Origin of the sequence: Ensifer sp. ENS07 (genome assembly GCF_014852185.1) — a bacterium.
Taxonomy (GTDB): Bacteria; Pseudomonadota; Alphaproteobacteria; order Rhizobiales; family Rhizobiaceae; genus Ensifer; species Ensifer adhaerens.
In genome coordinates, this window is sequence record NZ_JACVBE010000007.1 from 57672 (window position 1) to 114842 (window position 57171).

52 protein-coding genes and 1 pseudogene (2 of these 53 running past the window's edge) are annotated in these 57171 nt (G+C 59.9%); 37 read left to right on the forward strand and 16 right to left on the reverse strand.

Annotated features, from left to right (window positions below; translation table 11 throughout):
* From IB277_RS21250 to IB277_RS21300, 11 genes are all read left to right on the forward strand, one after another.
* Window positions 1-527: the 3' portion of an SDR family oxidoreductase gene (locus tag IB277_RS21250; protein ID WP_192371821.1), read on the forward strand. 217 nt of this gene lie to the left of the window's left edge; the window shows 527 of its 744 coding nt (coding positions 218-744); the start codon falls outside the window, past its left edge; its stop codon occupies window positions 525-527.
* A 104-nt stretch (window positions 528-631) separates the two neighbouring features.
* The gene (locus IB277_RS21255; protein WP_192371607.1) at window positions 632-1480 is read left to right on the forward strand and encodes an SMP-30/gluconolactonase/LRE family protein; all 849 of its coding nucleotides are present in this window, start codon (window positions 632-634) and stop codon (window positions 1478-1480) included.
* Window positions 1481-1493: 13 nt separating this feature from the next.
* Window positions 1494-2492, forward strand: a complete 999-nt coding sequence (locus IB277_RS21260) for an Ldh family oxidoreductase (protein WP_192371608.1) — start codon at window positions 1494-1496, stop codon at window positions 2490-2492.
* A 53-nt stretch (window positions 2493-2545) separates the two neighbouring features.
* Window positions 2546-3331 carry an SDR family NAD(P)-dependent oxidoreductase gene (locus tag IB277_RS21265; RefSeq protein WP_192371609.1) on the forward strand — a complete coding sequence of 262 codons (786 nt, stop codon included), beginning with the start codon at window positions 2546-2548 and terminating at the stop codon, window positions 3329-3331.
* Window positions 3332-3362: 31 nt separating this feature from the next.
* Window positions 3363-3668 (forward strand): YciI family protein, encoded by a 306-nt coding sequence (locus IB277_RS21270; RefSeq protein ID WP_192371822.1) that lies wholly within the window; start codon window positions 3363-3365, stop codon window positions 3666-3668.
* A gap of 57 nt (window positions 3669-3725) precedes the next feature.
* Window positions 3726-5027 carry an NAD(P)-binding domain-containing protein gene (locus tag IB277_RS21275; RefSeq protein WP_192371610.1) on the forward strand — a complete coding sequence of 434 codons (1302 nt, stop codon included), beginning with the start codon at window positions 3726-3728 and terminating at the stop codon, window positions 5025-5027.
* Window positions 5028-5284: 257 nt separating this feature from the next.
* The gene (locus IB277_RS21280; protein WP_192371611.1) at window positions 5285-7048 is read left to right on the forward strand and encodes an NAD(P)/FAD-dependent oxidoreductase; all 1764 of its coding nucleotides are present in this window, start codon (window positions 5285-5287) and stop codon (window positions 7046-7048) included.
* Between the two features lie 18 nt (window positions 7049-7066).
* Window positions 7067-7894 carry an SDR family NAD(P)-dependent oxidoreductase gene (locus IB277_RS21285; RefSeq protein WP_192371612.1) on the forward strand — a complete coding sequence of 276 codons (828 nt, stop codon included), beginning with the start codon at window positions 7067-7069 and terminating at the stop codon, window positions 7892-7894.
* A gap of 30 nt (window positions 7895-7924) precedes the next feature.
* A complete protein-coding gene (locus tag IB277_RS21290; RefSeq protein ID WP_192371613.1) occupies window positions 7925-8800 on the forward strand; it encodes a 3-keto-5-aminohexanoate cleavage protein in 876 nt (291 codons plus the stop codon).
* A complete protein-coding gene (locus IB277_RS21295; RefSeq protein ID WP_192371614.1) occupies window positions 8797-9360 on the forward strand; it encodes a carboxymuconolactone decarboxylase family protein in 564 nt (187 codons plus the stop codon). The genes IB277_RS21290 and IB277_RS21295 overlap by 4 nt, the downstream gene beginning before the upstream one ends.
* Entirely contained in the window at window positions 9357-10358 is a 1002-nt protein-coding gene (locus IB277_RS21300; RefSeq protein ID WP_192371615.1) for an amidohydrolase, read from the forward strand. Before IB277_RS21295 ends, IB277_RS21300 begins: the two co-directional genes overlap by 4 nt.
* A 45-nt stretch (window positions 10359-10403) precedes the next feature.
* Here the strand turns inward: IB277_RS21300 and IB277_RS21305 are convergent, their stop codons facing one another.
* Window positions 10404-11858, reverse strand: coding sequence for an aldehyde dehydrogenase family protein (locus IB277_RS21305; protein ID WP_192371616.1), 1455 nt, complete (start codon window positions 11856-11858; stop codon window positions 10404-10406).
* 376 nt (window positions 11859-12234) lie between these two features.
* Between IB277_RS21305 and IB277_RS21310 the strand changes: the two genes are divergently transcribed.
* The 7 genes from IB277_RS21310 to IB277_RS21340 all read left to right on the forward strand — a co-directional run bounded on the left by IB277_RS21310 (window position 12235) and on the right by IB277_RS21340 (window position 21382).
* A complete protein-coding gene (locus IB277_RS21310; RefSeq protein ID WP_192371617.1) occupies window positions 12235-13773 on the forward strand; it encodes a sugar ABC transporter ATP-binding protein in 1539 nt (512 codons plus the stop codon).
* 33 nt (window positions 13774-13806) lie between these two features.
* The gene (locus IB277_RS21315; protein WP_246812775.1) at window positions 13807-15015 is read left to right on the forward strand and encodes an ABC transporter permease; all 1209 of its coding nucleotides are present in this window, start codon (window positions 13807-13809) and stop codon (window positions 15013-15015) included.
* 226 nt (window positions 15016-15241) lie between these two features.
* Entirely contained in the window at window positions 15242-16216 is a 975-nt protein-coding gene (locus tag IB277_RS21320) for a sugar ABC transporter substrate-binding protein (protein WP_192371618.1), read from the forward strand.
* Between the two features lie 64 nt (window positions 16217-16280).
* The gene (locus IB277_RS21325) at window positions 16281-17756 is read left to right on the forward strand and encodes an aldehyde dehydrogenase (protein ID WP_210339643.1); all 1476 of its coding nucleotides are present in this window, start codon (window positions 16281-16283) and stop codon (window positions 17754-17756) included.
* 118 nt (window positions 17757-17874) lie between these two features.
* The gene (locus tag IB277_RS21330; protein WP_192371619.1) at window positions 17875-18774 is read left to right on the forward strand and encodes a LysR family transcriptional regulator; all 900 of its coding nucleotides are present in this window, start codon (window positions 17875-17877) and stop codon (window positions 18772-18774) included.
* Between the two features lie 402 nt (window positions 18775-19176).
* Window positions 19177-20343 (forward strand): MFS transporter, encoded by a 1167-nt coding sequence (locus IB277_RS21335; protein ID WP_192371620.1) that lies wholly within the window; start codon window positions 19177-19179, stop codon window positions 20341-20343.
* Between the two features lie 232 nt (window positions 20344-20575).
* Window positions 20576-21382, forward strand: a complete 807-nt coding sequence (locus IB277_RS21340; protein ID WP_192371621.1) for an aspartate/glutamate racemase family protein — start codon at window positions 20576-20578, stop codon at window positions 21380-21382.
* Between the two features lie 31 nt (window positions 21383-21413).
* On the opposite strand, the pseudogene IB277_RS38170 reads toward IB277_RS21340, so the two are convergent.
* The 5 genes and pseudogenes from IB277_RS38170 to IB277_RS21360 all read right to left on the reverse strand — a co-directional run.
* A pseudogene (locus IB277_RS38170) lies at window positions 21414-21604 on the reverse strand (electron transfer flavoprotein-ubiquinone oxidoreductase); the annotation flags it as partial.
* Window positions 21605-21985: 381 nt separating this feature from the next.
* Entirely contained in the window at window positions 21986-22933 is a 948-nt protein-coding gene (locus tag IB277_RS21345; RefSeq protein ID WP_192371622.1) for an electron transfer flavoprotein subunit alpha/FixB family protein, read from the reverse strand.
* 22 nt (window positions 22934-22955) lie between these two features.
* Complete coding sequence (locus tag IB277_RS21350; RefSeq protein WP_192371623.1) at window positions 22956-23720, reverse strand: electron transfer flavoprotein subunit beta/FixA family protein; 765 nt, start codon at window positions 23718-23720, stop codon at window positions 22956-22958.
* A gap of 17 nt (window positions 23721-23737) precedes the next feature.
* Window positions 23738-24613, reverse strand: a complete 876-nt coding sequence (locus IB277_RS21355; protein ID WP_192371624.1) for a 3-hydroxybutyryl-CoA dehydrogenase — start codon at window positions 24611-24613, stop codon at window positions 23738-23740.
* A gap of 79 nt (window positions 24614-24692) precedes the next feature.
* Window positions 24693-25910: an acyl-CoA dehydrogenase gene (locus IB277_RS21360; RefSeq protein ID WP_192371625.1), complete on the reverse strand. Its 1218-nt coding sequence runs from the start codon at window positions 25908-25910 to the stop codon at window positions 24693-24695.
* A 111-nt stretch (window positions 25911-26021) separates the two neighbouring features.
* On the opposite strand from IB277_RS21360, the gene IB277_RS21365 reads away from it, so the two are divergent.
* A complete protein-coding gene (locus tag IB277_RS21365; protein WP_371813654.1) occupies window positions 26022-26921 on the forward strand; it encodes a LysR family transcriptional regulator in 900 nt (299 codons plus the stop codon).
* A 293-nt stretch (window positions 26922-27214) separates the two neighbouring features.
* On the opposite strand, the gene IB277_RS21370 is transcribed toward IB277_RS21365, so the two are convergent.
* Window positions 27215-27388 carry a hypothetical protein gene (locus IB277_RS21370; RefSeq protein WP_192371627.1) on the reverse strand — a complete coding sequence of 58 codons (174 nt, stop codon included), beginning with the start codon at window positions 27386-27388 and terminating at the stop codon, window positions 27215-27217.
* Window positions 27389-27674: 286 nt separating this feature from the next.
* Complete coding sequence (locus IB277_RS21375; RefSeq protein ID WP_192371628.1) at window positions 27675-28886, reverse strand: MFS transporter; 1212 nt, start codon at window positions 28884-28886, stop codon at window positions 27675-27677.
* Window positions 28887-29325: 439 nt separating this feature from the next.
* Between IB277_RS21375 and IB277_RS21380 the strand changes: the two genes are divergently transcribed.
* Both IB277_RS21380 and IB277_RS21385 read left to right on the forward strand, forming a co-directional pair.
* Entirely contained in the window at window positions 29326-29895 is a 570-nt protein-coding gene (locus IB277_RS21380; protein WP_192371629.1) for a hypothetical protein, read from the forward strand.
* Window positions 29896-30000: 105 nt separating this feature from the next.
* Window positions 30001-30258, forward strand: coding sequence for a hypothetical protein (locus tag IB277_RS21385; RefSeq protein WP_192371630.1), 258 nt, complete (start codon window positions 30001-30003; stop codon window positions 30256-30258).
* A gap of 147 nt (window positions 30259-30405) precedes the next feature.
* Here the strand turns inward: IB277_RS21385 and IB277_RS21390 are convergent, their stop codons facing one another.
* The 3 genes from IB277_RS21390 to IB277_RS21400 all read right to left on the reverse strand — a co-directional run bounded on the left by IB277_RS21390 (window position 30406) and on the right by IB277_RS21400 (window position 33215).
* The gene (locus IB277_RS21390; protein ID WP_192371631.1) at window positions 30406-31524 is read right to left on the reverse strand and encodes an alpha/beta hydrolase; all 1119 of its coding nucleotides are present in this window, start codon (window positions 31522-31524) and stop codon (window positions 30406-30408) included.
* A 161-nt stretch (window positions 31525-31685) separates the two neighbouring features.
* Window positions 31686-32162: a PQQ-dependent sugar dehydrogenase gene (locus IB277_RS21395; protein ID WP_192371632.1), complete on the reverse strand. Its 477-nt coding sequence runs from the start codon at window positions 32160-32162 to the stop codon at window positions 31686-31688.
* A gap of 582 nt (window positions 32163-32744) precedes the next feature.
* Window positions 32745-33215, reverse strand: coding sequence for a cyclophilin-like fold protein (locus IB277_RS21400; RefSeq protein ID WP_192371633.1), 471 nt, complete (start codon window positions 33213-33215; stop codon window positions 32745-32747).
* A 385-nt stretch (window positions 33216-33600) separates the two neighbouring features.
* Between IB277_RS21400 and IB277_RS21405 the strand changes: the two genes are divergently transcribed.
* Complete coding sequence (locus tag IB277_RS21405; protein ID WP_192371634.1) at window positions 33601-35061, forward strand: adenylate/guanylate cyclase domain-containing protein; 1461 nt, start codon at window positions 33601-33603, stop codon at window positions 35059-35061.
* 74 nt (window positions 35062-35135) lie between these two features.
* On the opposite strand, the gene IB277_RS21410 is transcribed toward IB277_RS21405, so the two are convergent.
* Entirely contained in the window at window positions 35136-36032 is an 897-nt protein-coding gene (locus IB277_RS21410; RefSeq protein ID WP_192371635.1) for a LysR family transcriptional regulator, read from the reverse strand.
* Between the two features lie 157 nt (window positions 36033-36189).
* On the opposite strand from IB277_RS21410, the gene IB277_RS21415 reads away from it, so the two are divergent.
* From IB277_RS21415 to moaA, 8 genes are all read left to right on the forward strand, one after another.
* The gene (locus IB277_RS21415) at window positions 36190-36636 is read left to right on the forward strand and encodes a (2Fe-2S)-binding protein (RefSeq protein WP_192371636.1); all 447 of its coding nucleotides are present in this window, start codon (window positions 36190-36192) and stop codon (window positions 36634-36636) included.
* 13 nt (window positions 36637-36649) lie between these two features.
* Window positions 36650-38896: a xanthine dehydrogenase family protein molybdopterin-binding subunit gene (locus IB277_RS21420; RefSeq protein ID WP_192371637.1), complete on the forward strand. Its 2247-nt coding sequence runs from the start codon at window positions 36650-36652 to the stop codon at window positions 38894-38896.
* Window positions 38893-39267, forward strand: a complete 375-nt coding sequence (locus tag IB277_RS21425) for a cytochrome c family protein (protein WP_192371638.1) — start codon at window positions 38893-38895, stop codon at window positions 39265-39267. Before IB277_RS21420 ends, IB277_RS21425 begins: the two co-directional genes overlap by 4 nt.
* 180 nt (window positions 39268-39447) lie before the next feature.
* On the forward strand, window positions 39448-40641 hold the full coding sequence (locus IB277_RS21430; RefSeq protein WP_246812776.1) for an MFS transporter: 1194 nt from the start codon (window positions 39448-39450) through the stop codon (window positions 40639-40641).
* The gene (locus tag IB277_RS21435) at window positions 40638-41087 is read left to right on the forward strand and encodes a cyclophilin-like fold protein (RefSeq protein WP_246812777.1); all 450 of its coding nucleotides are present in this window, start codon (window positions 40638-40640) and stop codon (window positions 41085-41087) included. The genes IB277_RS21430 and IB277_RS21435 overlap by 4 nt, the downstream gene beginning before the upstream one ends.
* A gap of 22 nt (window positions 41088-41109) precedes the next feature.
* The gene (locus IB277_RS21440; RefSeq protein WP_192371640.1) at window positions 41110-42126 is read left to right on the forward strand and encodes a zinc-dependent alcohol dehydrogenase family protein; all 1017 of its coding nucleotides are present in this window, start codon (window positions 41110-41112) and stop codon (window positions 42124-42126) included.
* Window positions 42127-42272: 146 nt separating this feature from the next.
* Window positions 42273-43202: an XdhC family protein gene (locus tag IB277_RS21445; RefSeq protein ID WP_371813639.1), complete on the forward strand. Its 930-nt coding sequence runs from the start codon at window positions 42273-42275 to the stop codon at window positions 43200-43202.
* Window positions 43199-44224, forward strand: a complete 1026-nt coding sequence (gene moaA, locus IB277_RS21450; RefSeq protein ID WP_192371641.1) for a GTP 3',8-cyclase MoaA — start codon at window positions 43199-43201, stop codon at window positions 44222-44224. Before IB277_RS21445 ends, moaA begins: the two co-directional genes overlap by 4 nt.
* Window positions 44225-44287: 63 nt before the next feature.
* On the opposite strand, the gene IB277_RS21455 is transcribed toward moaA, so the two are convergent.
* Window positions 44288-45169: an MBL fold metallo-hydrolase gene (locus IB277_RS21455; RefSeq protein WP_192371642.1), complete on the reverse strand. Its 882-nt coding sequence runs from the start codon at window positions 45167-45169 to the stop codon at window positions 44288-44290.
* Window positions 45170-45591: 422 nt separating this feature from the next.
* Between IB277_RS21455 and IB277_RS21460 the strand changes: the two genes are divergently transcribed.
* From IB277_RS21460 to IB277_RS21485, 6 genes are all read left to right on the forward strand, one after another.
* On the forward strand, window positions 45592-46347 hold the full coding sequence (locus tag IB277_RS21460) for an SDR family NAD(P)-dependent oxidoreductase (RefSeq protein ID WP_192371643.1): 756 nt from the start codon (window positions 45592-45594) through the stop codon (window positions 46345-46347).
* Window positions 46348-46547: 200 nt separating this feature from the next.
* A complete protein-coding gene (locus IB277_RS21465) occupies window positions 46548-49013 on the forward strand; it encodes an ATP-binding cassette domain-containing protein (RefSeq protein WP_192371644.1) in 2466 nt (821 codons plus the stop codon).
* Complete coding sequence (locus IB277_RS21470) at window positions 49010-50014, forward strand: ABC transporter permease (RefSeq protein ID WP_246812778.1); 1005 nt, start codon at window positions 49010-49012, stop codon at window positions 50012-50014. The genes IB277_RS21465 and IB277_RS21470 overlap by 4 nt, the downstream gene beginning before the upstream one ends.
* Before the next feature lie 39 nt (window positions 50015-50053).
* Entirely contained in the window at window positions 50054-51082 is a 1029-nt protein-coding gene (locus IB277_RS21475; RefSeq protein ID WP_192371645.1) for a substrate-binding domain-containing protein, read from the forward strand.
* A gap of 88 nt (window positions 51083-51170) precedes the next feature.
* Window positions 51171-52079: an SMP-30/gluconolactonase/LRE family protein gene (locus tag IB277_RS21480; RefSeq protein ID WP_192371646.1), complete on the forward strand. Its 909-nt coding sequence runs from the start codon at window positions 51171-51173 to the stop codon at window positions 52077-52079.
* A 126-nt stretch (window positions 52080-52205) separates the two neighbouring features.
* Window positions 52206-53156 carry a LysR family transcriptional regulator gene (locus tag IB277_RS21485; RefSeq protein ID WP_246812779.1) on the forward strand — a complete coding sequence of 317 codons (951 nt, stop codon included), beginning with the start codon at window positions 52206-52208 and terminating at the stop codon, window positions 53154-53156.
* An 87-nt stretch (window positions 53157-53243) separates the two neighbouring features.
* Here the strand turns inward: IB277_RS21485 and IB277_RS21490 are convergent, their stop codons facing one another.
* The 3 genes from IB277_RS21490 to IB277_RS21500 form a co-directional block, all read right to left on the reverse strand.
* Complete coding sequence (locus tag IB277_RS21490) at window positions 53244-54230, reverse strand: tripartite tricarboxylate transporter substrate binding protein (RefSeq protein WP_192371647.1); 987 nt, start codon at window positions 54228-54230, stop codon at window positions 53244-53246.
* Between the two features lie 179 nt (window positions 54231-54409).
* Entirely contained in the window at window positions 54410-55273 is an 864-nt protein-coding gene (locus IB277_RS21495; RefSeq protein WP_192371648.1) for a fumarylacetoacetate hydrolase family protein, read from the reverse strand.
* A 73-nt stretch (window positions 55274-55346) separates the two neighbouring features.
* Window positions 55347-56186 (reverse strand): hypothetical protein, encoded by an 840-nt coding sequence (locus tag IB277_RS21500; protein ID WP_192371649.1) that lies wholly within the window; start codon window positions 56184-56186, stop codon window positions 55347-55349.
* A gap of 261 nt (window positions 56187-56447) precedes the next feature.
* Here IB277_RS21500 and IB277_RS21505 point away from each other — a divergent pair, with 261 nt between their 5' ends.
* Window positions 56448-57171: the 5' portion of an HpcH/HpaI aldolase/citrate lyase family protein gene (locus tag IB277_RS21505; protein WP_246812781.1), read on the forward strand. It continues 65 nt past the right edge of the window; 724 of the gene's 789 nt are visible here — the first part of the coding sequence; its start codon is at window positions 56448-56450; the stop codon falls past the right edge of the window.

The window sequence follows — 57171 nt, forward strand, 5'->3', positions numbered from 1 at the left end:
CGGCCCTCGCCGACAAAGTGGGCGGCTTCGATATCCTCGTGAACAATGCGGCTTATGTCACGAACAAGCCGCATGAAGAATTCAGCATCGAACACTACGAGGAGGAGATTCGAATCAATTCCTCCGCAGCCTTCGTTTTGGCGCGCGCACTCAGCAAGCATATGAAGGCCAAAAAGGCCGGCAAGATCGTATGCATCACCTCCCTCACCCTGACGGGGCATTGGGAAGGTTTCGTACCCTACATCGCCTCCAAGGGGGCCATGTATGGGCTTGTTAAGGGCCTGTCGCGCGAACTCGGGCATCACGGCATCAATGTCAACGGTGTCAATCCGGGTGCGATCGTTTCGGAGGCAGAATGGCGGCACTTCGGAGAGAAGCGGGAGGAATACCACCGCTGGATTCTTGAGCGCCAATGCCTAAAGCGACGTATCGAGCCAGTCGACGTCGCCAACCTCGTGTTCTTCCTGGCCTCGCCGCAGGCCGATCTCATCACCGGGCAGGACGTTCACTGCGACGGCGGCTGGTAACTGCTCGGCGCTGGACCAAGCGGGATGGAGCCACAGGCTTGATCCAGCGCCAATGAAACCGCCCGAAGCCCTTACGGCTTTGAGGAACGTGAATTGGGGGGAGCATGAAAGACCGCGACGCCGCGTTGGTCGCCGAAGACTTCATCTTTCTGGAAGCGCCGCGCTGGCGCGACGGAAAGCTTTGGCTTTCGGACGTTTTCGATCATAAGCTGTTTAATCTCACGCCAGCGGGCGAGCGAGTGTTCGTCTGCGAGGTTCCGAACCGGCCGTCAGGGCAGGGGTTCCTGCCTGACGGTACACACATCGTCGTCTCGGCGACGGATTACAAGCTCCTTGCGGTCAAAGATGGAACGCTGAGCGAGTATGCGGACTTATCAGGTCACGCTGCGGGCTATCTGAACGATTTCGCGATCGATCGCCATGGCCGCATCTATGTCGGCAATTTCGGCTATGACTACGATGCTGGCGAAGCGCGCAAGTCCACCAGCCTGCACCGTGTCGACCCGGACGGGTCGGTCCACGAGGTCGCCACAGGTGTGAACTTCCCGAACGGATCGGTCATCATCGACGGCGGGCGCACCTTGATCGTTGCCGAAACATGGGATTGCGTGCTCGCTGCATATGATCTGGCTGAGGATGGGACCCTGAGCAATCGCCGGATTTTCGCCGATCTCGGAGATCGAGAGCCTGACGGCATCTGCGCCGATGCGAAAAACGCGGTCTGGGTAGCGTGCTTCAACACCGGTGAGGTCCTTCGCGTGCTCGACGGAGGCGAGATCACCGACCGGATCGCCTTCGAGGGGCGTGCGGTCTCCTGCATCCTCGGGGGAAGCGACGGACGCGACCTCTTTTGCACGATTTATGCGGGATCGGTCGAACAATTGGTCCAGAAGAAACGCCTCGGCGCAGTCTACTCGACGCGGGTCGAAATTCCTGCGCTCACATGCGCATGACAAGGAGGACAAAATGGAATTGAGTTTCGCTGATGCGCGCGAGCTGGCGATCGACGTGCTGTCGAGCCATGGACTCCCCTCGGACCATGCCGCCATCGTGGCCGATCATCTGGTGGATGCTGCAGGGGCGGGGCATGCTTTCGCCGGTCTGCCGCGCGTCCTGGCGGTCATCGAACACCTGAAGGATTTTCCGGCGGGCGAGCCGATCACGATCACGCAGAAGACACGCAATTCCGCCGTCATCGATGGGGCGCAGAACAACGGCTATGTGACGTCGCTGATCGGCATCGACAAGGCGATTGAACTGGCAAGAGAAACGGGTATCGGCGTCGTTTCGATCAACAACACCTGGTTCAGCGGGCGGCTTGCCTATTACGTGGAACGGGCGGCGCGCGAGGGGTTCATTGCCCTGCACACAGCCAGCACTCAGGCACGGGTCGCGCCGGCGGGCGGCATCGACAGGATATTCGGCACCAATCCCGTCGCCTTCGCGTTTCCCGCCGATCCGGAACCGCTCGTCATCGATTTCGGTACGGGGATGACGACTTGGGGCAATGTGCTGCTCCGTCGGAAGCTGGGTCAGCCGCTCGATCCCGATTCCGCCGTCGACAAGGATGGCAACCCGACGCTCGACCCGGCCGAGGCTTTGCTCGGCGCATTTCTGCCGTGGGGTGGCCACCGGGGGTACGGCCTTGCGCTTGTCGTGCAGGTTCTCGCGGTACTGAGCGGCGGCAAGATCGTGGCCAACGATGTGCCGGACAGTGGCTTCTTCTTCCTGGTCATCGATCCGGAACTCCTGCTTCCCGCAGAGGAGTTCCGTCAGAAAGTCGGGGAATTGGTCGCCCATATCGAAGCCTCGCGCCCGGCGCCCGGCATTTCCAAGGTCCGTGTGCCCGGCAAGGGCAGTCTTCAGAAGCGCCATATTGCGAAGGTTCGGGGTACGATCGAAGTGGACGAGGCCGTTTACGAGACGTTGGTTTCACTACGGAACGGACCACAGGCGGCAGCCTGATCACTGCCATGGTGATGCGGCTGATGACATCGGAAATAGTTGAGGAAGAGAACATGCGTCTGAAGGACAAAGTAGCGATCATCACCGGCGGTGCGTCGGGAATCGGAAAATCCGCCGCCGAACGGTTCACCCGGGAAGGTGCGACGGTCGTGATCGCCGACATGAACCCGGAGGCGATCAAGCGGACGGTCGACGAGTTTACCGAAAAGGGGTTCAACGCCATCGGGCAGGTCTGCGACGTTACGCGGCGCGAGCAGACGCAGGAAATGGCTAGGGAGGTCGTGGCGCAGGCGGGACGGATCGACATTCTCGTCAACAATGCTGGCATCTCGCGCTATCGCCCCTTCACGGAAGCAAACAGCGAAGATTGGGACGCCGTGCTCGACGTCGACCTCAAGGGCGTATTCTTCTGCGCCCAGTCGGTGGCTCCGCAGATGCGGGCGCAAAGCTACGGCCGCATCGTCAACATTTCCTCCGCGCTCGGCACAGGGGCCGCTCCCCATGGGACGGCCGGTTCGCCAGGAGGAAGCTCCGCATATGCCGCAGCGAAGGCTGGTGTCATCATGCTGACCAAGACGCTGGCGCGAGAATTGGGGCCGGACGGCGTGACCGTCAATTGCGTCGCGCCGGGAACCTTCCTGACGCCAATTTCTGCCTCCTCCCGCACTCCAGAGCAGGTCAACGAGCATCTCGAATACCGCAAGAAGACTGTCGTGCTTGGACGGATCGGCACACTCGAAGAGTTGACCTCTGCCATCCTGTTCTTTGCCTCCGACGATTCAAGCTATGTGACAGGGCAGACAATGTCTGTCGATGGTGGCCGCTCGGACCGTATGTGACGACCCTCGAACAAATAAAAATGGAGAGATGATGCTTTACTCAGTCTACTGCCTCGACAAGGAAAATTCCGCATCGCTACGCGATGAATACCGCACATCGCATCGGGCCTATCTCGACCTCTGGAAGGATAAGCTGGTGTTTTCAGGCCCACTTCTGGACGACGAAGACGAAGACAAACAACTCGGTAGCCTTTTCATCCTATCGGTAGCGAACCGGGCCGAGGCGGATGACTTCATCAAGAAGGAGGACTTCTACAACGCTGGGGTCTTCGCCGAGGTGAGAATCGTCCGCATGCGCAAGGGTCGGTATAATCCGGGTCTGGCGGCCTCGGTCTGAGATTTGAAACCAGGTTTGGAACGACGGTAAAACTGCGACCGCTCGAGGAGGGGAATAGTGAAGATCGGATATCTGGGTCTGGGCGCCATGGGCGGCGCACTTGCCGCGCATCTGGCAAAGGCGTTCGACCTTGCGGTCTATGATCGCAATCCCCTGGCGGTCGAAGCCTTGGTGGGACTTGGTGCCAAGGCTGCCGTATCACCCGCAGACCTTGCCCGCTCGAGCGATGTCATTCTCCTCTGCTTGCCGCGCAGCACCGATGTGGAGGATGCACTTTTCGCCCCAGGCGGGCTTTCGGAGGGGCTTGCGCCAGGAAAGCTCGTCATTGACCAGACCAGCGGGATTCCCGGTATAACCGGTGGCATTGCGCAGAAGCTTGAAGCGAGCGGTGTCGCGATGCTGGATGCGCCTCTCAGCGGAGGAATCCCAGCAGCGAAAAACGGCACGGTGACGATCATCGCCTCCGGCCCCGACGACGCTTGGACCCGGGGCGAACCCGTGCTGCGGGCGATGACGCAAAAGGTCTTCCGCTGCAGCGATCGGGTAGGGGACGGGCAGGCGCTCAAGCTCGTGAACAACGCCATCGGCGCGGGCTACCGCATTGCGACTCTGGAACTAACGGCCCTTGCGCGGAAGACCGGCCTAAGCCTCGGCCGTATTGTGGAAACACTCAACACGGGGCCTGCAGCAAATTTTACGTCCCGGAACATGCTGGCCGGTCTCGTCGAGGGCCGCTCGTCCACTAATTTCGCGCTTTCCCTCATGATCAAAGACTTGAACGAGGCATTCATACTTGGGCTGGAGACCAACGCAGCGATGCCGATGACCGCAGGCGCCCGCAGCGTCATGCAGGTCGGCTTGAACCTGCTGGGCCCGGATGCGCGTCTCGACGACGTCATCCCGCTGACGGAACAGTTGTCCGGTGTCGCGCTACGGGATGAAACGCCTGCACACCCGGCCCTTTCAGCGGACAGCATCGATGAAGCCGGTCTTCTTCGAGCATTGGAGCGCGCGACCATCGTCTGCAACGCGATTGCCATCTGCGAATGCGTTGCGGTGGGCCGGAACTACGGTCTGACCATGGACGAGATGGCCCGCATCCTGACGGTGGGCTCGGCCTGGAGCGAGACTATGGACGCGATCCTGCCTGCGCTTGCGAGCTGCAGAGCGCCCATCCTCGGGTTCACGCTGGGCGAGGCCTGTTCGGCGCTCGCCCAGGTAACGCGCTTGTCCGCGGCGGCTTACATGCCCGCATTCCTTCCGAACGCTGCGCTGGTGCGCGCCCAGGTGGCGCTGGCGACGGCCGACGAGACATCTGATGCCGGGGCCTTGAGCACCACGTTCGGCCTCGCTGGATAGGAGCCTCGTCACTCCTTGGAAGAATGCGCGACCCCGGCCTGCCAGCAGGCCGGGGTCCCTTTCGTTTGCCGATCCACGCTTTCAACATGTGCTGGCATATCGCGGCGAAATCATTGTGCCGTGGCGCACATTTTGCCGAAAACACGCGTTTATCTTTACGTTCCCCGCTAAGATGCTTCCCCTCCCGTCGAGTATTAGTTGTGCTCTGGCCGCATTAAGCTTGCCCGAAAGTGCAGTCTATTCATGGGAGGCAAAGGATGGATCAGGCTCAAGCGGGTACGGCCGCGACGGAAACGGAATTGGTCGTTCAGTGGCTGGCGGCGTTCGAAACGGCTCTCGCGGCTCGTTCCGAGCCCGCTTTGCGGAACCTGTTTTGGGACGACGCGCATTGGCGCGATCTCATGGCCTTTACCTGGACGATCAAGCCGCATGACACGCCCGACGCTGTGATCGCCGGCCTGCTATCAACCCAGGCCGAGATCGGGGCCCGGAACTTCCGCTTCGCCGGGAATCGCACCGCGCCACGCAGGGTGCAGCGGCACGGCGTGGCGTCCATCGAGGCGTTCTTCTCGTTCGAAACGAATGTCGGCCGGTGCAGCGGCATTCTCCGCCTTGTGGCGGACACCCCTGAGAAGGCTTGGGTGCTAGCGACCACTCTTGACGAACTGAAGGGACACGAAGAGCCTATTCATGGCCGCAGGCCGGCCGGCTCGGCTTATTCGCGCAACTTCGGTGGGGAGAACTGGAGCGACATCCGGGCCCGCAAGATCGCGTTCCAAGACCGTGAGCCGGCGACCGTGATCATCGGCGCCGGACAGGCGGGTCTGTCGATCGCCGCTCGGCTGGGTCTGCTCGGCGTCGATACGCTGGTGGTCGATCGCCGGGAGCGTGTCGGCGACATCTGGCGTGAGCGCTACCATTCTCTGGCTCTCCACAATCAGGTGAACCTGAACCATCTGCCCTACCTGCCGTGGCCGCCGAACTGGCCGAAGTACCTTCCCAAGGACATGATCGCCGGTTGGCTGGAAACCTATGCCTGGGCGATGGAATGCAACGTCTGGAACCACACCGAATTCCTTGGCGCAACCTTCGACGACGAGAAGGGAGAATGGAGCGTTCGGCTGCAGCGCGCGGACGGTATCGAGCGTATCGTCAAGCCACGGCATCTCGTTCTTGCGAACGGGGTCGCCGGGCGGCCCTATACGCCGAAACTGCCGGGCCTGGAAAACTTCAATGGCACATTGATGCACACGCACGCGTTCAGTGATGGCTCCAAGTGGAAGGGCAAGAAAGTCCTTGTGGTCGGCGCTGGCACCAGTGGTCACGACGTTGCGCAGGACCTGCATGGTCACGGCGCAAAGGTGAAGGTAATCCAGCGCGGCTCCGCTACGGTCGCCAGCGTGAAAGCTGCCGGCCTCGTTCACTCCGTCTACTATGACGAAAACCTGCCGCTCGAAGATGCCGACATGATCGCTGCCGCAAGCAGTTACCCGCTGCTCGTGCGGGGTTATCAAGCCGCGGTAAAGAAGATGAAGGTCATGGACAAGGACCTTCTCGACGGTCTCGTAGCCAAGGGTTTCAAGCTCGACTGGGGGGAAGACGAAACGGGTCACCAGATGAAGTTCCGTCGCCGACATGGCGGCTACTACCTCGATTGCGGTTGCTCTGGGTTGATCGCCAGCGGTGAAGTCGGTCTCCTGCAGCATGAGGACACCGCCCACTATGTCGAGAACGGTCTCCTGATGAAGGACGGCACGATCGAGGAGGCCGATCTGATCGTCACCGCGACTGGTTATCAGAGCCAGGAATCGGTCGTGCGCGAGCTGCTCGGCGACGAAGTCGCCGACCGCGTGGGGCAGATCTGGGGCATCGACCCGAACACCGGTGAAATTGCGAACATGTTTACCGCGACGCCGCAGCAGGGCCTGTGGTTCGCCGGCGGCGGTTTCGCTCATGCCCGTATTTACTCGCACTATGTCGCGATGGGGATCAAGGTACGCGAACTCGGCCTCGTGGCCTGACGATCCGCGGGAGGAAAGATGCTCAGTTTGGAAGGAAAGGTGGCGTTGGTCACCGGAGCCGGCTCGGTCGGCGAGGGTTGGGGCAACGGCAAGGCTACGGCCGTCCTCATGGCTCGCCAGGGCGCAAGTGTCTGTGGGGTTGATCTCAGCGCGGAGGCGCTGGCATCGACGAACGCGATCATGGAAGCGGAAGGGCTGGCGGAGCGCTGGCTCCCCCTTGCCTGCAACATGACATCGTCGACGGATGTCGAGGTGCGGGTCGCCGCCTGTATCGAGCGGTTCGGTCGGATCGACATCCTCGTCAACAATGTCGGCGGCAGTGCGCCTGGTGATCCTGTCTCTATGCCGGAGGAAACCTGGCATCAGCAGCTCGACCTTAATCTGACGACGGCCTTCCTTGGGTGCAAGCATGTGCTTCCTGTGATGGTCCGGCAGTTCGAGGAGAGCGGCAAGGGCGGCGCGATCGTCAACATCGGCAGCGTCGGGTCGATGACCTTCCAGCTCGGTGGGCGGGTGAGCGCGGGCTATGCAGCCTCCAAGGCAGGCCTTGTCGCCTTCAGTCGGTCCACCGCCATTGCCTATGTTCGTCAGGGCATCCGTGTGAACACGGTGATACCGGGGTCGATGCACACGCCGCTGGTCGAGCACAGGCTGGTCAAGCAACTAGGGGCCGGGGATGCGCAGGAGCTGATCGCCAAGCGGCATGCCGCCGTGCCTATCGGGCGCATGGGGGATGCGTGGGACGTCGCGCACGCCGTGCTGTTCCTTGCCAGCGACGAGGCTGGCTACATCACCGCGACACAGCTCGTCGTCGATGGCGGCATGACGGCCGCACGGTCCCACTGAACAGCGAACATACCTAAGGGAGTGAACTGAATGAGCCGACCGGTCATTATCAGCTGCGCCGTCACCGGGTCCGGGGACACAACGAAACTGAGCCCATATGTTCCGGTGACGCCCAAACAGATTGCCGATGATGCGCTGGCAGCGCACGAAGCCGGCGCGGCGGTGGTGCATTTGCATGTGCGCCATCCGGATACCGGGGCACCGAGCCGGGATATCACCCTTTATCGTGAGGTTGTCGAGCGCATTCGCGATACCGGCAGTTCCGTGGTGATCAACCTGACGACTGGCATAGGCGCGCGCTTTTCTCCCGACGATGAAGACCCTAACCGAAATGCGGTGCCCGGCATGGCTCTGCCATATGACCGGATGAACCATGTTCTGGAACTGAAGCCGGACATCTGTAGCCTCGATGTCGCGACGATGAACTTCGGCAAGCACGCCTTCGTCAACACGCCCGATCATATCGAGCAGATCGCGACCGCTGTTCGCGCTGCGGGCGTCAAGCCGGAGCTGGAGGTTTTCGATCTCGGACATCTGGCGCTGGCCCGACACCTGCACGGCAAGGGTTTGTTCGAAGCCCCGCCGTTCTTCCAGCTTTGCCTCGGTGTGCCGTGGGGCGCTCCCGCGACGGTCGAGTCCATGCAAGCCATGAAGTACATGCTTCCACCGGGCGCAAACTGGAGCGCTTTCGGCGTCGGCTCGCAGCAGTTCCCAATGGCAGCGCTCGCGGTCATTCTAGGCGGGCAGGTCCGCGTCGGACTCGAGGACAATCTTTACATGGCCAAGGGCGTGCTCGCCGAAGGTAATGCGCCGCTCGTCGAGCGCGCCGCGCGGATCGTGCGCGAACTCGGTGCAAGCGTCGCGACGCCTGCGGAGGCGCGCAAGATCCTTGGTCTTGCGCCATGACGCGCCTTCATGAACTTGTTGGCGACGACCTTTCTGCCGAGCAGGCCGAGGTCGTCGGCGAGGCGGTATCGGGTCGGCGGGGAAAGGTTCCCGCGCCGATGATCGCCTGGTTGCGGAACCCCGAACTCGCCCGCAGGGCGCAGCGGCTCGGCGAGCTCCTGCGCTTCGAAACTTCGCTGGAGCCGCCACTGAGCGAACTAGCGATTCTGGTATGCGGTCGCCACTGGACGTCGCATCATGAATGGACTGCGCACAAGAAGATCGCGCTGTCGGTCGGTGTCGATCCGAAAACGATCGAGGATATAGCCGCTGGGCGGCAGCCGGTCACGATGGACGCACGCGAGGAGATGGTTTACCGGGTTTCCTCGATGCTGCTGGCATCCGGCCGGATAGACAATGTCTTGTATCGCCGTGGCGTCGACGTGCTCGGCGAGCGAGGTATGGTGGAGCTGGTGTCGATCCTCGGCTACTATTCCCTTGTCGCGCTGACGCTCAACGCATTCGAGATCGGCCTGCCGGAAGGCTACGCGCCTGAACTTGCCGGCGGGCAGTGCACATGATGGTTGCCCCAGGGCAAACGCGCGTCCGGCTGGAGCCGACCTTCGACCCCGCTCAGCCGATCGTCGATGCCCACCACCATCTCTACGACCGCGCGGGCGTTCGCTATCTCGCCGACGAATATTCGGCGGATCTGCGATCCGGCCACAATGTCCGCGCCACCATTTTCGTACAGGCGCGGGCGTTTTACAGGACTCAGGGGCCGGAAGCGCTCCGACCCGTCGGCGAAACCGAATTTGCGGCAAGCGTGGCGGAGCAATCCGTCAAAGCCGGCGGCCCGAGACTGTGCGCCGGGATCGTCGGCTACGCTGACCTGATGTCGGGGGACGCTGTCCGACCCGTTCTTGAGGCGCATCTTGCCGCCGGCAAAGGACGGTTTCGCGGCATCCGCCATATCCTCGCATGGGACGCGGATGCCAGTCTCTTGAATCCAGCTTATCCGACAAGCCAGGACATGATGTCCACCGCTGCCTTCCAAGCGGGGTTTGCCCATCTCGTCAAGCTCGGCTTGACGTTCGACGCATGGCTTCTCTTCCCGCAGATACCGCGTCTTGTGACCTTGGCGCGTCGCTTTCCCGAGGTCGGCATCGTGCTGAATCATTGCGGAGGCGTTCTTGGCGTGGGTTCCTACGCGAACAAGCGTGCGGAGGTCTTTGCGACTTGGCGCGAAGCTATGGGCGAGCTTTCCGCCTGCTCCAACGTCTCCGTCAAGGTTGGTGGTCTTGGCATGGCGATTTCCGGCTTCAACTTCGACCGGAGGGAAAGAAGCCCTTCGTCGGCGGACCTCGTAAACGCTTGGCGACCTTGGGTGGAATCCTGCATCGATCTCTTCGGGCCGAGGCGATGCATGTTCGAAAGCAATTTCCCGGCCGACCGGCCGAGCCACGGATATGGGGTCGGATGGAACGCGATGAAGCGCTTGGCTGCGGATCTGAGCGTCACCGAGCGCAACGCTGTGTTCCACGAAACTGCGACACGCTTCTATCGTCTCGAAAGCTGACAGACGTTCGGCCCGACAGCGTCGGGCCGAACAACTCCAGCACTTTCATCCGTGAATCGGGCGAAGCCTGCTTGCCTCGTCGGCAAAGCCGTAGACGGACTTCACCTCGAGATATTCCTCCAGCCCGAAGACACCCATCTCGCGGCCAATGCCGGACTGTTTGTAGCCGCCCATCGGCGACACGGAATTGGTCGCCGCGCCGTTGAAGGAGATGCGCCCTGCCCGGAGCCTGCTGGCGAATTCATATCCTTTTTTACGGCTTTCGCTGAAGACATACCCTCCGAGGCCGAACGGCGAATCGTTGGCGATTTCGAGCGCCTCAGCCTCGCTGGCATAGGAGATGACAGCCAGAACCGGACCGAATATCTCTTCCTTTGCGATGGTCATGTCCGGCGTCACGTTAGCGAAGACGGTGGGCTGCGTGAAGAAACCCCGGTTGAGTCCGTTCGGGCGCCCGAGACCCCCGCAGGCAAGCCGCGCCCCCTCGTCGATGCCGATCTGGATGTAGCGCTGGATGCTGTCGAACTGCGCCTTGCTGACGACAGGCCCCATCGTGGTCGCAGGATCGCGGGGATCGCCGAGCCGGTACTTTGAGGCCTCGTCCACAAGAAAGGGGATGACCGTCTCCAGCTGGCTTTCGTGCACCAGCATCCGGGTCGGAGCGTGGCAGGATTGTCCAGTATTGGTGAAGCAGCGCTGTATGTTCCATCGCGCGGCCTTTTCCAGATCGGCATCCATCAGGGCGATGTTGGCCGACTTCCCGCCGAGTTCCAGAGAAACGCGCTTGACCGTGCGTGCCGCTGCTTCGCCGACCTTGATACCCGCGCCGGTCGAGCCGGTGAAGGAGATCATGTCGATATCGGGATGGTTAGCAATCGCGTCCCCGACGATACGGCCCTTGCCGATGACGAGATTGAACACGCCCTTCGGGACACCGGCCTTTTCGAGAACTTCGGCGATCAGAATGCCACTCACAGGAGAGGCGTCGCTCGGCTTGAGGACAACGGTGCAGCCGGCGGCCAGCGCATACATCACCTTGAGAAATGGGTTCTGGACCGGCCAGTTCCACGGCGCGATGAGGCCGCAGACCCCGATAGGCTCACGTCGGATGATCGTGTCCTCGATCCTGGTTTCAAAATCATAGGTCTTCAGAAGGTTACGCGCGACCTTCAGGTGGTCGAGCGGCCCCATGACCTGCGCGCGCGCGCTCTTCGGAATGCCGACCTCGCCTGCGATGACGTCGGCGAAGTCGTCGAGGCGCTCCTCATAGGCGGCGATGATGCTGTCGAAGAGCTCGATTCGTTCCTTGACCGACGTTTCGCCATAGTTCTGGAAGGCCTTGCGTGCCGCGGCCACGGCCCTGTCCACGTCCTCGGCGTCGCCGCCGGCGGCGATGGTTGCATAGACATCCTCGGTCGTCGGATCAACCAGCTCCCTGGTTCCGGGCGACGAAGGCGCAACCCAGACGCCATCGATAAAGAGCTGACCGTAGTGCTTCATTGGCTTTCCTCCTCATTTCCCATCCCCCTTATTCCTAGTTCAAACGCGGTGCGAACGGTTGCCCATTCTGGTCCCGCGGGCCGCAAAAGACCTTTGCAGATCCGGCCGTGATCTTTACGGGCGGCGAGAAGATACTTTGCCGCTTCAAGCGTATCTGCCTGGTCGGCGGGCCGCTACGATGCCATGCGGGTGAAGGATGCGAGCGGCTTGGAGGAGCCAGCACCGACACCTTGCGGAATGGGAGGTCCTGAAGCGTCGCGAGTTGCGTGCCGTCCGGCGCGTCAAGCGGATTTCCGTGCCTGTTCGTTCACCAACCATTGGGTCCTCGTCGAAAGCGCTGTGCGTCAGGGCTGGCCGTGCGGGAACAGGGGAGAGTATGACGGATCAATCGCCGATAATGCAGCTTCGCGGCGTCAGGAAGACGTTCGGCACCAGTGTCTTCGCCTTGAAGGGCGTCGATTTGGACATCGCGCGCGGCATGGTCCATGGCCTGCTCGGTTCCAACGGCGCCGGAAAATCCACGCTGATCAAGATTCTTTCCGGTAGCTTTCCGGCCTCCGCCGGCGAGATCATCTGGCAGGGCAAGCCGATCGCGTGGACGGGTCCGCGGCAGGCCAACGAGATGGGCGTGGCAACGATCCATCAGCATATCCCGCTCGTGCGGAGCCTGTCAGTGATCGAAAACGTCTTTCTTGGCTCGCGTGGCTTCTGGCGTGACGACGAGACATTGCGCCAACGGTTTCATGTCCTGCGCGAACGCGTTGGCTATCACCTCGATCCGGACACGCTTGTAGGATCGCTTTCTATTGGTGCCCGGCAGATGGTCGCGATATTTCAGGCGCTCGGGACGGGAGCCGACCTCATCGTCATGGACGAGCCGACGGCGTCGCTTGCGGCTGAGGAACGCGAGATCGTCTATCAGACCGTCCGCACGCTGTCGCGAAAGGAAAACAAAGCCGTCCTCTTCGTCTCCCATTTCCTGGACGAGATCGTTTCGCTGACCGACCAAGTGACCGTGCTGCGCGACGGCGTTGCGGTCATGCGGTCGGAAACCAGCGAGTTGAACGAGGCGAAGATCGCGGAAGCGATCGTCGGCAAGGAAATCAAGGCGATGGAACGCGCGACATTCGACCGCGGCAGCGAACGCTACCTTGCAAAGCCGCATGAAACCCTGCTGAAAATCCGCAAAGTCGAATTGCCCGGGAGGCTGAAGCCGATTGATCTCGACATCAAAGCCGGTGAGGTCATCGGCGTTGCGGGCCTGCTCGGATCGGGCCGGAGCGAACTGCTGCATTGCATTTTCGGGGCGGAGGCGAACCGGAAAGGGGAAGTCCAGCTGGAGGGTAAGCCGCTCAGCAAATCAACCAGCGCTGCCGTCAAAGCCGGGATCGCCCTCGTTCCGGAAGACCGTTTCGCGCAGGGGCTGGTGCCCGATTTCGAGATATGGCGTAACGCCACCCTGCCGGCCCTAAACAAGGTCAGTTTCTTTGACTTCCTGCTGGATCGCAAACGCGAGGTCCATGTCGGCGAGGAAAGCATCCGCCGGCTCGCCATCAAGGCGCACTCCCCACATGTCGCCGTAAACACCCTGAGCGGTGGCAACGCCCAGAAGGTGACGATCTCAAAATGGCTGTTCAGTGACGTGAAGGTCTTCCTCCTTGACGAGCCAACCGCCGGAATCGACATCGGCGCGAAAACCGACATCCTCATGCTGGTTCGCCGGCTGGCAGATGCCGGCAAGGCGATCATCATTGTTTCCTCAGAATTCGAGGAACTGCTGGCCGTCAGCGACCGCATCCTCGTCCTTCGGGACGGACAACTGATCGCGGAAGTTCCGGCTAGCGAAACCTGCGAACACGATCTCGTGCTGCTGGCCGGCGGCCGGAGCGCTCAAAATTCCCATTCCGCCGCCTGACGGCAACATCCTTCTGAGTGGAGTGACACGGACATGTCCGACAATCATAGCATCCCTGTTGAGGCACAGCCCGCCACGGACGACGTGCGAACCGTGGCGCCGCCGATGGCCGAGAAGAAGGTGGTCGAGTGGAAGCGCGTCTTCGGTCTTCGGGAAATGGGCGTCTACTATGCCCTGATCCTGCTGATCGTTGTCCTTGCCATCATGACCAGCTACTTGGGTAAAGCGAATTATCTGAGCACGCAGAACTTGACGAACGTGCTCTACCAGACCTCCCTGACCGCCATGATGGCCGCCGCGATGACGGTCATTCTCATCACCGGCAATTTCGATCTCTCGGTCGCCTCGGTTGCCGCGCTCTCAGCGGCCGTGCTCGTCGGAACCGCTGAAACCTTCGGCTTCACGAACGCAATCCTGCTGGCTATGGCGGTGGCAATTCTCTGCGGGCTCGTCAACGGTGCGATCGTCATGGGGCTAGGGATCAACGCCTTCATCGTCACGCTTGGAACGCTGACTACCATCCGCGGCCTGGTTCTGCTCTATACGGATGGTCGTTCGCTTCAGGTTCAGGACATCGACATCCTGCTCCAGATGAAAAATTTCGAGGGGCAGATTTTTGATGTCGGCGTCGGCGCCGCTGTTGTCGGGCTTCTCATGATGGCGTTCGGCGTTTGGCGGCTGATGCGTGCGCGGTCCCTCACGCCGGTCATGGTGGGTATGATCCTCGGCGGCATCTGTCTTGCGGTAGTCAGTTGGGCGAGTGGCTTCCGTCTCGTGCTGCGTGCACCGGTGGTCTACACGGGCGTTTTCGTAGGCTTCGTTTGGTTCGTCTTGAGCTTCACGACAATCGGCCGCCGAGTCTATGCCGTCGGCGGTAATCCCGAGGCGGCGCGCCTGTCCGGCGTCAATGTCTTCGCATACAAGCTTGGAGCCTTCGTGTTCTGCAGTGCGGTCGCCGGCTTTGCAGGCATCCTTTTCGCGACACGCCTGCGCTCAATGGCGCCGACTGCCCTTCAAGGAATGGAGCTGACGGTGATCGCGGCAGCCATCCTGGGCGGGACCTCGCTCTTCGGCGGGGCAGGCAGTGTTGTCAAGACGGTCGCCGGCGCACTCCTCCTCTATTCACTCACCAACGGCTTCAACATTCTCAATCTCGGAGCGAACTACCAGGGCGTGCTCATCGGCATCGTCGTCGTGGCGGCCGCGGCGATCTATACCGTCGGGGGCCGGACGCGAATTTGACGGGCGGGAAGGGCTTGGGGGCTTCCCGCAGCCGATAGTCTGTGGGTTCACTTTTGCAGTTTCCGTCAAGGTCGTTTGCGACCCGCAACGATACCCGCCGGAAACCCCGGTGATAGCATTCTCAAGTCCGAGCTGGAGGGATCGCCCGTCGAAGAGGAGGCGAGGAGGATAACAACTACTCGGCATCTTATGAAACGGCGGCAAGCGCCAATTGGAGGAGGAATAAATGGGTAAAACCTTTGGGCTGGTTTTGTCTGCGGGGATTTCCGCACTGGCGCTTTCGGCCGGTGGGGCGTCGGCCAAGGACCTAGTTTTCGGGCTCATCGCAAACAACATGGCGTTTCCCTACAACGTCGTCCTGGCGGATGGTTTCAAGGAACAGGCGGCGGCAAAAGGCGTCAAGGTTATCGTGCTCGATTCCAAGATGAGCATGGAAACCCAGGCCAACCAGATGGATGACTTGCTTCTGCAGAAGGTCGATGGGATCGCCTTCATGCCGAACGATTCCGTGGCGGTCACCAGTCTGGTGGACAAAGTCGCCGCCGCCGGCGTGCCGATCGTGGCCAGCGCCGTTCCGGTGGGCGATCCGGCGAAGACCCCGGTCGACTATGTCTATCCCGCGCTGACTGCCCTGGTCTCCACAAATGACGTCGATGCCGGGCGTATTGCTGGTGAATACTCGGCAAACCTTCTGCCGAAGGACCGAGAAGTCAAGATCGCGGTCGTCGAAGGCGCTCCCGGCTTCTCCGTCGTCGGGCAGCGCGAGCAGGGTTTCGAAGCAGCGCTCAAGAAGGCCGGCATCCAGTACAAGATTGTTTCCTCGCAGCCGTCCGACTGGACGCCGGAATCCGGCGAACAGATTTGCCAGAACGCGCTCACCTCGGATCCCGATATCGACATGATCTTCAGCCATGCCGACGACATGGCGCTCGGTTGCGCGAAGGCGATCGATGCCGCCGGCTCACAGGCTCTGTTGATTGCGACCGGCGGCGGGTCTGATAGGGGCGCCAATGCCATCAAGCTCGACGAGATAGACGCTTCGGTCTGTACGCAACCCAAGCTGATCGGTGCCAAGTCCTTCGATATCCTCTATGCCGCCGCAACGGACCCGGCATCGGCGAAGAAGGGGCAATACGTCTCATACGACATGTTCGCCGTCACGAAGGACAACCTTGCCAACTGCCCGCTGACGGGCTGGTGACGCGGAGCTACTTAGTTACCGGACATGGCGGAGTTTTCGCCATGTCCCTTACCTTGATGGCAGGATGAAAATGATAAGCGAGACAATCGGTAGCAAGCTGTTTATCGGTGGCGAATGGGTAGAGCCGAAATCAACTGCCACGATCGAGGTGATCTCGCCCTTGACGGAAAAGCCTATCGCGTCGGTTGCCCGCGCGTCGCGCGAGGATGTCGATAGAGCTGTCTCCGCTGCACGTCAGGCCTTCGATACCGGTCCTTGGCCAAGATTTGCGCTTGAGGAGCGCATCGCCGCGATCCTGCGCCTGCGTGCCGAAATCGAGAAACGCACAGAGGCGTTCGCCGAGGTCATCACGGGAGAGATGGGTAGTCCCATTTCCTATTCCCGTATCGGCCAGGCCAGGACACCACTATCGATGCTCCAGGAACAATGCGAGATCGCCGCCCGCTTTCCCTGGACGGAATGGCGGAGCTCTCCGACAGGAAGCGCCTGCGTGGTTCGCTCGGCAAAAGGGGTTGTGGTCTCCATTGTGCCATGGAACATGCCGCTGGTGGCTATCGTCCAGAAGATTGGCCCCGCGCTGCTTAGCGGCTGCACCGTGATCGTCAAACCAGCGCCCGAGACGCCGTTGAGCGCCATGCTTCTCGCCGAGTGCATCCGGGAAGCGCAATTGCCGCCCGGTATATTCAATCTGGTTCCGGCGGACCGGGAGGAAAGCGAGTATCTCGCCCTGCATCCGGATGTGGACAAGGTGTCGTTCACCGGTTCGACCGTTGCCGGACGGAAGCTGGCCTCGGCCTGCGGCGAGCGTCTTCGTCCCATTACCCTCGAGCTTGGCGGAAAATCAGCAGCGATCTTCCTCGACGATGCGGATATCGCGGCCTCGGTAGAGGCTCTTCGTGTCGGGTCGCTGCGCAATTCGGGGCAAGTGTGCAGCCTGAAAACACGCATTCTCGTATCGAAAAAGCGTGAGAGCCAAGTGATCGAAGCCCTTGCCGGACTGATTGACTCCATGCCGATCGGTGACCCTTTCGATGCAAACACGCAGATCGGGCCCATGGTCAGCAAGAGGCAGATGGAGCGGGTATCGAACTATATTGAACAGGGCCTCAAAGAAGGCAGGGCCATTCGGGGCGGACTGGGTCGGCCCGCCGAACTCAATCATGGCTGGTTTGTTCGTCCCACCCTCCTTGCCAGCGTCCATCCCAATGCCGTCATCGCGCAGGAGGAGGTTTTCGGACCGGTGCTCGCCCTCTCGACCTTCGAGACAGAAGACGAGGCCATCGCGATCGCGAACAACTCGGCTTTTGGCCTTAGCGGCGCCGTGTTCTCGTCCAATCTGGAAAAGGCGATCGCGGTCGCCGGTCGGGTTAAGACCGGTGTCGTCGAGATCAATGGTCGAGGGATCGGTCATCACTCGCCGTTTGGCGGCGTCAAGGACTCCGGTCTAGGACGGGAGGGTGGCCCAGAAGGCTTTGATCCTTATGTCGATATCAAGTCGATAGGTTTGCCGAAGGAATATGTGGAAACACGACTTTTGTAGACTTCCGCTGAAGTCGGAAGGCAGAGTGCTAGTTCCTTGCGCGTGGTGACGGCTACGCTATTGTAGCCCGGCGACTCTATCACAAGGGGTCGGCGGAGGAGGAGCTACGCAGTAATCAATGGATGAGATGCTTACCAATCGCGCTTTTCTACAAGTCGTGGAAAGCGGAAGTTTTTCGGCTGCGTCAGTGGAACTTGGAATTTCAGTTGCGTCAGTCGTGCGTCAGATCAACAGCTTGGAAGGCCGATTGGGTGTGCGATTGCTCAACCGTTCTACCCGAGCTCTGTCTCTGACGGAGGCTGGAGGGATTTACCGCAAACGGATTGACGATCTAATTCGTCAGTTCGAGTCCCTCAAACGTGATATTTCCTCGTATCAGAAGGACGTAAAGGGCCTGTTGCGCGTCCATCTGCGCCATTCCGTCGGAACACATGTCATTGTACCGGCCCTGCCTGAGTTCCTTACGGCCCATCCCGATCTCAGAGTTGAAATCACACTGACGGATGAACGGGAGGACCTCGTCGCACAGGGCGTTGATGTTGCGGTTTGGCTGGGCAGCCTGGACGACTCCAATCTTATTACCCGCAAGCTCAGCCGCAGCAGGCGGCTCATCTGTTGCAGCCCGAAATATGTTGAGAAATATGGCTTGCCGACGTCTCCGGAAGATCTAATGCAGCACAACTGCATCGTTTATCGTGCTAAGCACTACGACAATTCCTGGCGACTGACAAAAGATGGGCGGACCACAACGGTTGCCGTATCGGGAAATCTTGAATCAGAAAGTTCCGCCGTTCTATTGACAAGCGCAGTGAACGGGGTCGGTCTTGCGATGTTGCAGGAACGAATGACGCGCCAAGCGATCCTTTCTGGTGACCTTATCGATACATTTCCGGATTACGAGGTAAGCTCGACGGACTCTGATATTGCTCTCTTTGTCGTTTATCCGGGCAGCAAGCAGACCTCGCCTAAAGCGCGGGCCTTCATCGATTTCCTGGTTCGCCTCTTTCGAGACGTGTAAAAGGCGCTTGGAGAAGGAAAGGTCTTTGACGTAGACCGAAAAGCCGCGAGTTCCAGCAGAAGCCGCCACAAAAAGTGCGAAGAAAAATGCGGAATTATTTCCGTGAGTTAGCTTCAAGGAAACTCATCTGGCCCCACTCAGTCCGATGGCCATCAAAACTGATAGCTCGTCCAGCGTTGCCGTCATCGACTTGACGAGATGCGGCTTGATGAGCAAGTTCTACGTCAGGTACGCGACCGCAAGAACCTCCTGAGGCGACCGATCTGGCCGTCGCGCCGATGCCATCTTTTCGCCGCTCCGGACCGGCGGCTTACTACTATGAACAACCGTTGAAAAATATCAGCTTCGCCTGCAAGTGGCGGAACTGCGTTTGGTCGCGTCGGGTGACGCAAGGGGCGGATCTTGGCAAAAGGGCATGGAAAGATAGTCGGAGGAAAACCCATCCTCCCGGTGATGGCGTCCATCGTCGCAATATATCTCACCACCGGGATGGCGCTTCCGACATTGCCGCTACACCTCCATGATGAATTGCACCAAAGTACCTTCGTCATTGGGGCAATCGCAGGGTTACAATTCGCGTCTGCACTTGTTTCGAGAATCTGGGCTGGCACCTATACCGATCGGAATGGGCCTAAATCCACCGTTCTGATTGGCCTTGGCTTGTCGGCCCTCGGCGGCAGCCTTTACCTCCTTTCACTAGCCTTCCTTGGTATACCCTCACTCTCCATGGGCATTTTAGCCTTGTCACGTGTCTTTCTCGGCGGAGGAGAGTGCTTTGCCATCATCGGTGGCCAGACCTGGGCGTTCGCCCTTTACGGCAGCGGGAACGCCGGAAAGGCCATCGCCCATATGGGGACAGCTCTCTATCTCGCCCTTGCCGTGGGCGCTCCTGTCGGGAGCCTCGGTTATGAAACGTTCGGCTTCGCATCGCTAGGCGTGGCCACACTTGTTCTCCCTTGCTTCGCCCTCTTCTTGATCCTGCCGCTTGCAACGGTACAGCCGCCGCGACAAGCGGGTGGATCTCCCTGGCCTGTCGTAAGAGCCGTTCTCCTGCCGGGCTTAGGCCTTTCTTTTGCCAGCCTCGGCTACGGCGCCATGACTACATTTTCCGTGCTATATTTCACCGAGCGCGGTTGGCAGCCCGCCTGGTTGGCGTTCACTATCTTCGCTACGGCATTTATTCTGGCGCGATTGCTGCTTGGTGGCCTTGGTGATCGGATGGGCGGTGCGCGTGTCTCGCAAATCTTTGCTACCGTTCAGGTCGTCGGACTTTGCCTAATGGCGCTTGCCCCCGCCGCGGTGCTCGGTTTCCTCGGAGCGGCCGTAACCGGCCTCGGATATTCTCTTGTCTATCCGGCCCTCGGAATAGAGGCGGTCAGGCGCGTATCGGAAGAAAATAGAGGCCTTGCGATAGGCACTTACACTGCTTTCTTTGATCTTACACTCGGCTTCCTCTCTCCCTTGCTTGGGCTTCTTGCGAGCCTGAGCAGCCTTGGGTCCGTCTTTCTTTTCAGCGCCACGCTTACTGCCGGCACTGTATGGGTCAGCGCCAGACTTCTTACGCGCTGAGATGGCAGCCCATCGGCGCGAGAAAAAGTGCTTCTCGCCGCGAGACAAAATCAGCCGGAATCTTCAGGTGGAGATATTATCGCTTTGTTTCAATATGTTAGGAGCGCTCAATTTGGCTCGTCGCAATCCAGCCAAGAGAACTTTCTGTCGAGCGGCCTTGCGAGGGCATCCTCGCCGTTGACGCGGTTTGTCGGCGAATGGAATAAGATCTGCTTACCAAGAGGGAGGAAACATGCGCCTGTTCTACCAAACACTCGGCATGTCACGCGGTTCCAAGTCCGGGGCGTACGGCCAGCTCCTGCGCTCGTTGATTACATCCAGCTGCGCTGATGGCACGACGGTCGAAATCAAGGGCCTCAGTCCTCACCGCGCCGTCGCCGATCAGTATCGTTATCTCGAATTCCTTGACGCCAGCGAGGTCATAGAGAACGGGCTCAAGGCGGAGAGCGAGGGCTATGACGCCTTTCTGATCGGCAACATTTTTCAACCCGGTCTGCACGAGCTCCGAGAGCTCTTGAACATACCCGTACTGGGGCTGGCCGAAAGCACGGTTCAAATGGCATGCCTGATGGGGCCAACTTTCTCGATTATCAACATCAATCCTAAGTTCAATCGCAGGATTTTCGAGGGCATTCGCCTTCAAGGGCTCGATGGCCGGATGGTGTCGGTCGAGATGATGACGGTCGAACGCCCGGGCGTCTTCGACATAGCACTTTCCGACGCTGAGGTGCGGACCTCCATCGTCGACCAGTTTGTTGTGGTGGCTCGCCGCGCACTTGAAAAGGGCGCTGAGGTTCTTATCCCCGGCGGGGGTAGCCTCATGGCCGTGCTCAATCAGGCCGGGTTGCATCAGGTCGACGGCGCGCCCGTCCTGAACGGAATTACCGCATTGGTGAAGACGGGGGAAATGGCCGTGAACATGCGCGCTCTCACGGGGGTCTTCACGAGCAAGCGACTGACATACGCCCCACCTTCCGGAAAACTGCTGGCTGACGTACGTGCTGCATATGGTGATCAGGTCTATCCGGGCGCGAAGTAGGCGAACCTCCTCGCGTTCGTCAACGTCTTTGGAGCGACAGGCCGCGGGCGAAGTTCGGTCGCGGTTCACCATTGCGCTCGACGCCCATATCGCCGGTGGCCGCGCCCTCATAATGGTAGAGCACTTCGGTGTTGCTGTAGAGCCTGGATAGATCTCGACGCCGAGCGGTTCCGCATGGCTTGCGAGCCTGCGGCAAGCGTTGCCGAGCGAGACGATGTAACTAGTTGCACATTCTGATCGTGGGCGCGGGACCGGCCGGTCTTACGGCGGCGATCCGATCGCCATCGACCGGCCGCTCCCGGGTCGGCGCTAGCAGGGCAATCATCCGTGTGAAGGACGACCACTTCCTATTCCTGGGGCCAACGGCCCGATCCGCCTGACGACCTTCATGGATCCCGCCGCTGATCAACATGACGGCAAGCGAGCGCTCGCGTTCGCGCAGGTCTTGTTCGGTCACCACTTGTTGCCTCATCGAGATCAGTCTGTCCGGAGGTTACACTCGCGGCTTGTTGTGAAGTGGATGGAGCGGGCGGCGATGGTTGCTGCCCGCTCCCCCTAACCGAGTGGCGAACTTGCAGGGACGATTAGTCGGAAACCCGGTGCTCAGACCAGCTTTGCCAGCTCTGGCAGGGCGTCGAAGAGATCGGCAACCAGGCCGTAGTCGGCGACCTGGAAGATCGGCGCCTCTTCGTCCTTGTTGATCGCGACGATAACCTTGCTGTCCTTCATACCGGCGAGGTGCTGGATCGCACCGGAGATGCCGCAGGCGATGTAGAGATCGGGCGCGACGACCTTACCGGTCTGTCCGACCTGCCAGTCGTTCGGGGCGTAGCCGGCGTCGACCGCGGCACGGCTTGCGCCGACGGCAGCACCGAGCTTGTCGGCCACCGGGAGGATGACTTCCTGGAATTTTTCCGAAGAGCCGAGCGCACGGCCGCCGGAGATGATGATCTTGGCCGAGGTCAGCTCCGGACGATCGCCATTGGATTTCTGTTCTGAGATGAAGTTGGACAAATCCGAAAAGACGGTTGCCGTTGAAACGGGTTCAACGGCAACCGAGTTACCCCCGCCAGGAGTAGCGGGGAAGGAGGGGGTGCGCACTGTGATCACCTTCCAGGCGCCGATGGCCTGCACCGTCTGGATGGCGTTGCCGGCATAGATCGGCCGCAGATAAGTGTCGGAAGAGACGACCTCGATGATTTCCGAGACCTGGGCGACGTCGAGCAGCGCTGCAACGCGCGGCATGACGTTCTTGCCGACCGAGGTTGCAGCTGCAACGATCGTGTCGTAGCTGCCGGCGAGCGAGACGATGAGGGCTGCTAAGGGCTCTGCAAGGTTGTTGGCAAGCGACGCGTCGTCGGCAACGAGCACCTTGGCAACGCCCGCAAGCTTGGCCGCCTGCTCGGCCGCCTGATTGGCGCCGCTACCGGCGACCAGCACATGCACGTCGGCTCCAGTCCCACTGGCGATCTTGGAGGCGGCGGTCAGCGCCTTGGCGGTCTGGTCGGAAAGGTGGTTGCTGTCGTGGTCAGCCAGAAGAAGAACGGCCATGATGATATCTCCCTTCCTTAAATCAGAGCACGCCGGCTTCGACTTTAAGCTTTTCGACGAGCTCGGCGACCGACTTGACCTTGATGCCGGCCTTGCGGCCCGACGGCTCCTCGGTCTTCAGCACCTTGAGGCGGGCTGAAGTGTCGACGCCGAAGTCGGCCGGGGTGTGTCTGTCGAGCGGCTTCTTCTTCGCCTTCATGATGTTCGGCAGCGAGGCGTAGCGCGGTTCGTTCAAGCGCAGGTCGGTGGTGACGACTGCCGGCAGTTTGATGTCGATGGCCTGAAGACCACCATCGACTTCGCGGGTCACCCTTGCCGTGCCCTCTGGCGCCTTGCCATCACCAATCTCGACCTTGGAGGCAAAGGTGCCCTGGGCCCAGCCGAGCAGCGCCGACAGCATCTGGCCGGTCTGGTTCGAATCGTCGTCGATCGCCTGCTTGCCGACGATGATCAGCCCCGGCTGTTCGGCTTCGGCAACGCCCTTGACGATCTTGGCCACAGTGAGCGGCTCGACCTGGTCTTCGGTCTCAACCAGGATGGCGCGATCGGCACCCATGGCAAGGGCGGTGCGCAGCGTCTCTTCGGCCTTGGCCGGACCAACGGAAACGACGACGACTTCCTCAGCCTTGCCGGCTTCCTTCAGCCTGAGCGCTTCTTCGACCGAGATTTCGTCGAAGGGGTTCATCGACATCTTCACGTTCGCAAGTTCGACGCCCGAACCGTCTGCCTTCACGCGGATCTTGACGTTGTAGTCAACCACCCGCTTCACCGTCACAAGTAATTTCATGATCTTGGATTCCCTCTTTATCGGGTGGGGACAGGCGCCTCGCTCTGATAGTCGTAGAAACCACGGCCAGTCTTTCTGCCGAGCCAGCCCGCTTCGACGTATTTGACGAGCAACGGACAGGGCCGGTATTTGGGATCCGCCAGACCTTCATTCAGAACCTGCATAATCGACAAGCAGGTATCGAGACCGATGAAGTCGGCGAGCTCCAGCGGTCCCATAGGGTGGTTCGCGCCGAGTTTCATGCTGTTGTCGATATCGACGATGGAGCCCACGCCTTCATGCAGCACGAAAACCGCCTCATTGATCATCGGGATGAGGACGCGGTTTACGATGAATGCAGGATAATCTGAGGCGATGACCGGCGTTTTGCCGAGGCGCTCGACGACGGTGTGCACGGCGGAAAAGGTTTCCGCACTCGTGGCGATCCCTCGGATCAGTTCGACGAGTTGCATGACAGGAACCGGGTTCATGAAATGCAGGCCCATGAAGCGGTCTGGATGTGGCGTCCTGCCGGCGAGCCTGGTGATTGAGATCGACGAAGTGTTGGACGTCAGGATCGCGCCGGGTTTGAGATGCGGTACGAGGTCGTCGAAGATCTTATGTTTGATGCTCTCCCGTTCAGTTGCAGCCTCGATAACGAGGTCGCATCTGCCGACATCGGCAAGAGCAACTCTCGTCGCGATGCGGCCCACGGCTGCCTTTCCGTCGATCCCTTGAAGCTTACCCCGTTCAACCTGTTTGGCGAGGTTTGCCGAAACCCTGGAAAGCGCTGTTTCAAGCGCCGCCGCGCTGACGTCGGTCAGCGTGACATCATAGCCGGCGATGGCGAGGACCTGGGCGATCCCGGTCCCCATCTGACCGGCGCCGACGACGGCCACAGTTTGGATCGTCATTTCCACTCTCCGAACATTGCCTGCTGCCCCGTCTAGGATCCGATATGTCCAACGTTCCGGCGGGGAGTTGAGGTCTTGATTAGAAGAACGCCTGAAGTCCGGTCTGGGCGCGCCCGAGGATCAGCGCGTGAACATCGTGCGTGCCCTCATAGGTGTTGACCGTTTCCAGGTTCTGCGCGTGGCGCATGACGTGGTATTCGATCTGGATGCCGTTGCCGCCGTGCATGTCGCGCGCGTGGCGCGCGATATCGAGTGCCTTGCCGCAGTTGTTGCGCTTCACGATCGAGATCATTTCCGGAGCGAACCTGTGTTCGTCCATCAGGCGACCGACGCGCAAGGACGCCTGTAGTCCGAGCGCGATCTCGGTCAGCATGTCGGAGAGCTTCTTCTGATAGAGCTGTGTTCCGGCAAGAGGCTTGCCGAACTGGACGCGGTCGAGACCGTATTGGCGGGCGCGGAACCAGCAATCTTCAGCGGCCCCGAGCACTCCCCAGGAGATCCCATAGCGAGCACGGTTGAGGCAGCCAAACGGACCGGCGAGGCCGGACACGCCTGGCAGCAGCGCGTCTTCGCCGACTTCGACGCCATCCATGACGATCTCGCCGGTGATGGAGGCGCGCAGCGACAGCTTGCCGCCGATCTTCGGCGCCGAAAGACCCTTCATTCCCTTTTCAAGGATGAAGCCGCGGATCTTGCCATCATGGGCTTCCGATTTTGCCCAGACGACGAAGACGTCCGCAATCGGTGAATTCGAGATCCACATCTTGCTCCCGCGCAGGCGATACCCACCTTCGATCTTCTCGGCGCGGGTCTTCATGCCGCCAGGATCGGAACCTGCGTCCGGCTCGGTCAGGCCGAAACAGCCGATCAGTTCGCCAGACACGAGGCCAGGTAGATACTTATCCTTTTGCTCCTCCGAGCCGTAGGCGTAGATCGGGTACATGACGAGTGACGATTGCACGCTCATCATCGAACGGTAGCCGGAATCAATGCGCTCCACCTCGCGTGCGACAAGGCCGTAGGCGACGTAATTTGCTGCTGCCGCACCGTATTTTTCCGGAAGCGTCACGCCGAGCAAGCCGGCTCTTCCCATGAGGCGGAAGAGCGCGGGGTCCGTGTGCTCTTCCAGGTAGGCGGCTTCTACACGGGGAAGCAGTTCTTCCCGGGCGAAAGCGGCTGCTGCGTCCCGGATCATGCGTTCCTCGTCGGAAAGCTGATCGTCGAGCAGCAAGGGATCGTTCCAGGCGAAGACACCTCGCTGCGTAGAAGGGGCGGTTCCTGCGGGATTTTCCGTCATGGGTCTCTCCTCAAGATCAGACGATGGAACGCAAAGTCGTTACCCATGTAGATAGCGATTGTTTTTCCTCCGAAATAACCCTATTTTGCGCTAAGTTCATGCATAGGATACATAGTCTTGGCGCGCCCGCGACGGTTCCTTCCCTCCATCAGCATCCTCGCCGCTTTCGAGGCCGTCATTCGGACCGGTTCGGTTTCAGCGGCGGCTCGTGAAATCAATCTGACACAAGGCACCGTCAGCCGCCTCGTACAGAACCTTGAGGATCAGATAGGAAGGCCGCTTTTCGAGCGGCAGAAGCAACGGCTCGTTCCAACGCAAGCCGCACAAGCCTATGCGCGGGACGTGACGCGTGCACTCGACCTCATTCAGCGAGCCAGCATGGAACTGTCGACCAATCCCGGCGGCGGCGCATTGTCGCTTGCGATCCTGCCGGCCTTTGGAACCCGCTGGCTCGCGCCCCGCCTCAGCAAGTTTCTCACCCGCAATCCCGGCGTAACCATCAACCTTGCCACTCGTGTGAAGCGCTTCAACTTCGCCGCGGACGCCTTCGACGCTGCAATCCATTTCGGTGTGGACGATTGGCGCGACGCAGGGCACATGAAGCTGTTTGACGAGCATTTGACCGCCTGCATCTCCCCGAGGCTTCTTGCGGAGCATCCAGTGCGCAATGTTGGCGACCTGTTAGATCTACCGCTTCTACAGTTGGAAACCCGATCGACCGCCTGGGAAATCTGGTTTGCGGCCCAGGGCGCTCCCGCGCCAAGCGTGTCGGGGATGTTGCTCGATCAATTCGCAACGATGACGCAAGCTGCCATTTCGGGTCTCGGTGTGGCTCTGCTTCCCGACTACCTTGCAGATATTGAAATCGAGGAGCAGCGTCTCGTGCCGCTTTTGCAGCGCTCAGTGGCCGGAACTGGTGCCTACTGGCTGGTTTGGCCGCGGTCACGGGCAAACTATCCGCCGCTTGAAGCATTCCGGGCCTGGTTGACTAGCGAGCTTGGAACCTCGTGATCGATCTGACGCATTCGGCCTTCACGGATCGGCAAGCCGATCACAGTGCTCGCGGCTTTGCGGAAAGCTACATTTTTGAAGCTTCGGGGGGTCAAACGAGGCCGAAACGGTGGTGACACCGAATGTCAATCACCGAAAGGCAACTCGAGCGAACGACCAGTCTTCATCAGGGATGAAGTGACAACGTCACCGGAGCGGCGCGCGACCGCGTGTTCACAACACCTTATGGTCTTAGGACCATCAGTTTGCTTCGCTCGAATGCTTGCGCGCGAGCACTCAATTCGCTCAGGTTGTCATCGGCAGACTGCGAGACCTTCAAACATAGCTTTCAAGAACAGCTGTTCAAACCGGTCCAGCGCGATGCCTCCTCCGGTCAGCGGAGAGGCTACGAAGTGGAGGTCGTCGCTATCGTCGGCTGAATTGCAGACAGCCAAATCCTCGACATATCCGTGTGCCCAGGTGTTCATTTACTTTCCCTTCTTTTTGTTCGCAACGTGCTGTCGCGGTTTGCCCGCCCAGCTCTTGAGCTTCCGGGGGATTGCTTCTTTGACATTGCGCGGAGGCGTGGGGAGGATGGATACGAGCCCGATCACCAGTTGCCGAGCGACACGGGGAATTGGGCGTTCCGACACGGCCTGGGACTGGCCGTGCCAAAAGCGAGTTCAGCAAGAGTGCTGTTGAGCCCGCACGACTTGGGAGACCCCGTTTAAGGCACCTTCGTCCCACGGTATCCGTTCAAATTTGTCACCCGCGTCAGGGTGCCGTCGACAGCGGTGCCGGCTCTACCTTGCGCGCTGTCAGTACCGCAAGAAATGCGGCCAGGAGCAAGAGAATCGCGCTGGTGCCGAAGGTCGCGACATATCCACTCGTGTCGAAGAGAATCCCTCCAACGACCGCGCCCAGGGTGATGGCCAACTGGACAACGGCAACCATCAGGCCGCCGCCGGCCTCGGCGTCATCCGGCAGTGTCCTTGCTACCCAGGTCCACCAGCCGACCGGAGCCGAAGTTGCGAAGAGACCCCACAGGCCGAGCAATACGGCAGTCACCGAAACCGCACCCCCGAAAAAGACGAGTGCCGACGCGATGAGGGCCATCAGGACTGGGATGGCAATCAGTGTTCGGTAGAGCCCGTCGTTCACGAACCTGCCGATCATTGACGTGCCGACGAAGCCGGTCACTCCCATCAGCAGCAGCAGCAGTGACAGGGTGGAGACGTTGACGTGCTCGACCGTCTCGAGGAACGGGCGCAGATAGGTGAAGAGTGCGAACTGCCCCATGAAGAAGATGCTGACGGCGGCCATGCCCGTGGCAACAATAGGCCTTTTGAGGACTTTGAAAACTGCCGTCGCGCTCGCCCGGGATTTCGTCCTCATCGATGGGAGACTGACGAGCTGCCAGACGAAGACTATCCCTGCGATCGGGACCACGAAGAAGAACGCCCCGCGCCAGCCAATGAGGCCACCGAGGAAGCTGCCAAGCGGCGCGGCAATCACTGTCGCAAGCGCATTGCCGCCGTTCAGTATCGCAAGGGCACGGGGCACCTGGTCCTCCGGCACCAATCGCATCGCTGTAGCGGCAGACATTGACCAGAAACCGCCGATGACCACCCCAATGAAGGCTCGACCGAGCATGAAGATTTCATAGTTGGGCGCGAAGGCCACGACCGTGCCGGAGACGATCATCACGAGGGTCAACGCGAGCAGAAGCAACTTGCGATCCAGTTGGCCGGCAAGCGCGGAAATAAAGAGACTGGTAAGGACGGCGAAGGCGCCGGATACGGATATCGCCTGTCCGGCCTGGCCTTCAGTGATCTGAAGGTCGGCGGCAATTGGTGTCAGCAGGCTGACGGGCATGAATTCCGATGCAATCAGCGCGAAGGCCCCGAGCGAGAGCGCAAACACTCCGCTCCAGGACGGAGTGACGCCCCCATCGGCGTCACGGGTGGGAGAAATGTTTGGTTGCATCAGGATCCTGACCTCATGTAGCGGCAAGCGGACGGCCGTTGCCGGCGACACCGCTTCATGCCGATGGGATTGAAGTTGGTGCGTGGAATGGCTCCCGCGTCACGGATGGCTCGTCACTGGCGGTGAGGGCCACACAAGTCTGTGTCCCGAAACACGACGCCGTACCGATCCGTCGAGGGCGAATATATGCGTGGTTGGGAACTTCAACTAGGCGGGCAAAACTGCATACGTTTATGAAGACAGCCCATGAATGTCTGCAATCCGGAGCCGCAAGGGATCCCGCCATTCATGGCGGGTACAAATGAGGGTAATCGAGGAGCCCGAGCTAGTCCGTGATGACGAGGGTGGTAGAGTTCGCGTCGCTTTACCCAATCGGCAGGCGCCGTCAGCAGGAACTCTGTTGCCGCTCCAACGGCATCTGCAGAGTAAGGAGGCTTTCATGCATGACAAGACCCCGGCGAGCGAAGAGGTCGCCCAGTCACCATTGATTGGTCGCCGCACAGTTCTGCATTTGGGGCTGGGAACTGTGATGGCTGTGCCGTTCCTGCCTATGCCCTCGACATCGGTCCAGGCACATCACGGCTGGAACTCGTTCGATACGCGCAGCGCCTATTTCGTGGCGGGCTCCCTCAGCCGGGTTCGATGGGGCAATCCGCACAGTGAGGTGCGCATCACACTCGCCTCTGGTCCGCTTCCCGCCGACTTGCAAGAACGCGCACTCCCGCAAGGCGCAAATGAGCGTGAAGCGCGCGAAACGATCGCCTCAGTCCGCTCCTACGGGGGCGAGCACAAGGAATTGGATCTCGTGCTTGCCAATCCCGAATGGATGGCCCGATGGGGGCTCAATCGAGCACTGGTGGTCGGCGAGACGATCGAAGCGGTTGGTTTTCTCGCAGCTGCCGATGATCAAGACTTTCGCCCTGTGATGTTCTGGCTCGCGAATGGGCAAGGCGTGTGGCAGCAGCTTACAGCCTTTCCGCTTCGCCCCGAGCCGGCCGACAAGAACTGATCGGGTTCGACTTCGCGGCACGACGACTGGCAATTTTTCAATTCCTCATCCCCGCTTTTGCTGAGCTTGGAGCAGGAAGCGACACTTGCGAGAAAGGTAGGTCCCATGGAGGTGCTTGCCGTCGAGTTTCTGAGCAGCCTGGAACAGTCCAGCTTGGGTGAAGCCGTTCGGCTGACCCCAAACCTCTACCCGGTGCTGGCGATCGCCGGGCTGAACATCATCCTTTTCCATCGGGGTGTCTATCGCAGCGTCACGAAATGGGATCTGCATACGCCGCCTCCTCTAAGGGCGCGGATGGCCGCACTCGTTTCGGCCGTCTCTTGGGTGGGCGTCGTCTTTGCCGGCCGCTTCCTGGCCTACTGACCTGGACCGGAGGAGTAGCCTGCGGTTCCACCCCCGGTCGTTAGCCATCTTGTCGTTACGCGAGATCTCGTGGCGCAGGTGATGATGGTAAGGCGCCGAGGACGGCGCCCGGTCGTTCGACCGCTGCCACCCTCGGCGCGAAATTACCTACGAGTATGAGAGGTGCTGGCCGAAGAATGAGCTCAGCTTGTCAAACGGGATCAGATCGACGCGATCGTAGAGATCGACATGGCCGGCTCCCTTGACCCACACCAACTCCTTGGGCTCGGCGGCGCGGTTGTAGGCGTCCTGACTAAACTCCTTCGAATGCGCCTGGTCGCCGGAGATGAAAAGCATCGGACGGGGAGAGATGGTCTCGATGTCGTTGAACGGATAGAAGTTCATGAACTTGGTGTTGCTGGTCACCGTCGGTTTTGTCGTCCTTTGGTCAGATGCGCCCGCCGGAGTGAACTCACCGCGTGGCGTTCGATAGAAATCGTAGAACTCGCGCTGGATGGGGTGGGTCGTTGCCGTCAACTCGAGATCCGTACCGCCCGCCACCTCGATCGCGCCGCCCTCGAACTCCGCATAACGCTTTAGCGCAGCTGCGGCGATGATCTCCTTTCGCTGCTCAACCGACAGCGACTTGTTCAGAGCGTCGCGGTTGGCGGCGCCCATATCGTACATGCTGACCGTCGCAATTGCCTTCAGGCGCGGATCGACCTTTGCCGCGCTGATGATGAAGCTGCCGCTGCCGCAAACACCGATGCCCCCGATGCGCTCACGGTCAACATATGGCCGGGTGCCGAGGAAGTCGACGGCTGCGCTGAAGGCCTCGGCGTAGAGGTCGGGCGAGACGGCGTTGCGGGGCTCGCCTTCGCTCTCGCCCCAGAAGGGCAGGTCGATCGCCATGGCCACAAAGCCTTGCTCGGCCATCTTTGTAGCGTATAGGGTGGCGCTCTGCTCCTTCACCGCGCCCATCGGATGCCCGACGACGATTGCCGGATGGCGAGCGTTGTGGTCGAGGTTGTTTGGCAAGAACAGATTGCCCGCGACGTTCAGCTGGTATTGGGTTTTGAACGTCACCTTTTCGAGCGTTACACGGTCGCTTTTGTAGAAATTGTTGGTACCTTTGGACATATCTTGTGCTCCTGCGAAGGGGACATTGAGGATCGACATCGCACCGAGGGCCGCCACTCCGACCCCGGCCGCTTTCAGAAGATTGCGACGGTCGACGTCGTGATCGGTTCCGGGGGGCAATATGTGGATAAGTTGATTTTCTGCCACTGCTTATCTCCTTGTTGTGATTGTCGGATCGGCGCATTTCCTGAGCGTGCGTGAGAGTATTGGCTCTTCGCTCACGAGCTGCGTGTCGTTTAAGGACAGTGCATCAATGTCTCCCGTGTGCTTTGACCGCTTTGCGGTTCAGGACTTCGGTGACAAGCGCATCAGCCGGCCAGGGTCGCTGTCCTCGATGACCCAGACAGCGCCGTCAGGCGCGACGGCGACATGTCTGCGATGGAAAGCGTCGCCCGGGCCAGCACGAGGCGGCTACCGCTGTCTCCGGGCTCAACATAGGTGATGTAGATGAGCGACGACTCGGCGAAGTCCGGCGCAACGGCGATATCAAGCAGACCGTTCTGGCCGGATGCAGCAACGGCGGGGACGTTGCCGACCTCGCGCCTTTCGCCGCTCTGCGTCGTCAGGAAGATCCGGCGTGGCTTTTCCGTAACCAGCATCCGTCCATCCGGAATGAATGCGACCGCCCAAGGCGTGCTGAATTCGGCCGCGGTCTTAATTGCGAAGGGCCGATTTGAGCTGGCCTTGCGGCCTCCGGCGTTGATACTTTCGGCATGGACGGTGGATTGGAGGAAGAAGCCTACGGCGATTGCCGCTAATGCCTCGATAAATCTGCTGTGCCTCATGGTCTCTCCAGTTGACGCGTTCACGGGTGGCCGGGAGGTCTCTCCATTGGCTTGCAGCAGCGGTCATCAGGATCGCCCGCCAGATGCGCTACCCTCGGAGACGTTGCCTTTAAGGTAGGTGGTCCGCGCCGGTGAATTAGGGTCCGAACTTTGATCGTTGTTATGGGCCTATTTCATGAATTTCGATCACAGCTGGTTTCCGCGAATAAGGGGCTCCGCCCTCGAGGCAGGTGTTCTGTTCAAAGCGGAAGCGCGCGGTGACAGAGGCAGCGAAGGCGAGACACCACGTTGTCAACCAACTGCCGGACATGGGCAAATGATCTGAGATCGAGGTACTTGACCTCGTTCCAATAGTCTTGCTCTGACCGCGACTTGCGCCGCTCATCACAAGTTATTCGATGCATGACCATGAACGTGGTCGTGTCCATCGTTTTCTCCTTGGGTTGGCAGGGTCGGCTGAGCCGTGTCCGATGACACAAAGGCGAAGAACGCATTCGTCGTCCCCGGTTGCGTCAGGGCGGTCTGTAGCTCGCGCCGATGCGAACGCGCGGGCGGCTTTCGTCGGCAACGACGAGCTCAGATCTATTGAAGGATCTCGACAGTTACGGGCTGCTCAGAAAGCTTGTTGAGTGTGCCGAGCGATGCCTTGTACGTCCCGATGTGAAGCGTCTGATCCGAGTAATCGATCCCGGCGGTGTCGTAATAAAAGCCGAGGTTTCCCCATGGTATGAAGTAGATGAGATCGCCATCTTCAGGATCGGATCCGGGCGAGCCTCTGTGCTTGAGTTTGCGGGGAAGATAGCTGATCTTTTCTCGACCGGCGAATTCCTCAAGCTTGAGCGTAAGTGGAAGCATCGAAAGAAAGTCGCGGACCGCTGGACTGTCTTCGCCGACGGTAACATCCACCGACGTTGAACCGCCGGTGAACCGAACCACCGTACCGACCACGGAAGACGCACTGCGATCTTTCGTTTGAGAAAATGACAGGGTGGGTAGAGCAACCAAATAGGCTACGAGCAGGAGCGCAGTGATGTGACGATAGGGGATCGGCATTCTATGGTTCTCTCAGCTCTTGCGCCGGTTCACTCTTTCTGGACCGGCATGCCCGGGCTTGAGCGGACAGGTCGTTCCCTGATCAAGCCGTTCGATGTCGACCAACATAAGCGATCGAAACGCGTCTGATTACCTCCGCGAACTCGTTTGCCGTCATGGGCCTAATTCATAAGTGCGGCCTGGAGAGCGGTTCATCAATCCAGCCTTTCGAAAGCCGAAGGCGCGCCAGTTGGTCTTGAAGACGCCGACTGATTGATCCTCTTCATAAGCGCATGCGCTTTTTGGGTGCTAATCGAACAATAAAACCGAAGGTAAGGTTCTCTCCAATATTGGCGGTTGGTCACCAACGATCTCAATCAAGCCGCACAGTCCCGCGAGAGGATCGATGAGAACGCGTTTTGAGCCAGCGCTGAAGCTTTGGAGGGCAACCCCGCGAAGCGTTGCACTTGCCTTTGGGCGCGCCCGACGGCACCTGGCGGGTAACAAGTACGGTCCCTCTCTCTCGGCGGAGGCACTTGGCGATGCTATCGACCGCGAGGAAAAGGAGGGGCTGGCCTACATGTTCTGGGGCCGGTTGGTTGCGCTCGGAACGCTCGCCGCGGGCGCGCTCCTTGCCGTACCCCTCCATCGTTCAGGCCTATATGTGGTTGCCATCGTGGCTTTCGGGCTGCTCAACGCACTTTCCTTTGGCCTGGCCCGCAGCAGTCGCTTTGCGACAGTGGCGACGTGGTTGTTCGTCGTCATCGATGCCGCGGTGCTGACCTACATCTTCGTGACGCCTTCGCCGTTCGCCGTCGAAGGTTGGACTTCGCAACTCAATCTCCGCCTGCCGAATTTCCTGTATCTCGGGGTGTTCCTCGTGAGCATGGCGCTCAGCTACTCGCCAGCCCTCGTCGTCTGGAGCGGCGTGGTCACGATCGTCGTCTGGAACATTGCCTACTGCTGGGTCGCCACGCGACCCAATTCGATCGCATATGGGAGTGATCTGCTGAATGGAGGAGTGAGCGACGCGGACATCATTGCGCTGGTGCTCGATCCGCGCTCCGTCAGCTTGATCAATCTCTCGTATCAGACCATGTTCCTGATCCTCGTCACCGTCATCCTTGCGATTTCTGTTTGGCGTTCGCGCAGGCTGGTACGCAGGCAGGTCGCAGCTGAAGCACAGCGCAGCGCCTTGTCGCGATACTTCTCCCCAAACATCGTTCGCGAGTTGTCGAGCGGGTCGATTGGATTTGGGGAGCCCTCGCTCCAGACTGCCGCTATCCTGTTTGCTGACATGGTGGGCTTCACAAAGATCTCAGAAAAGCTTGCACCGGAGGATCTCGTGAAACTGCTGAAGGAGTATCACGCCCGCTTGGCGACGGTTGCCTTTGCCCACGGCGGTACCGTGGACAAGTACATCGGAGACGAAATCATGGTGCATTTCGGCACCCCTCGTCCCAGGCAAGACGATGCTGCTCGAGCGCTCGCATGCGCGCGGGACATGCTGGAGCAGATCCGGCTGTGGAATGAGCAACGCCTCGCACACGGCGAGTATGCGATCGAGGTCGGTATCGGCGTCCACTACGGGGAGGTGATCGTCGGAAACATCGGAGACGAGCGTCGCCTCGAATACACAGTGTTGGGCGACACGGTAAATGTTGCAAGCCGGCTCGAACGGCTTACGCGCAAGATCGGGACGTCACTCGCGGTCAGCGAGGATCTGTTGATCGCTGCACGGGTGCAAAACTCGAACCTGGCATCCGTAATCGACGAACTGCGACCAGATCAGATGCGCTTCGTGCGCGGGCGTCGCCGACCGATCGCAGTCTGGTATCTTCCGAGCGTTCAGTCGGATGGAATGTGAGAAGGGGTTGGCCACCCTGCGGCAACCCGTCCTGGCCCCAGGGTATCAAATGAGTAACTCGCCTGAGGCCGAAGCTACGACCTTTGATACCGCAAAGCGTCTACCACGACCTTGAATGCCGGCGAGTTCTGATGCCGGCTTGGATAGTAGATATAGTAGCCGGAGAAGGGAGGCGACCAGTCGGAAAGAAGTGCGACCAGTCGTCCCGCCTCGATATGCTCGATCGCCAGATCCTCGGGTAAATAGGCTATTCCATGTCCTGCAAGGGCGGCGTCCACCATGGGATAGGACGTGTTGAACGTGAGTTGTCCGTCGATCCGGACGCGAAGTTCCTGACCGTTCTTCTCAAATTCCCAAGTATAAAGACCCCCGCCCGTTGCCTGGCGCATATTGATGCAGTCGTGCTGCATCAAATCCTGAGGATGCTTGGGAATCTGCCGATCTTTAAGATACTTCGGCGAGGCCACGGCCAGCATTCGCCAATCGGGTCCGATTCTGACCGCAATCATATCCTTCTCGATGCTTTCGCCGAGGCGAACCCCCGCATCGAAGCCGTCCTCCACGATATTGCGCAGGCCATTGTCACGGCTGAGCTCAATCTTGATATCCGGATACTTCGACAGGATCGGCTTCAGCTTGGGCCAGACGATGGTATCGAGCGCGTGATCCGACAGCGTGATCCTGATCGTGCCCGACGGGGTGTCGCGCAGGGCTGTAAGTGCTGCCAGATCGCTCCTGATGGCGGATATCCTCGGCGACAGCGAATGGAACAAGCGATCACCGGCTTCGGTCAAGGCCACGCTGCGCGTGGTGCGCGTCAGCAGTCGCAAGCCCATCCGCGTTTCGAGCCGCTTGATCGTGTGACTGAGCGTCGATTGAGTTATGCCCAGCTTGGCGGCTGCCTTCGTAAAATTGCGCTCCTCGGCAACCGCGAGGAACCACAAGAGGTCATTGAAATCTTCCTTGGCCATCGATCTTCGCTTAGTCCGCACTCATTTGATTTATGGGTTACGTCGATAAATGTAAGCGAGACATGGCGGCTAATCCATAGCCGTCGCCTTTGATAGCGTTTGTGCTGAACAGTTCCGATCTGCTTGCAGACCGTCGTGCGCACAAAAGGAGACCGCTATGGAACTCACCATCAATGGTACAAAACATCAGGTCGACATCGAGCCCGATACACCGCTGCTTTGGGTACTGCGCGACGAGCTTGGAATGACGGGCACGAAATATGGTTGCGGGCTTGCCCAATGCGGAGCTTGCACAGTGCTCGTCGATGGCCAGGCAACGAGGTCTTGCGTCACGCCTGTCGAAAGCGTCGCCGGCACCGAGATCATGACGGTCGAAGCCGTGGTTGATGATCCGGTCGGCCAGAAGGTCGTGGAGGCCTGGGTCTCGAACCAGGTGGCTCAATGCGGCTATTGCCAGTCCGGTCAGGTAATGGCCGCAACTGCGCTCCTGAAGCAAACGCAAAAGCCGACTGACGAGGACATTGCCGGCGCGATGGTCAACCTCTGTCGCTGCGGTACCTACAATGCGATCGCGGCGGCCGTCCGCGACGCGGCTCAAGCTTGATCGGAGGTGCACCATGAATGACATGACACCAATGGCCCCCGAGGTTGTGGGCAGCGAGAACGGCAAGCCTTTCAAAGTATCCCGCCGCGGCTTTCTTGGCGCATCGCTGGGCGCACTTGTCCTTGGGGTCACGCTCCCTGCGGGCCGTACCCGCGCGTTAGCGGCCGCTCCAGCGTCCGTCACGCCTGGCTCACGGGTTGCTGCATTCCTGGAAATCCGGCCCGACAGCACGGTTCTATTCCGCAGTGCCTTCATCGAAGGAGGACAGGGGATCTTTACGGCCATGGCGCAGATCGTCGGCGAGGAGCTGGACGTCGATCCGGCGAATTTCGTCGTGGAAGGCGCGCCTCCCGGCCCCGATTATCTTCTGACCGGTGGCGGGCGGTTCACGGGCGGCAGCATGTCGGTCCGTATGAGCTACGAAACGATGCGCAAGCTCGGCGCATCCGCTCGGCATATGCTGCTGCAGGCGGCCGCGACAAAGCTTGGCGTACCCGTATCCGAGCTGTCGACGGAACCCGGGAAGGTGGTGCACGCTGCTACAGGTCGCGCTGTGCCTTACGGCGAAATAGCCGACGACGCAGCGGACTTGCCGTTGCCAGCTGATGTCGCGCTGCGTGATCGGGCAGACTTCCGTTGGATTGGCAAACCTTTCGCGCGACTTGACGCGCGCGACAAGTCGACGGGCAAGGCGAAGTACTCGATCGACCAGACGGTCGAGGGAATGCTCTATGCAGCTGTCCAGCACAGCCCGCGGCTCGGCGGCGAGCCAGGGGCCATGCAGAATGAAGCTGAGGTTCGCGGCATGCCCGGCGTCCATTCCGTCCACAGACTTCCGGGCGCAGTTGCCGTGGTCGCCAACAGTTGGTGGCGCGCCCGCCGCGCTGTCGAGGCCTTGCAGGTGAACTGGACTGAGGCCGCTTCCACGGCATCGCACCCGATGCCAGCCGATTTTTCGTCCGCAGCGCATATGGCGAAATTGAAAGCGGCGTCCGGCGACGGCGTAGCCTTCGAAACGGAGGGCGATGCGGCTGGTGCGCTTGCGGGCGCAGCGCGCGTGGTCGAGGCGGTCTATGACGCGCCTTATCTCGTGCACGGCCAGCTCGAACCCCCATCGGCGCTCGCGCGCTGGAACGAGGATGGCACTCTGGAGCTATGGCTTCCCAACCAGGCGCCGGAGATGTTCCAGGCCGACGCCGCGAAGGTCGCTGGCATCGCACCGGAGAAGGTCATCGTCCACTCGCCGATGCTGGGCGGTTTCTTTGGGCGGCACTTCCTGTATCAGACGGCAAACCCGTATCCCCAGGCGATTCTGCTTGCCAAGGCGGTTGGTCGCCCGATCAAGCTGCTCTGGAGCCGCGAGGAAGAATTCCTGCGCGATGCGCTGCGGCCGATGGCTGCAGTTCGTTTCCGCGGGGGAATTGATGCCAACGGCACTCCCGTGGCACTTTCAGCAGTCGCGATCGGAGAGGGACCCACTGGCCGTTGGTTTGGTCGTCAACCCGACAAGGTCGACAGTTCCTCCGTCGAGGGCATCGCCGGCAAGGTCTACGCGATCCCCAATAGACGTGTCGGCCAGATCCATGTTGACGACCCTGCGATCATCGGCTTTTGGCGTTCTGTCGGACATTCGATGAACGACTTTTTCTACGAGACGTTCCTCGATGAAATGGCTGATGCAGGCCAGCAGGATCCTTATGAGCTGCGCCTGCGTCTCCTGGCGGGAAGTCCGCGTCACAGATCGCTGCTGGAGGCCGTGGCCGATCTCGCCGGCGGGTGGAAGCGGGGACCGTTCGCGGCCGAAGACGGCACCCGGCGCGCAAGAGGCGTCGCCATGGCCTCACCCTTTGGCAGCGAAGTTGCGACGATTGCCGAGGTGTCGTTGCGCGATGGCGAAATTGTCGTGCACGACGTCTGGGTGGCGATCGATCCGGGCAGCATCGTCAACCCGGCAATCATCGAAGCCCAGATGAACTCGGCCGTTGCTCTTGGTCTTTCCTCAGCGCTGCTCGAGGAAGTCGTTTACGTGGACGGCGTGCCACAGGCCCGCAACTACGACGGCTATCAGATCCTGACGCCGGACCGCATGCCGCGGGTCCATGTCCGGATCGTAGAAAGCGGCGCACCCATGGGCGGGATTGGCGAGCCAGGTCTGCCCGGCGTTCCGCCGGCCGTAGCCAACGCCCTTTCAGTCCTCGCCGGCAAGCGCGTTCGCAGCCTGCCTTTGTCCAAGCTCGATCTCAAGGATGTTGACGGTTGAAAACGCTCGCCCTTGCCCTGTTGGCTCCTCTCATTGTGGCAGGCGCATCTGCGCCTGCCCATTCGCAAGGAACGGATGCCGCGCCTGGAGCGCGGCTGTTCCAGCAACGCTGCGGCACATGCCATCAGCTTGCCACCACTCGCAACGGCGTTGGCCCCCATCTGCAGGGGGTCGTCGGACGGCCGGCCGGAAGTGTCGAGGGCTTCAAATATTCGCCCGCCCTCAAAGCCTCCGGAGTGACTTGGACACCCGAAACGCTGGAAACGTTCTTGGCGAATCCGGGCACGATGGTGCGCGGCACGCGCATGACTCAACGTTTCAACAATGCGGATGAGCGGCGCGCGATCATCGAGTTCCTTGGCTCGCGCTAGGGATCGGAAAGCAGGTTTGCCTGGTGGCGACGTCGTGGTGCGGCGTCGCCACGTCCCAGTTTTTTCCGGAATTATGCGTCAGTTCGATTAATGCAAGTGAGCAGCATCGGCTAATTCGATTTCTCCCGCCGTGCTAGTCAATCCGGACGGGAAAGCACTCGTTGAACTGAAAGGCGAAACATGACGACCAACTTGGCCTACGACAAGAGCCAGATGCGCCCGGTCGCGGCCTGGGGTGCCGTCATTTCGATGGCACTTAGCGTCGCTGTACTGATTGCTTCAGAGTTCATGCCTGTCAGCCTTTTGACACCGATCGCAAGCGATCTTGTGATGACCGAGGGCCAGGCAGGGCAGGCAATTTCAATCTCCGGGCTGTTTGCCGTGATAACCAGCTTGGTCATCGCAGGGATAACACGTAGCACTGATCGTAGAGCTGTCCTGTCATCGCTCTCGTTTCTGTTGGTCGCTTCGGGCTGCATCGTCACTTTCGCCCCAAACTACACAGCCCTGATGATCGGTCGCGCCCTGCTTGGTATTGCTATTGGTGGATTCTGGTCGATGTCCACCGCCATTGTCATGCGCCTTCTGCCGGCCTCCGCCGTGCCGAAGGGCCTTTCGATATTGAACGCTGGAAACGCGATTGCGGCGACAATATCCGCACCGCTCGGCAGTTTTCTCAGTGACTACATCGGATGGCGTGGAGCTTTCTTTTTCGTAGTGCCTTTGGCGCTGATAGCGCTTGTCTGGCAGTGGCTGAGCATGCCCTCGCTGCCACCGCTCCAAAGAGGCACTACCGGCAACGTTTTCCGCCTGCTCAAACGCAGGCAAGTCGCGATCGGCATGACAGCGATCCTGCTTTTGTTCATGGGCCAGTTCGCGCTGTTCACCTATCTGAGGCCCTTTCTTGAGACCGTCTCAGGCTACTCCGTTTCCGCCTTGTCTCTGGTGCTTTTGTTGATGGGACTTGCCGGCGTCGTTGGGACCTGGAGCTTTAGTTCACTGCTCGCCACGCGTCTTTATTCGATCGTTATTGGCATTCCCCTTGTCATGGCATCGATAGCTGCGATGCTCATTGCGTTTGGTTCGGTAAAGTTTGCGGTTGCAGCCCTTCTGATTGCATGGGGCTTTTTCGGCACCGCTGCGCCCGTTGGCTGGGGTACTTGGCTGAGCAGGGTTCTGCGCGATGACGCGGAAGCAGGTGGCGGCCTCCAGGTCGCTGTCATCCAATTTGCAATAACCGTCGGCGCGGCAGCTGGTGGGCTTCTGTTCGACTGGGGCAGATGGTGGAGTTCGTTCGCATTGGCGGCCGTTCTTCTGCTCGGGTCGTCGGCCGCCGGTTGGGCGGCGTGGCGTGATTGGGCACGCACAGAATGAAACGAGAAGCCCCGCTTATCACGCGCCGAACCTTGCTCGGGGGCGGCATTGCTGGCGCCGCCCTGCCGCATTCCGCCTGGTCTCAGGAGACGACACACATGAAGGCACGCTTTGTTTTCGCTGGTCACGACGTCACGGTGACGCTGCATGACAATCCGTCTGCCCGTGACTTTGGCTCGATGCTTCCGCTGGATCTGACGTTCTCGGATTTCTCCAACGAGAAAATCGCGTACCTGCCGCGCAGGATCAATTTGGAAGCAAGGGGGCCGTTCCCGAATGAGGCCCCGGGCGACCTGTGCTACTATATCCCGTGGGGCAATCTCGCTTTCTTCTACGGCACTTACGTCTCGACAAGAGACCTAATCCGGCTCGGTCGCATTGATGGCGGCGTCGAGCCACTGCTCACGCGCGGCGAGTTTCCGCTTCGCATCGAACGCCTGTCCTGACGCCATCGATAGGGAGTGAAAAATGCTGGCTACAGTTCTGCACGGCAAAGGTGACATCCGTTGTGAGGAGGTTGCCGAACCAAAAATTCTCAAACCCACGGACGCTATCATCAAGTTGGCAGCGTCCTGTGTTTGCGGCTCTGATCTTTGGCCCTACCGCGGGCTCCAACCCACGAGCGGGACTGCACACATGGGGCATGAATATTGTGGTGTGGTCGTCGAAGTCGGCGATGAGGTCAAGACGGTAAAACCCGGCCAGTTTGTCGTAGGGTCGTTCTGTATTTCCGACAATACATGCCCCCATTGCCGGTTCGGATTTCCGTCGTCCTGCGAACAACGGGAGTTTATGTCCGGTGCGCAGGCTCCTTTTGCGCGAATTCCTCTCGCTGACGGCACCCTGGTCGCAACCCCCGACATGCCGTCCGACGACCTCATTCCGAGCTTGCTGGCCGTTTCGGATGTCCTTGGCACCGGCTGGTATGCGGCCGACGCGGCGCGAGTCCAGCCTGGCTCGACGGCCGTAGTCGTCGGCGACGGCGCGGTCGGTCTGATGGGCGTACTCTCCGCCAAGCAAATGGGAGCTGAACGGATCATCGCGATGAGCCGGCACAAGACCCGTCAGGATCTCGCGCTTGAATTCGGCGCGACCCATATCGTCTCGGAACGAGGCGACGAAGGAGTGGCCCGGGTCAAGGAACTGACAGACGGCGTCGGTGCCGAATCCGTTCTCGAATGCGTGGGAACGCAAGAAGCCATGACCCAGGCGATGAATTGCGCACGTCCCGGGGGCCACATTGGCTTTGTCGGAGTTCCGCATGGTGTTCAGATCGATGGACAGACCCTGTTTTTTGCTCAGAAGAGCCTTATGGGTGGCCCGGCGCCGGTCCGTCGCTATCTTCCCTACCTCATGGAGCTGGTACTGAACCGTACCATCAATCCCGGTAAGGTGTTCGACCTCGAGGTGCCTCTGATCGACGTCGCCGAGGGGTATCGCGCGATGGACGAACGTCGCGCGATCAAAGCCCTGTTGCGGGTTTGAGACCGAGACATGCTTGCCGGCGGGTTGTCCCGCCGGCTCCGTCGTTGCTTGGCGGTTGAGGAGGCGACGCGGGCAGACAACGGTCGTCATTATTTTTTTGCCTTGGCGCCGAGGAGGAGGCCGCCGGCGACCAACAAGGATCTGATGTGAAAGACATCCCAAATCACCAATTGCCGACACCCGTCAGAGCGCTTCTCACGGATGAGCCAATCGAACTCCTCAAGTTCGCCGCCGAAGCCTTTGTTGAGGGGCAGGTCGCGATCGCTACACTCGTTGATATCCGCGGCGGCGCTGCGCGAGCACTCGGCTCACAGGTGATCACCTCAAGCGATGGTCGCTTTGCCGGGTACGTCTCCGGAGGGTGTGTCGAAGCTGCCGTCGCCGCCGAAGCCCTGCTTGCCATGGCAGACGGATGCGACCGTACAGTACTCTTCGGCGACGGATCTCCGTTCCTCGATGTTGTCCTTCCGTGTGGGGGTGGAATCACGGTCGCGATCCACGTCTTGCGGGAGGCGGCAGAAATCGAGAAGGTCCTAGAACGATTGGAGCTACGCCAAGCGACCGGCCTGCGATACTCACCGGAAAGACAATCGCTGGTACTGGCCGACGCCGCGGATCGTGCAGGATGGGCGGGAGACAGCTTTTTGGCCGTCTATCGCCCTCGCACGCAAATCATTATCTCGGGACAGACGACCGAAGTGCGAAGTGTGGCGCGCCTTGCAGAATGCTCAGGTTTTGAAGTAGCAGTTCTGGCCCCGGGTGGGGGATCGCACTTCATCGGGGAGGTGGTCGATCCGTTTTCGGCAATCCTGCTCTTGCACCATGATTTGGAACAGGAAATTCCGGTCCTTCAGGCAGCACTGCAAACCTCATGCTTTTATCTGGGCGCCTTAGGTAGCCGGCGCACGCACCGCCGGCGCGTTGATCGACTGTTGAGGCTGGGACACGGCGAAACGGAGCTTGCACGCATCAAGGCGCCAATCGGCCTGTTCGGTCCCGCGCGCGACTCTGCGTCACTCGCACTCTCGGTTCTTGCGGACGTTGCTGCGTCCCGATTGGAGGCGTTTGGGCGATGAAAGAAGCATCAAATGGTGACGTCGGGGGGTCCTCGCCGATGATCGACCCGTTCGGGCGAGCTGTCACCTACCTCCGACTGTCGGTGACCGACCGATGCGATTTCCGTTGCACCTACTGCATGGCGGAGAACATGACGTTCCTGCCGAAGAGAGATCTGCTGACCCTCGAGGAATTGAACCGTCTTTGTATGGCCTTTATTGCCAAAGGCGTGACGAAAATCCGCCTGACTGGTGGAGAGCCCTTGGTGCGCAAGGACCTCATGTCCCTCGTACGGGCGCTCGGGAAACAGGTAGGGACCGGACTCCAAGAGTTGACGCTGACGACAAACGGCTCTCAGCTCGCCCGATTTGCCGCCGAGTTGTATGAGAGCGGCGTTCGTCGCATCAATGTTTCCCTCGATACGCTCGATCCGGAAAAATTCCGGCGGATTACCCGCTGGGGAGATTACTCCAGAGTGATGGATGGCATCGATGCCGCGCAGAGGGCGGGCTTGAACGTAAAGTTGAATACGGTCGCACTGAAGGGCGTGAACGATCAAGAAATCCCGAATATCCTCAGGTTTGCCCATGGTCGTGGAATGGACCTGACGATCATCGAGACGATGCCCATGGGCGACCTCGATGAGGATCGAACCGATCGGTATCTGCCGTTGTCGAAGGTCCGTGCCGATCTTGAAAATCAGTTTACTTTGAGAGACATCGCCTACGAGACAGGCGGACCAGCCCGCTACGTGGAAATTGCCGAAACCAATGGCCGCCTCGGCCTGATTACGCCGATGACGCACAATTTCTGCGAGCGTTGCAACCGCGTACGCATTACCTGCACTGGCACATTGTACATGTGCCTCGGCCAGAATGATGCCGCGGAGTTGCGGACGGTTCTCCGTTCGCAGAACGACCAACTCCTTGGTGCCGCGATCGACGAGGCAATTGCACGCAAACCGAAAGGGCACGATTTCGTCATTGATCGCGCGCGAAATCGGCCGTCCGTCCCACGGCACATGAGCGTCACAGGCGGTTGACGTCCTTTGGGGCGAACCAGAGCACAACGGCAGATTGGCCCGATCCCCCGCACTTTTGCCCTGTCAGCTCCATTCGCAGTCTGGCAACGGGCAAAAGCGATAGGCATCGCCAACGCGTTCCACGTAGCCGATACCTGGAAACGGGAAGTGGTAGAAGAAGGCCGGCATTGACCGCGATGCGAGAAACTCGAGTGTTTTGAGCCGCGTTTCGACACCCGCGTCAGGATCCGTATCGAAGAGCATTTTCATGCGAGGATATGCCAGTTGACACTCGTGATGAACGATGTCGCCAACGACAAGGAGAACGTCATTGCCCGAGCCAACCACAAAGCTCGTATGTCCAACAGTGTGGCCAGGAGTATGCATCGCCGTGACGCTTGGAAAGGTCTCCTGGCCATCGATGTGGAACTCCAGTCGATCGAGGTTGGGCACGAGATTGCGGCGAGCCACAAGCGCCGAACGCTCGGCACGGGTGCCGAGCCGTTCGTCGGCAAGCCAGAATTCAACGTCGGACGCATGGAGGTGAATTGCCGCATTGCGGAAGTTTCTCTGTCCGGCAGAGTTCATTATTCCCCCAACGTGATCCAGGTGGGCATGCGTGGGGATTACAGCGTCGATCCGGTCGAGCTCGAACCCCGCCGAGACAAGACCTGCATGCAGCAGATTTATCTCCATATCTCCAACCGGCGTGCCGGTCTCGAAAATGGCGCTCCGGCCCCGGCTTCTCACTGCCAGAACGTTCTGCTCGACGACAAGCCTGCCTTTGCCGCTGAGCTCCAAAACCTCCCCTTGGTCGCGGTGCTCGACATCGAACACCTTATTCGGCTCGCCGATGTCGAGCGGGCCGGCCGAAACCACATATAATTCCACGCCTTGGAACTTGCCCGTGTGCCGCGACACGATAGTGGGAGGGTGCTTTTCTGCAGCAGTCGTTCGATGGCGCACCTAGTCTCCAGTTCAGAATCCCGCAACTTCCATGCACACGGAAGAGGTGCTGGAAAACGACGTCCGAGGCAAATCAACCATATAACCTCAATTTATCGCCTGGCGCTTGCGCACACCGGAAAGGCGGCCAACCCTATATCTGGTGCCGCGATATAACATTATGCTATATCATAAAATTGGTTGAGGTCCGCAGATAATGCATTGATAAATAACAATATATTTCATCAATCTATTTGGACGCTTTCTCCACGCGATGGCGGCTGCGCAAAACCCTGCGTTGACAAACACAGGCCTCAACCGAATACCGTTCGACATGGCGAGCGCGTCGGGAGGCGCACCGCAAGAAAGATCTCCGGCCGATGTTGCCGGTTTACATGGAGCCGACCCAAGCGACGCTCCGGCATGCAGTGGAGGAAACTGGAATGAAACGATTTGAAGGCCGTACCGTGATCGTGACCGGTGCAGGAAGCGGTATTGGTGCGGCATGCGTCCGGCGTCTGCACTCGGAGGGGGCCGACGTGGTGGCAGTCGACGTCACCCAGGAAGCGGTAGACAAGATCGTCTCCGAATTCGGCGACAGCGATCGCATCTCGGGCGCAGTGCTCGATGTCCGCGATCAGGCTGCAGCCGAAACTTTGGCAAGCGATACGCGCGCGCGGCTCGGCAGGCTGAATGGATTGATCAATTGTGCAGGCATCACCGGCGTTGCGAATGTACTGGATGTAGAGCCGGAGAAGCTCGAACGCGTCATGGCAGTGAACCTGGGAGGCACCGTCAACATGTGCCAAGCCTTCGTGCGTGCGGTGCGCGATGATAAAAGCCCGCGCGCCATCGTGAATATTTCGTCCGGGGCGGGCGTGATGGGAGTGCCTAATCGCTTGCCGTATGTGGCTTCCAAGTTTGCAGTTTCGGGCATCACGAAGTCGATGTCGCCTGAACTGGGCCCCCTCGGCATTCGGGTCAACGCAGTGGCGCCTGGCATGACCAAAACGCCTCTGGTCGAGTACATGTTGCAGGACCCGGCGGCCGTAGCGCGTATCAATGCAGCGCACCCGATCGGCCGCATGGGCGAGCCGGAGGAAATTGCAGCCGTGATCGTGTTTCTCCTGACCGACGATGCCAGCTTCATGACCGGAGCCGTCGTGTCGGTGGATGGCGGCCAGACGGCCTGCCTGTAGCAGCCAAGCGCATCATTGCCGGTTGGGTGCCAGTCACATCCATCCGGCAGCAGGCCAGGGTTGATCCCGGCCAGACTGTTTCAAACCACATTGAGCAATGCCCCTGGGGCCACGGCTGTCCGTTGAACGACATCGGACCGCCTGATGCTGTCCGTGTGCCCGGGCTTTCGGCACTGCAATGTCTTCTGGAGGAGGAGACGATGGACGAGAACCGAGCAACGGAAGGCCCTCGGGGGAACCTGGGGCCGCCACTTATCTCGGCACGTGATCTCTCGAAGAGTTTCGGCAGCCATCGCGTCCTTCGTGATGTCAGCGTTGATATCCACGCCGGCGAAATCGTGGTGCTGCTCGGTCCCAACGGGGCAGGCAAGTCGACCTTCCTGAACGTCATTGGCGGTACTCTGCAACCAAGTTCCGGGACAATGGCTGTCGACGGGAATCCAATCGATTTCGAAAAATACGTTGGAGCAACAGCGCGAAATCGGGACATCCAACGTGTGTTCCAGGAGCTCTCGACTTTCTCCAACCTCACTGTCGCTGAAAACCTGGCGCTTACCTCTGAGGGCGGCAGCCAAGGATCGCGACGCGACATGGTGAGGCGGGCTCAAGAGCGGTTGCAGGTTTTCCCGGGCAACAAGATTGATGTTGGGGCCGAGGTCTCGGGACTGTCGATTGCCGAACGCCAGATGATCGAGATCGCACGGGCGATGACTGAGACAGGAACACGGCTTGTCATCCTCGACGAACCCACTTCTGCGCTCTCGTCCCACGAGGCGGATCAACTGGCAGATCTTGTGACCCGCAAGGCGGCCGAGGGCGTATCGATCATCTACGTCACCCACAAGCTGGAGGAAGCGATACGCCTGGCGCACCGCGTCGTTGTCCTGCGCGACGGCAAGCTGCACTTTGACGGCGACGGACGAAACCTGACACATGACGAGTTACTGTCGTTGCTAGGAGCGACAGTGGAGCACGGCGCGCCGGTAGGCCCGCGGTCAAGCGACACGAACTCAAAAGACCTTCTGACCGTCCAAGCACTATCTTCAGCCCGTCTTCGTGACGTCGCCATGCGTGTTGGTGCCGGCGAGATTGTCGGGATTGCCGGTCTGGAAGGCGCTGGTCAGCGCGAGTTGTTGCAGGCGATTTTCTCCGCTCGCAAACGAAGTCAGGGCGCCGTCTCTTCGAGCAGTGATATCGCCTATGTCAGCGGCGACCGGAAGCGAGAAGGTCTGCTTCCACTATGGAACGTGCATGACAACGTTGCCATATCCGCGGCACCAAGGCTGTCTTATGCGGGACTGGTCGATTTCGCGGCTTTGAAAACGTCTGCTCAAAAGTGGCTGATGGAACTCGGTCTGGCGCACCGGGCGCAGTCTCCCATCACCAGCCTCAGCGGCGGCAACCAGCAGCGCGCGCTTCTTGGACGCGCGCTCGCGAGCGAGGCGCCACTGCTGCTGTTGGACGATCCCACCCGCGGGGTCGATGCCAGCGCAAAGGCTTCAATCTACGAGATCCTCGACAAACTCAAGGAGAAGGGGCGAAGCGCCATACTTTATTCGACGGAGGTGGCCGAGTTCCAAAAATGCGACCGAGTATATGTCATGGCGCGCGGGCATATCGTGGCTGAATTCGACGGGATGGAAGCGACGGAAGAACGTATCGTCCAAGCATCGTTTCTTCGCCCCGGTATCCCCTCGACGGCAAACGCGACCGTGGAAGTCGACACTCCTGCCAAGGCGTCTCTGACACAGCTCCTTGCCTGGCGCTCGCTGCCTGCTGCCATTTTGATGCTCACGATGTTTGTCCTCGCCGTCTGGCAGCAGCCAAACGTCCTCAGCACATTCGGGCTGGAGCTTCTCCTTCAGGCGTCGTTGCCGCTGGCTTTCGCCGTAATCGCTCAGATGCTGTTCCTTCTTGGCGGCGACATCGACCTCGGGTTGGGTTTCGCCATCGGCCTCGTCAATGTTCTCGCTGCGACTTATCTGGCGGATGAGCCGGCGATCGGCGTCCTTACGATCGGTTTGGTTGTCGGCGGGTACGTCATTTTGGCGCTAATCGTCGAGCTTCTTGGTGTGTCTTCCGTGGTTGCCACCCTGGGCGCTTCGTTCGTATGGCTTGGGATTGGCCTCATCGTCCGTGAAACTCCTGGCGGACAATCGCCGGGATGGCTGACGGCCATTGCAAACCTCAAGCTGTGGCCGCTTCCGCTGGCCTGCTATGTGTTGGTTGCCGTGGCACTCGTCGGCCTCTGGATCTGCCGCGGTTGGGGCTACAGCATCCGACTGCGTGCACTCGGCCACAACCGGCGCACCTTTGTTGCGTTGGGTTTCTCGGCGCTAGCCGGTCGAGTGACGATCTATTCGCTTGCGGGCGTGTTTGCGGTGCTTTCGGGACTTCTGCTGACGGCAACGACAGGTGCCGGAAACGTCCACGTTGCATCGAGCTTCACTTTGGCAACCGTAGCAGCCGTAGTTGTCGGCGGCGCAAGTTTCTCCGGCGGGATCGTCTCTCCGATCGGTGCGGTGATGGCCATCATCGGTATTTCGCTCGTCGCAACCAATCTGACCTTCCTTGGGATTAGCTCAGAATACTCCACCGCCATAGGTGGACTGATCTTGATCCTTGCCCTCAGTTTCCGTTCGCTCGCGAGGTCGATCGAGCCATGACCCCACAAACGACGTCTTCCATTACCGAAACGACCTTGCCGGAGGACGGCACCTCGCAGGCGACCTGGCGCCATGTTTTCAAGCGCCCATGGATGGGGGCGCTGATCGCAGCCCTCATCCTTTGGTTGGTCGCCGGCTATGCCACAGGAACGCTATCCCTTTCCTTCCTTCTTGCGAATGCGACGATTGCAGGTTTCTTGGCGCTTGCAGGCACGGCTCAGATGATCGTTATCGCAAGCGGACCAGGCAATTTTGACCTTTCTCTGCCGTTCATTATCACCTTTGGCGCCTACGTCATGTCGGCCGGCATCGTCGGAGACGGCAATGTTATCGGCTCACTGGCCCTTACGCTTTTGGTTGGAGGTCTTGCGGGAGCGGTGAATACCGTCTTGATCGTCCGGCTGCGCATTCCTGCAATCGTGGCGACACTTGCTTCCGGCTACATCATATACAGCTTCATCGTTGCGATCCAGAGCGCGGGCTTCAGTCGAATAGGGGGGCTTTTCGAGGCTTCGCTGCGAATGCGTGTCTGGGGGGGTTCCGGGGCGCTCGCAATTTCTATCGTGACGCTGCTGGTGGTGGCGGTGCTGCTTTCACGAACGGTGTTTGGATTGCAGGTTCACGCGCTCGGGCAAAATGGCGAAGCGGCGCGCCTGGCGGGCGTCAAGAGGGGTTGGTTGATCCTGGGCGCGTTCGTTCTTTCGGGCGTGCTGGCGGCTTGGCTGGGCGTCCTACTGACGACGTACCAAGGTGGCGTCTCCGCTGACGTTGGCCGCAGCTACTTGCTGGGATCGGTTGCGGCGGTCGTAGTCGGCGGGACCCGGATCACCGGTGGAGTGACGTCCGTTTTTGGAACGGCCACAGGAGCGCTGGTGCTTACGCTGGCTCAATCCGATCTGATCCTTCTGCAATTCAGCATTGGTGCGCAATACGTGATCCAGGGATTGATCGTCCTGGTGACGGTCTGCCTCGTGGCCGTTCGCTCGCCCGAGCGCAGGTAGGTCGAAGATCGAGACACAACAGTCATTAAGGAGGAGAAAATGACGAATAACACCTTCAAAAGGCGGTCCATTCTGGCCGGAGGGCTGCTGCTTGTGGCCACACTTGCCACAGGCACCGTGCAGGCAAAAGACAAGTTTACCATCGGCGTCGCTATGCCATTCCAGGGCAACAGTTGGCAAAAGGGTTTTCTCGCTGCGGCCCAGTGGGCGGCGGGTGAGCTCAGCGCTAAGGGCAAGACAGTCGAGCTGGCTGTCGTCGACGCCGCCGGCGACCCCCAGACGCAAATTCAACAGATCAACAACATGACGCTGCAGGGCGTCGACTTCATCATCCTGGAACCCTTGTCCGATACTGCACTGAACGGAGCGATCGACAACGCCGTCAGCGCGGGCATACCTGTGCTCACAACCGCTCTCGGCTCCGTCACGAATGCCAAGGCGATCGATCTCCAGTTCGACTACAACGAACTTGGCCAGAAATACGTCAGCTACATCGCCGAGCGGACAGGTGGTAAGGGTAACGCCTTGAACATTCGCGGGCTTGCCGGAAATGCCGCCGAACAGGCAATCCAGGACGCATATATTCGCGCACTAGCGAAATATCCGGACATCAAGATCGTTTCAGAAGTCTACGGTGACTGGAACCAGTCCGTCGCACAGCAACGCGTTGCAGCCATTCTCCCATCCCTGCCGAAGGTCGACATCATCTTCTCCCAGGGTGTTGCAGCATTCGGAGCCGGACAGGCGTTTCTGGCGGACGGCCGCGCCGTGCCGTTGCAGGTGTATGGCTTTGACGGAACGGACGTAAACCTGCTGATCGACCTCAATGCTAAGTCTGGGTATGAGTCCGTGGCCATCAATGTTGACCCCGGCATCGGCAGCCTGGCCGTGAACGTGGCCTATGCCAAATTGAGCGGCGTCGAGGTGCCCATGAAGATGGTCGCACCTATTCCCACCATCGGTCTGCAGGAACTCAAGACGAGCTACAAAGGCATGGCCGATAGCGACATCGTGTGGGTGAAGTACGCCTATGACTGGACGCTGAAAAACGTTGTAAGCGCCAAGTAGAAGTCGGCAAGCCCGACTTCGGTCGGGCCCCACCATCATCAAGAATTAGCGCGCCGTAGCCCTCGGCTATAAGCATCGGGAAGTAGGAATGTTTGAGCATTACGAGATCGTGGAAAAAGCATTTGGTGATATGGTGGCGCCGATCTTTCCGCCCGAAGAATTGTTCAGCCAGGGACTTTTCACCGAAGGGCCGGCCTACTTCCCCGCTGGGCGGTATCTGCTCTTCACGGATATTCCGAACGACCGGATCTTGCGGCTGGACGAAACGGACGGATCGATAAGCGTATTCCGGCAGGACTGCGGTCATCCAAACGGACAGACGGTTGATCTGCAGAGCCGCCTTTTGAGCTGCGAGCACCGCTATCGGCGGGTAAGCCGAACGGAGCACGACGGGACGATCACAACGATTGCGGACAGCTGGCGTGGAAAAAAACTGAACTCTCCGAATGACGCGGTCGTGACATCTGACGGAGCCGTTTGGTTTACAGACCCGACCTACGGGATCCTTCACGACCTCGACGGCATCAAGGCGGATCCCGAAATCGACGGTTGTCACGTTTATCGTGTCGATCCGGCGACAGGTGAAGTCGAGGCAAAGATCACCGATATGGTGATGCCCAATGGTCTGGCCTTCTCGAAAGACGAAAAGACCCTTTATGTCGTCGATAGCGGCAAAAGCCATTTCGAAGATGGCCCGGCGCACCTGCGCGCCTTCGATGTCGGCCCGGACAACCGCCTCAGCGGCGGTGGCGTACTTGCCGACTGTGCAGTCGGAATTTTCGATGGTCTGAGACTTGATAGCGACGACAATATTTGGATCACCGCTGGAGACGGTGTCCACTGTTACAACGACAGCGGCGCCCTGCTTGGTAAAATCAAGCTCGGAAAGATTGCGGCAAATCTGACCTTCGCAGGGTCGCGCCGCAATCTGATGTACATCTGCGCTACGAATGCGCTCTACCGTGTCCGATTGAAGGTGAATGGCCTCCCACGATAAGGGCGGGCGGCGGGCGCGTGAGTTAGTGGATGGTCGAACTCGACACGGGAGCATAGGGCGACACCCGCTGGCCGCAGTAACGGAGCCAGTAAAGCAGGATCGGGGACGATGCCGATGCAACACCTCATGCTGAAGATCGACCCCAAGAAGCTGCTCTATCTTGCCACGATCATTGAACACGGGAGCCTAAAAAGAGCCGCCCGCGCCTTGAAGGTTACTCAGCCGGCACTCTCCGGCTCCATGAGCCGGCTCGAAAGCAAGCTTGGGATTCGCGCTTTTGAGCGGACCCCCAAGGGTATCATCCCGACAGCGCTCGGCGAGATCCTCTATTGCCATGCACGGCTCATTCGAGATGAAATCGGATTGGCGGAGCGCGCCTTGCTCAACGCATGGGGAGGGACCCCCGCTGCTGTTAGACTGGGAAGCCTGCCGAGCCTGGCGACCACAGTCATGCCCCTGGCGCTGCAAAAGTGGGGACAGGCTCACCCCGACCGTGAACTGCAGATCGTCGAAAGCCCTCAGATCGATTTGCTGGTCGGCCTTTTGCGACGGGAGTTCGACTTCGTGATTGGCTTCACGGAATGTTACGACCTCGAGGAGGGCTTGCGACAACGTGTGTTGTTTCGGGATAAGCTCTTGGTCATTGCACGAAAAGGTCACCCGCTTGAGGGAAAGCAGGATGTCGATTGGTCCACTCTGGTCAACTTTCCGTGGGTATTTCCTACCGCTCGTCGCCCGCACGCAGTTCTCAGCGCGGCGTTAAAAGCCGAAAACATACCGCCACCGGAAAATGTTACAGTGTGCGGTTCCGTAATCCTATTGAAGGCGGTCGTCGCAAATAGCGATCATCTGGCGGTTCTGCCGGTACATGCCGTAAATGACGAACTCGCCGAAAGTCGCTTGTGCAATATCCAGATAGATGCGGCAGCGCTGGATCGGAATATCGCCCTCTACTTCAGGCAAGGGCATCAGATGGACGATGCCTGTCGGGACCTCATCTCGATTATCGAGAAAGTTGGGCAGGAGATCTGTCAGAGAGGTTTGGCCACCCCCTCTCACGACCTCAGGGCGACGTGAGGGAAGGCCGGCGACTTGGCAGACGCAACATCGACGCGCTCTTGCGCACGAATGATGGGCTTCCCGAGCGGGAAGCCCATCATATTCTCACTCGCCGAGGGTGATCCCGAGATCGCGGATCAATGGCTGCCAAACAGCCTTGTCGTCGTGCCAGCGCTTTTCAAACGATGCGGGGTCGCTTGGCGGCATGCCCAAGCCCAACTGCTCGTAGCGAGATTTCACGGATGGATCCTGAAGCGCAATCGTCAACGCATCGCTCAGGCGACCGACCACCTCATCAGGGGTGTCATGCGGCACGACCATGGCCTGCCAAGCGACAGCCGAAAACCCGGGAAGTGCCTTCTCCCCGAAGGTGGGAACATCGGGAAGCGCAGAGAGGCGAGAGGCGGAAAATATCGCGAGCGGCCGCAGGTCCCCCGAACGGATCATCTCCCGTGCAGTTGTGTAGTCGATGACGATGGCCGGGACCACACCGGCAAGCGCGTCGTTCAGCGCAGGCGCCATGCCTCGGTAGGCTACATGTTCGAGTTTGACGCCGGCTTCGCGCGCCATCCGCTCCATCGCAAGATGCAGGGGTGTCCCGATCCCCGGGCTGGCGTAGGCGATCGGGTCCGAAGCTGTCTTGGCCTGGGCGAGGAATTCCTCGACGGTCTTGAACGGCTGGTCCTTTCCTACCGCCAGCAGGAAGTTCACCTCAGCGTAGACGCCGACCGGCCGAAAATCCTTGTCCGGATCATACTGCAGTGTGCGGTAGGCCACGGGATTGATGACGAGTGTGCCGTTGTCCACCGACATCACCGTCAGGCCGTCCGGTTTCGACTTGGCCAGAGCAGCGGCCGCGATAGAACTGCCCGCTCCGGGGCGGTTGTCAACGATGATGGTCTGGTCGAGCTTTTTGGAAATTGGCGCGGCAAGGAGCCGCGCAATGGCATCCGTCGAGCCGCCTGGCGGATAACCAACCAGCCAGCGTATTTGCCCGCCGTCTGCGAAACTCGGCAAGGCGGACATTGCCACCGATCCGAGAGCCAACGCGGCCGCAAACAGTCGTCGCCTTGTCATCTGCAGTACGTTCATTTGTTCCTCCCTTAGAACAGTCATGGGATTAAAGATGCACCGGAAGTATCCTTGGCTCCTCTTCTCGCCGAAGGACGATAGCTGCCGGGTTGAGCGAGCGGGCTTTTGGGTCCGCTCCACCGAATTGCATGAAAAGCAACGTCATCCCGCATGCCGTCGCAATGCGACAGAAGGCGACGTTACGCGAAGCTGTTGCCCAGCGAGCCGATGCCAGAAATAGTGATCTCTACGCGATCACCTGCTTTGAGGAAGCGAGGCGGCGTGAATCCGATACCCACGCCCGCCGGCGTACCGGTGGCGATGATGTCGCCGGGCTGCAGCGTCAGTCCTGCGGAGATAGCAGCGATCAATTGCGGGATCTTGAAGATCAGATCGCTGGTATTTGCTTTCTGCCGGGCTTCACCGTTCACGGTGCACTCGATGTCCAGGTTGGCGCCGTCGATTTCATCGGCGGTGACAATCCATGGACCCATTGGACAAAACGTGTCGAGCCCCTTGCCGGCGAGCCACTGCTTATGGTTGCGCTGACGGTCGCGGGCGGTAACGTCATTGACGATGGTGTATCCCCAGACGTGCCGCATAGCATCGGCTTCCGCGATGTTGCGGCCGGGCTGGCCGATAACGATGGCCAGCTCCGCCTCATAGTCGACGGCTTGGGTTGCTTCAGGGTGCATTTCGACGACATCGTCAGGACCAATGACGGTGCTGGGAGGCTTCGAAAAGATCGCGGGGTATGAATCTATCTCCTGTCCCTTCACTGCGCCCGCCTCAAAGCCGCTGCCCGCAAACTCCTTCGCATGTTCGAAGTAATTCTTACCCACGCAGAAGATGTTCCGCTCAGGCACGATCGGGGCCAGGAGCTTGACGTCCGAAAGAGGCAGCCCCGGGTTTGATCCTGCCTTGAAGGTGAACCCGGATGCGCTGAAACGGATAAGATCCGCCATGTTATTCAAGTGGGAATCGAGCGGTTGAACGGTACCCGCAGCGTCGTCCACGACGCCGAGCATTACCTTTCCGTTGTTAGAGAATCTGGCGACTTTCATTTCATGCCCTTTTGATAGGATAGGTCAATGCCGACCTGATTGCCTCAGGGCGGCATCCGGAGTGTGGTCGGGGTCAGAACTGCGGAAGGCGAATGGCCAGAAGCAGCGCTTCTTCCGTTGCGGCGATCTCAGCGGGCACATCGGTCGGCAAGAGCTCGATGGCGGTCTGCGGACCGTAGGTCTTTCCGTCCACCGTGATTTGGCCTTCGCTGAGGAACAGAACCTCGATTGCGGTTCTGGTTCCCGTGACGAACGTCGCGCCGGCCTCGATCTTGATGAAGCCAAGGCGCATTTCGCGCTCGGTGAAAACGCCAAGCGTCTTCGTCGAAACGCCGGGCGTTGCCGATTTCACCCACGGGCTCGATTCCGGGTACATCATCACGACGTCGTCGTAGCGGGGCTCGGCGAACTCAAGCTTCTTGCCCGTTGCCTCTTCCACGCACGCGGCCGAACCGTCCTTGTTGTGCTTGTTTCCCTTCTCGTCATACCAGGTGAACACGCCGTTCTTGAACTCGCCCTTCTTCTTGAGCGCTTCATTGGCTGCCTCGCGACGGGCGACACTGAGAAAGCCTTCGCCACTGGCGCCGCCAAACTGGATGACCATCATTTCAAGACCTTCGGGCCGATCCTGAGGGCCATAGTGCACGCTCTCCGGGAAGTAGGCTACGGTGCCCTCTTTCATGACCTTGTGAGGCGAAACGGGGTAGCTGCCTTTGAGGACGTAGCGGACCTGGTCGAAGTTGTGACGATGGCGCGGCGTTCCCCAGCCGCCGGAGCCGGTACGCCCAACGTTCAACAGGTAGTTGTTCGGAGAGTCGTCGTCGCCCGTCAGCAAAAATTTTTGGTCCAGCTTGCCGTCCCGCATACTGCCGACGCTTCCGCCCTCGGCCTTGGCTGCTTCTGAGATGCGCATATCATCCTCCTCGGTTCGCGAAATCAGGTTCCCCTACTTTTAGGAGACGCAGCCCGCGGCGGGAATATGCCGATTTCCGAGGGTATAACTTATCTTATCACCTCGCGAGTTCTGCCGCTTATGCAGGTTGATTCCACATACCCGCCGCTTCAAATTTGGTTGGTATCGAAAATCACAGCATTGCTCCGCACCCCGCGAGCACATCTTAAAATTGCAAAAACGACGGATGGGAGGCATTCGGCGTTGGAGTGGAGGTCCCTCATGTCAGAGCAGAGCGAAAGCTCCCCGAACCCGTTGGTCGCCAAAATGGCGGCCGGTAATCTCACAGTTGGTATGATCGTGCGTCTTGTTCGTGGCGTCGAGATCGTGGCCATCGCCAAGACGGCGGGGTTCGACTGTCTTTTCTTGGATCTGGAGCACAATAGCTTCTCGCTAGAGACGATCAGTCAGATCTGCATCGCGAGTAATCTGGCGGGGATTACTCCCCTTGTGCGTGTCGTCGATATCGCGCACGCATCGATCACTCGAGCGCTCGAATGCGGCGCCATGGGCGTGATCGCTCCTCAGGTGGAATCCGCCAAAGATGCTGCGGCCGTGGTTCAAGCCGCCAAGTTTCCCCCGCTCGGTCATCGCTCGATCGCACCGTGCCTACCGTTGCTTGAGTTTCGCCCGACGCCAGCAATTGAAGCCATGCGACGCATCAATGCGGCAACGATGGTTGTGATCATGGTGGAATCGTTGGCGGCCCTGGATGCGATTGACGAGATCGCTGCGGTTGAGGGTGTCGATATGCTTCTCGTGGGCGCCAACGATCTGTGCAACGCGCTCGGGCTTCCCGGGCAGATCGAACATCCGACGGTTCGCGCCGCCTTCGCGCGTGTTGCAGATGCCTGCAAGGCGAACGGAATCTACCTTGGCGTCGGTGGACTTGGCGCAAATCCCGAGCTTGCCAAGGAAATGATCTCACTTGGAGCCCGCTACGCGA

What these genes read in the sequence shown, in the direction of transcription:
- IB277_RS21255 (WP_192371607.1), top strand. Translation starts at nt 632, where the DNA reads ATGAAAGACCGCGACGCCGCGTTGGTCGCCGAAGACTTCATCTTTCTG.
- IB277_RS21260 (WP_192371608.1), top strand. Translation starts at nt 1,494, where the DNA reads ATGGAATTGAGTTTCGCTGATGCGCGCGAGCTGGCGATCGACGTGCTG.
- IB277_RS21265 (WP_192371609.1), top strand. Translation starts at nt 2,546, where the DNA reads ATGCGTCTGAAGGACAAAGTAGCGATCATCACCGGCGGTGCGTCGGGA.
- IB277_RS21270 (WP_192371822.1), top strand. Translation starts at nt 3,363, where the DNA reads ATGCTTTACTCAGTCTACTGCCTCGACAAGGAAAATTCCGCATCGCTA.
- IB277_RS21280 (WP_192371611.1), top strand. Translation starts at nt 5,285, where the DNA reads ATGGATCAGGCTCAAGCGGGTACGGCCGCGACGGAAACGGAATTGGTC.
- IB277_RS21285 (WP_192371612.1), top strand. Translation starts at nt 7,067, where the DNA reads ATGCTCAGTTTGGAAGGAAAGGTGGCGTTGGTCACCGGAGCCGGCTCG.
- IB277_RS21290 (WP_192371613.1), top strand. Translation starts at nt 7,925, where the DNA reads ATGAGCCGACCGGTCATTATCAGCTGCGCCGTCACCGGGTCCGGGGAC.
- IB277_RS21295 (WP_192371614.1), top strand. Translation starts at nt 8,797, where the DNA reads ATGACGCGCCTTCATGAACTTGTTGGCGACGACCTTTCTGCCGAGCAG.
- IB277_RS21300 (WP_192371615.1), top strand. Translation starts at nt 9,357, where the DNA reads ATGATGGTTGCCCCAGGGCAAACGCGCGTCCGGCTGGAGCCGACCTTC.
- IB277_RS21305 (WP_192371616.1), bottom strand. Translation starts at nt 11,858, where the DNA reads ATGAAGCACTACGGTCAGCTCTTTATCGATGGCGTCTGGGTTGCGCCT.
- IB277_RS21310 (WP_192371617.1), top strand. Translation starts at nt 12,235, where the DNA reads ATGACGGATCAATCGCCGATAATGCAGCTTCGCGGCGTCAGGAAGACG.
- IB277_RS21315 (WP_246812775.1), top strand. Translation starts at nt 13,807, where the DNA reads ATGTCCGACAATCATAGCATCCCTGTTGAGGCACAGCCCGCCACGGAC.
- IB277_RS21320 (WP_192371618.1), top strand. Translation starts at nt 15,242, where the DNA reads ATGGGTAAAACCTTTGGGCTGGTTTTGTCTGCGGGGATTTCCGCACTG.
- IB277_RS21325 (WP_210339643.1), top strand. Translation starts at nt 16,281, where the DNA reads ATGAAAATGATAAGCGAGACAATCGGTAGCAAGCTGTTTATCGGTGGC.
- IB277_RS21330 (WP_192371619.1), top strand. Translation starts at nt 17,875, where the DNA reads ATGGATGAGATGCTTACCAATCGCGCTTTTCTACAAGTCGTGGAAAGC.
- IB277_RS21340 (WP_192371621.1), top strand. Translation starts at nt 20,576, where the DNA reads ATGCGCCTGTTCTACCAAACACTCGGCATGTCACGCGGTTCCAAGTCC.
- IB277_RS21345 (WP_192371622.1), bottom strand. Translation starts at nt 22,933, where the DNA reads ATGGCCGTTCTTCTTCTGGCTGACCACGACAGCAACCACCTTTCCGAC.
- IB277_RS21350 (WP_192371623.1), bottom strand. Translation starts at nt 23,720, where the DNA reads ATGAAATTACTTGTGACGGTGAAGCGGGTGGTTGACTACAACGTCAAG.
- IB277_RS21355 (WP_192371624.1), bottom strand. Translation starts at nt 24,613, where the DNA reads ATGACGATCCAAACTGTGGCCGTCGTCGGCGCCGGTCAGATGGGGACC.
- IB277_RS21360 (WP_192371625.1), bottom strand. Translation starts at nt 25,910, where the DNA reads ATGACGGAAAATCCCGCAGGAACCGCCCCTTCTACGCAGCGAGGTGTC.
- IB277_RS21370 (WP_192371627.1), bottom strand. Translation starts at nt 27,388, where the DNA reads ATGAACACCTGGGCACACGGATATGTCGAGGATTTGGCTGTCTGCAAT.
- IB277_RS21375 (WP_192371628.1), bottom strand. Translation starts at nt 28,886, where the DNA reads ATGCAACCAAACATTTCTCCCACCCGTGACGCCGATGGGGGCGTCACT.
- IB277_RS21380 (WP_192371629.1), top strand. Translation starts at nt 29,326, where the DNA reads ATGCATGACAAGACCCCGGCGAGCGAAGAGGTCGCCCAGTCACCATTG.
- IB277_RS21385 (WP_192371630.1), top strand. Translation starts at nt 30,001, where the DNA reads ATGGAGGTGCTTGCCGTCGAGTTTCTGAGCAGCCTGGAACAGTCCAGC.
- IB277_RS21395 (WP_192371632.1), bottom strand. Translation starts at nt 32,162, where the DNA reads ATGAGGCACAGCAGATTTATCGAGGCATTAGCGGCAATCGCCGTAGGC.
- IB277_RS21400 (WP_192371633.1), bottom strand. Translation starts at nt 33,215, where the DNA reads ATGCCGATCCCCTATCGTCACATCACTGCGCTCCTGCTCGTAGCCTAT.
- IB277_RS21405 (WP_192371634.1), top strand. Translation starts at nt 33,601, where the DNA reads ATGAGAACGCGTTTTGAGCCAGCGCTGAAGCTTTGGAGGGCAACCCCG.
- IB277_RS21410 (WP_192371635.1), bottom strand. Translation starts at nt 36,032, where the DNA reads ATGGCCAAGGAAGATTTCAATGACCTCTTGTGGTTCCTCGCGGTTGCC.
- IB277_RS21415 (WP_192371636.1), top strand. Translation starts at nt 36,190, where the DNA reads ATGGAACTCACCATCAATGGTACAAAACATCAGGTCGACATCGAGCCC.
- IB277_RS21420 (WP_192371637.1), top strand. Translation starts at nt 36,650, where the DNA reads ATGAATGACATGACACCAATGGCCCCCGAGGTTGTGGGCAGCGAGAAC.
- IB277_RS21430 (WP_246812776.1), top strand. Translation starts at nt 39,448, where the DNA reads ATGACGACCAACTTGGCCTACGACAAGAGCCAGATGCGCCCGGTCGCG.
- IB277_RS21435 (WP_246812777.1), top strand. Translation starts at nt 40,638, where the DNA reads ATGAAACGAGAAGCCCCGCTTATCACGCGCCGAACCTTGCTCGGGGGC.
- IB277_RS21440 (WP_192371640.1), top strand. Translation starts at nt 41,110, where the DNA reads ATGCTGGCTACAGTTCTGCACGGCAAAGGTGACATCCGTTGTGAGGAG.
- moaA (WP_192371641.1), top strand. Translation starts at nt 43,199, where the DNA reads ATGAAAGAAGCATCAAATGGTGACGTCGGGGGGTCCTCGCCGATGATC.
- IB277_RS21460 (WP_192371643.1), top strand. Translation starts at nt 45,592, where the DNA reads ATGAAACGATTTGAAGGCCGTACCGTGATCGTGACCGGTGCAGGAAGC.
- IB277_RS21465 (WP_192371644.1), top strand. Translation starts at nt 46,548, where the DNA reads ATGGACGAGAACCGAGCAACGGAAGGCCCTCGGGGGAACCTGGGGCCG.
- IB277_RS21470 (WP_246812778.1), top strand. Translation starts at nt 49,010, where the DNA reads ATGACCCCACAAACGACGTCTTCCATTACCGAAACGACCTTGCCGGAG.
- IB277_RS21475 (WP_192371645.1), top strand. Translation starts at nt 50,054, where the DNA reads ATGACGAATAACACCTTCAAAAGGCGGTCCATTCTGGCCGGAGGGCTG.
- IB277_RS21480 (WP_192371646.1), top strand. Translation starts at nt 51,171, where the DNA reads ATGTTTGAGCATTACGAGATCGTGGAAAAAGCATTTGGTGATATGGTG.
- IB277_RS21485 (WP_246812779.1), top strand. Translation starts at nt 52,206, where the DNA reads ATGCTGAAGATCGACCCCAAGAAGCTGCTCTATCTTGCCACGATCATT.
- IB277_RS21490 (WP_192371647.1), bottom strand. Translation starts at nt 54,230, where the DNA reads ATGAACGTACTGCAGATGACAAGGCGACGACTGTTTGCGGCCGCGTTG.
- IB277_RS21495 (WP_192371648.1), bottom strand. Translation starts at nt 55,273, where the DNA reads ATGAAAGTCGCCAGATTCTCTAACAACGGAAAGGTAATGCTCGGCGTC.
- IB277_RS21500 (WP_192371649.1), bottom strand. Translation starts at nt 56,186, where the DNA reads ATGCGCATCTCAGAAGCAGCCAAGGCCGAGGGCGGAAGCGTCGGCAGT.